The 54429-nt window shown below is 60.9% G+C and carries 58 protein-coding genes (1 of these 58 only partly in view); 22 read left to right on the top strand and 36 right to left on the bottom strand.

Going from position 1 to position 54429, the window contains the following annotated elements; translation table 11 throughout:
- Positions 1-564 carry the 5' portion of a zinc ABC transporter substrate-binding protein gene (locus PMI24_RS11555; protein WP_011331782.1) on the bottom strand. Its footprint begins 366 nt before the window's first position, so the window shows 564 of its 930 coding nt (coding positions 1-564); the start codon lies at positions 562-564; the stop codon falls past the left edge of the window.
- A gap of 57 nt (positions 565-621) precedes the next feature.
- On the opposite strand from PMI24_RS11555, the gene PMI24_RS11550 reads away from it, so the two are divergent.
- The 4 genes from PMI24_RS11550 to PMI24_RS11535 are packed head-to-tail and all read left to right on the top strand — an operon-like array spanning position 622 to position 3421.
- Positions 622-1104: a Fur family transcriptional regulator gene (locus tag PMI24_RS11550; protein WP_007954020.1), complete on the top strand. Its 483-nt coding sequence runs from the start codon at positions 622-624 to the stop codon at positions 1102-1104.
- The gene (gene znuC, locus PMI24_RS11545; RefSeq protein WP_007954007.1) at positions 1104-1889 is read left to right on the top strand and encodes a zinc ABC transporter ATP-binding protein ZnuC; all 786 of its coding nucleotides are present in this window, start codon (positions 1104-1106) and stop codon (positions 1887-1889) included. Before PMI24_RS11550 ends, znuC begins: the two co-directional genes overlap by 1 nt.
- Positions 1882-2670: a zinc ABC transporter permease subunit ZnuB gene (gene znuB / locus PMI24_RS11540; RefSeq protein ID WP_007954005.1), complete on the top strand. Its 789-nt coding sequence runs from the start codon at positions 1882-1884 to the stop codon at positions 2668-2670. The genes znuC and znuB overlap by 8 nt, the downstream gene beginning before the upstream one ends.
- 37 nt (positions 2671-2707) lie before the next feature.
- Positions 2708-3421, top strand: coding sequence for a PA5502 family lipoprotein (locus PMI24_RS11535; RefSeq protein ID WP_007954003.1), 714 nt, complete (start codon positions 2708-2710; stop codon positions 3419-3421).
- A 92-nt stretch (positions 3422-3513) separates the two neighbouring features.
- Here PMI24_RS11535 and katE read toward each other — a convergent pair whose 3' ends face one another.
- The gene (gene katE / locus PMI24_RS11530; protein ID WP_007954001.1) at positions 3514-5655 is read right to left on the bottom strand and encodes a catalase HPII; all 2142 of its coding nucleotides are present in this window, start codon (positions 5653-5655) and stop codon (positions 3514-3516) included.
- A gap of 259 nt (positions 5656-5914) precedes the next feature.
- Here katE and PMI24_RS11525 point away from each other — a divergent pair, with 259 nt between their 5' ends.
- From PMI24_RS11525 to PMI24_RS11515, 3 genes are all read left to right on the top strand, one after another.
- The gene (locus tag PMI24_RS11525) at positions 5915-6922 is read left to right on the top strand and encodes a methionine ABC transporter ATP-binding protein (protein WP_007953999.1); all 1008 of its coding nucleotides are present in this window, start codon (positions 5915-5917) and stop codon (positions 6920-6922) included.
- On the top strand, positions 6922-7596 hold the full coding sequence (locus PMI24_RS11520; RefSeq protein ID WP_007953997.1) for a methionine ABC transporter permease: 675 nt from the start codon (positions 6922-6924) through the stop codon (positions 7594-7596). The genes PMI24_RS11525 and PMI24_RS11520 overlap by 1 nt, the downstream gene beginning before the upstream one ends.
- A gap of 74 nt (positions 7597-7670) precedes the next feature.
- Complete coding sequence (locus PMI24_RS11515; protein ID WP_007953996.1) at positions 7671-8444, top strand: MetQ/NlpA family ABC transporter substrate-binding protein; 774 nt, start codon at positions 7671-7673, stop codon at positions 8442-8444.
- A gap of 61 nt (positions 8445-8505) precedes the next feature.
- Here the strand turns inward: PMI24_RS11515 and PMI24_RS11510 are convergent, their stop codons facing one another.
- From PMI24_RS11510 to PMI24_RS11490, 5 genes are read right to left on the bottom strand one after another with little or no spacing between them, the layout of a single operon-like run.
- Entirely contained in the window at positions 8506-9141 is a 636-nt protein-coding gene (locus tag PMI24_RS11510) for an SCO family protein (protein ID WP_007953994.1), read from the bottom strand.
- Positions 9138-10037: a heme o synthase gene (gene cyoE, locus PMI24_RS11505; RefSeq protein ID WP_007953992.1), complete on the bottom strand. Its 900-nt coding sequence runs from the start codon at positions 10035-10037 to the stop codon at positions 9138-9140. The genes PMI24_RS11510 and cyoE overlap by 4 nt, the downstream gene beginning before the upstream one ends.
- A complete protein-coding gene (locus PMI24_RS11500; protein WP_007953990.1) occupies positions 10025-11104 on the bottom strand; it encodes a COX15/CtaA family protein in 1080 nt (359 codons plus the stop codon). The genes cyoE and PMI24_RS11500 overlap by 13 nt, the downstream gene beginning before the upstream one ends.
- Positions 11105-11114: 10 nt before the next feature.
- The gene (locus PMI24_RS11495; protein ID WP_007953988.1) at positions 11115-11708 is read right to left on the bottom strand and encodes a hypothetical protein; all 594 of its coding nucleotides are present in this window, start codon (positions 11706-11708) and stop codon (positions 11115-11117) included.
- Entirely contained in the window at positions 11674-12414 is a 741-nt protein-coding gene (locus PMI24_RS11490) for an SURF1 family protein (RefSeq protein ID WP_007953987.1), read from the bottom strand. The genes PMI24_RS11495 and PMI24_RS11490 overlap by 35 nt, the downstream gene beginning before the upstream one ends.
- 72 nt (positions 12415-12486) lie before the next feature.
- On the opposite strand from PMI24_RS11490, the gene PMI24_RS11485 reads away from it, so the two are divergent.
- Complete coding sequence (locus PMI24_RS11485; protein WP_007953986.1) at positions 12487-12690, top strand: twin transmembrane helix small protein; 204 nt, start codon at positions 12487-12489, stop codon at positions 12688-12690.
- Positions 12691-12698: 8 nt separating this feature from the next.
- Here the strand turns inward: PMI24_RS11485 and PMI24_RS11480 are convergent, their stop codons facing one another.
- The 4 genes from PMI24_RS11480 to coxB form a co-directional block, all read right to left on the bottom strand.
- A complete protein-coding gene (locus tag PMI24_RS11480) occupies positions 12699-13586 on the bottom strand; it encodes a cytochrome c oxidase subunit 3 (protein ID WP_007953985.1) in 888 nt (295 codons plus the stop codon).
- A gap of 25 nt (positions 13587-13611) precedes the next feature.
- Entirely contained in the window at positions 13612-14163 is a 552-nt protein-coding gene (locus PMI24_RS11475) for a cytochrome c oxidase assembly protein (RefSeq protein WP_007953984.1), read from the bottom strand.
- A 27-nt stretch (positions 14164-14190) separates the two neighbouring features.
- A complete protein-coding gene (ctaD, locus tag PMI24_RS11470; protein ID WP_007953983.1) occupies positions 14191-15783 on the bottom strand; it encodes a cytochrome c oxidase subunit I in 1593 nt (530 codons plus the stop codon).
- Positions 15784-15865: 82 nt separating this feature from the next.
- Positions 15866-16993, bottom strand: coding sequence for a cytochrome c oxidase subunit II (gene coxB / locus PMI24_RS11465; RefSeq protein ID WP_007953982.1), 1128 nt, complete (start codon positions 16991-16993; stop codon positions 15866-15868).
- A gap of 369 nt (positions 16994-17362) precedes the next feature.
- On the opposite strand from coxB, the gene PMI24_RS11460 reads away from it, so the two are divergent.
- The gene (locus tag PMI24_RS11460) at positions 17363-17995 is read left to right on the top strand and encodes a hypothetical protein (RefSeq protein WP_007953981.1); all 633 of its coding nucleotides are present in this window, start codon (positions 17363-17365) and stop codon (positions 17993-17995) included.
- 51 nt (positions 17996-18046) lie between these two features.
- On the opposite strand, the gene PMI24_RS11455 is transcribed toward PMI24_RS11460, so the two are convergent.
- The 3 genes from PMI24_RS11455 to PMI24_RS11445 form a co-directional block, all read right to left on the bottom strand.
- Complete coding sequence (locus PMI24_RS11455; protein ID WP_007953980.1) at positions 18047-19573, bottom strand: SulP family inorganic anion transporter; 1527 nt, start codon at positions 19571-19573, stop codon at positions 18047-18049.
- 90 nt (positions 19574-19663) lie between these two features.
- The gene (locus tag PMI24_RS11450; RefSeq protein WP_007953979.1) at positions 19664-20395 is read right to left on the bottom strand and encodes a carbonic anhydrase; all 732 of its coding nucleotides are present in this window, start codon (positions 20393-20395) and stop codon (positions 19664-19666) included.
- 238 nt (positions 20396-20633) lie between these two features.
- The gene (locus PMI24_RS11445; RefSeq protein ID WP_007953978.1) at positions 20634-21692 is read right to left on the bottom strand and encodes a PA0069 family radical SAM protein; all 1059 of its coding nucleotides are present in this window, start codon (positions 21690-21692) and stop codon (positions 20634-20636) included.
- A gap of 233 nt (positions 21693-21925) precedes the next feature.
- Between PMI24_RS11445 and PMI24_RS11440 the strand changes: the two genes are divergently transcribed.
- Complete coding sequence (locus PMI24_RS11440; RefSeq protein WP_007953977.1) at positions 21926-22228, top strand: hypothetical protein; 303 nt, start codon at positions 21926-21928, stop codon at positions 22226-22228.
- A 53-nt stretch (positions 22229-22281) separates the two neighbouring features.
- On the opposite strand, the gene PMI24_RS11435 is transcribed toward PMI24_RS11440, so the two are convergent.
- From PMI24_RS11435 to PMI24_RS11425, 3 genes are read right to left on the bottom strand one after another with little or no spacing between them, the layout of a single operon-like run.
- The gene (locus PMI24_RS11435; RefSeq protein WP_007953976.1) at positions 22282-23583 is read right to left on the bottom strand and encodes a c-type cytochrome; all 1302 of its coding nucleotides are present in this window, start codon (positions 23581-23583) and stop codon (positions 22282-22284) included.
- Between the two features lie 12 nt (positions 23584-23595).
- Positions 23596-25380 (bottom strand): GMC family oxidoreductase, encoded by a 1785-nt coding sequence (locus PMI24_RS11430; protein ID WP_007953975.1) that lies wholly within the window; start codon positions 25378-25380, stop codon positions 23596-23598.
- A gap of 2 nt (positions 25381-25382) precedes the next feature.
- A complete protein-coding gene (locus tag PMI24_RS11425) occupies positions 25383-26129 on the bottom strand; it encodes a gluconate 2-dehydrogenase subunit 3 family protein (RefSeq protein ID WP_007953967.1) in 747 nt (248 codons plus the stop codon).
- Positions 26130-26426: 297 nt separating this feature from the next.
- Here PMI24_RS11425 and PMI24_RS11420 point away from each other — a divergent pair, with 297 nt between their 5' ends.
- Complete coding sequence (locus tag PMI24_RS11420; protein ID WP_007953959.1) at positions 26427-27071, top strand: phosphatase domain-containing protein; 645 nt, start codon at positions 26427-26429, stop codon at positions 27069-27071.
- Here the strand turns inward: PMI24_RS11420 and PMI24_RS11415 are convergent.
- The 3 genes from PMI24_RS11415 to prlC form a co-directional block, all read right to left on the bottom strand.
- Positions 27058-29100 carry a M3 family metallopeptidase gene (locus PMI24_RS11415; protein ID WP_007953957.1) on the bottom strand — a complete coding sequence of 681 codons (2043 nt, stop codon included), beginning with the start codon at positions 29098-29100 and terminating at the stop codon, positions 27058-27060. The two genes, PMI24_RS11420 and PMI24_RS11415, sit on opposite strands and share 14 nt — an antisense overlap.
- Before the next feature lie 112 nt (positions 29101-29212).
- Positions 29213-29503 carry a YheV family putative zinc ribbon protein gene (locus PMI24_RS11410; protein WP_007953955.1) on the bottom strand — a complete coding sequence of 97 codons (291 nt, stop codon included), beginning with the start codon at positions 29501-29503 and terminating at the stop codon, positions 29213-29215.
- A complete protein-coding gene (gene prlC, locus PMI24_RS11405) occupies positions 29500-31578 on the bottom strand; it encodes an oligopeptidase A (protein ID WP_162831791.1) in 2079 nt (692 codons plus the stop codon). The genes PMI24_RS11410 and prlC overlap by 4 nt, the downstream gene beginning before the upstream one ends.
- A 62-nt stretch (positions 31579-31640) precedes the next feature.
- Between prlC and PMI24_RS11400 the strand changes: the two genes are divergently transcribed.
- Together PMI24_RS11400 and PMI24_RS11395 are read left to right on the top strand one after the other, a co-directional pair.
- Positions 31641-32186: a gamma carbonic anhydrase family protein gene (locus tag PMI24_RS11400; protein WP_007953951.1), complete on the top strand. Its 546-nt coding sequence runs from the start codon at positions 31641-31643 to the stop codon at positions 32184-32186.
- A 28-nt stretch (positions 32187-32214) separates the two neighbouring features.
- Positions 32215-32865, top strand: coding sequence for an HAD family hydrolase (locus PMI24_RS11395; RefSeq protein ID WP_007953947.1), 651 nt, complete (start codon positions 32215-32217; stop codon positions 32863-32865).
- 114 nt (positions 32866-32979) lie between these two features.
- Here the strand turns inward: PMI24_RS11395 and PMI24_RS11390 are convergent, their stop codons facing one another.
- On the bottom strand, positions 32980-34056 hold the full coding sequence (locus tag PMI24_RS11390; RefSeq protein ID WP_045121720.1) for an aminopeptidase: 1077 nt from the start codon (positions 34054-34056) through the stop codon (positions 32980-32982).
- 58 nt (positions 34057-34114) lie between these two features.
- Between PMI24_RS11390 and PMI24_RS11385 the strand changes: the two genes are divergently transcribed.
- Both PMI24_RS11385 and PMI24_RS11380 read left to right on the top strand, forming a co-directional pair.
- Positions 34115-34537 (top strand): PA0061/PA0062 family lipoprotein, encoded by a 423-nt coding sequence (locus PMI24_RS11385; RefSeq protein ID WP_007953945.1) that lies wholly within the window; start codon positions 34115-34117, stop codon positions 34535-34537.
- Between the two features lie 40 nt (positions 34538-34577).
- On the top strand, positions 34578-34997 hold the full coding sequence (locus PMI24_RS11380; protein ID WP_007953944.1) for a PA0061/PA0062 family lipoprotein: 420 nt from the start codon (positions 34578-34580) through the stop codon (positions 34995-34997).
- A gap of 6 nt (positions 34998-35003) precedes the next feature.
- Here PMI24_RS11380 and PMI24_RS11375 read toward each other — a convergent pair whose 3' ends face one another.
- On the bottom strand, positions 35004-35243 hold the full coding sequence (locus tag PMI24_RS11375) for a DUF1161 domain-containing protein (protein WP_007953935.1): 240 nt from the start codon (positions 35241-35243) through the stop codon (positions 35004-35006).
- Positions 35244-35345: 102 nt separating this feature from the next.
- Positions 35346-35777, bottom strand: coding sequence for an OsmC family protein (locus tag PMI24_RS11370; protein ID WP_007953923.1), 432 nt, complete (start codon positions 35775-35777; stop codon positions 35346-35348).
- A 243-nt stretch (positions 35778-36020) separates the two neighbouring features.
- On the opposite strand from PMI24_RS11370, the gene PMI24_RS11365 reads away from it, so the two are divergent.
- Positions 36021-37022, top strand: coding sequence for an LLM class flavin-dependent oxidoreductase (locus tag PMI24_RS11365; RefSeq protein ID WP_007953921.1), 1002 nt, complete (start codon positions 36021-36023; stop codon positions 37020-37022).
- A 62-nt stretch (positions 37023-37084) separates the two neighbouring features.
- Here the strand turns inward: PMI24_RS11365 and PMI24_RS11360 are convergent, their stop codons facing one another.
- Positions 37085-37309, bottom strand: a complete 225-nt coding sequence (locus PMI24_RS11360; RefSeq protein WP_007953920.1) for a DUF1161 domain-containing protein — start codon at positions 37307-37309, stop codon at positions 37085-37087.
- Positions 37310-37437: 128 nt separating this feature from the next.
- Positions 37438-37653 carry a dodecin gene (locus tag PMI24_RS11355; RefSeq protein ID WP_007953919.1) on the bottom strand — a complete coding sequence of 72 codons (216 nt, stop codon included), beginning with the start codon at positions 37651-37653 and terminating at the stop codon, positions 37438-37440.
- 156 nt (positions 37654-37809) lie between these two features.
- On the opposite strand from PMI24_RS11355, the gene PMI24_RS11350 reads away from it, so the two are divergent.
- Complete coding sequence (locus tag PMI24_RS11350) at positions 37810-38136, top strand: DUF883 family protein (RefSeq protein ID WP_007953918.1); 327 nt, start codon at positions 37810-37812, stop codon at positions 38134-38136.
- Here PMI24_RS11350 and PMI24_RS11345 read toward each other — a convergent pair.
- Positions 38109-39026 carry a LysR family transcriptional regulator gene (locus tag PMI24_RS11345; protein ID WP_007953917.1) on the bottom strand — a complete coding sequence of 306 codons (918 nt, stop codon included), beginning with the start codon at positions 39024-39026 and terminating at the stop codon, positions 38109-38111. The two genes, PMI24_RS11350 and PMI24_RS11345, sit on opposite strands and share 28 nt — an antisense overlap.
- 112 nt (positions 39027-39138) lie before the next feature.
- Here PMI24_RS11345 and trpB point away from each other — a divergent pair, with 112 nt between their 5' ends.
- From trpB to PMI24_RS11330, 3 genes are all read left to right on the top strand, one after another.
- The gene (gene trpB, locus PMI24_RS11340) at positions 39139-40371 is read left to right on the top strand and encodes a tryptophan synthase subunit beta (protein ID WP_007953916.1); all 1233 of its coding nucleotides are present in this window, start codon (positions 39139-39141) and stop codon (positions 40369-40371) included.
- A complete protein-coding gene (gene trpA / locus PMI24_RS11335; protein WP_007953915.1) occupies positions 40371-41183 on the top strand; it encodes a tryptophan synthase subunit alpha in 813 nt (270 codons plus the stop codon). Before trpB ends, trpA begins: the two co-directional genes overlap by 1 nt.
- A 122-nt stretch (positions 41184-41305) precedes the next feature.
- Complete coding sequence (locus PMI24_RS11330) at positions 41306-41749, top strand: anti-virulence regulator CigR family protein (RefSeq protein ID WP_007953914.1); 444 nt, start codon at positions 41306-41308, stop codon at positions 41747-41749.
- A gap of 68 nt (positions 41750-41817) precedes the next feature.
- On the opposite strand, the gene PMI24_RS11325 is transcribed toward PMI24_RS11330, so the two are convergent.
- The 10 genes from PMI24_RS11325 to PMI24_RS11280 form a co-directional block, all read right to left on the bottom strand.
- The gene (locus PMI24_RS11325; RefSeq protein ID WP_007953912.1) at positions 41818-43779 is read right to left on the bottom strand and encodes a DUF7844 domain-containing protein; all 1962 of its coding nucleotides are present in this window, start codon (positions 43777-43779) and stop codon (positions 41818-41820) included.
- On the bottom strand, positions 43776-44096 hold the full coding sequence (locus PMI24_RS11320) for a DUF2388 domain-containing protein (RefSeq protein WP_007953910.1): 321 nt from the start codon (positions 44094-44096) through the stop codon (positions 43776-43778). Before PMI24_RS11320 ends, PMI24_RS11325 begins: the two co-directional genes overlap by 4 nt.
- A gap of 27 nt (positions 44097-44123) precedes the next feature.
- Complete coding sequence (locus PMI24_RS11315; protein WP_007953909.1) at positions 44124-44432, bottom strand: DUF2388 domain-containing protein; 309 nt, start codon at positions 44430-44432, stop codon at positions 44124-44126.
- Between the two features lie 107 nt (positions 44433-44539).
- Positions 44540-44857 (bottom strand): DUF2388 domain-containing protein, encoded by a 318-nt coding sequence (locus tag PMI24_RS11310; RefSeq protein ID WP_007953908.1) that lies wholly within the window; start codon positions 44855-44857, stop codon positions 44540-44542.
- Between the two features lie 332 nt (positions 44858-45189).
- Positions 45190-45405 (bottom strand): DUF1127 domain-containing protein, encoded by a 216-nt coding sequence (locus PMI24_RS11305; RefSeq protein ID WP_007911656.1) that lies wholly within the window; start codon positions 45403-45405, stop codon positions 45190-45192.
- Between the two features lie 321 nt (positions 45406-45726).
- The gene (locus PMI24_RS11300; RefSeq protein WP_007953907.1) at positions 45727-47220 is read right to left on the bottom strand and encodes an acetyl-CoA hydrolase/transferase family protein; all 1494 of its coding nucleotides are present in this window, start codon (positions 47218-47220) and stop codon (positions 45727-45729) included.
- 214 nt (positions 47221-47434) lie between these two features.
- A complete protein-coding gene (locus PMI24_RS11295) occupies positions 47435-48868 on the bottom strand; it encodes an NAD(P)(+) transhydrogenase (Re/Si-specific) subunit beta (RefSeq protein WP_007953906.1) in 1434 nt (477 codons plus the stop codon).
- Positions 48868-49188 (bottom strand): NAD(P) transhydrogenase subunit alpha, encoded by a 321-nt coding sequence (locus tag PMI24_RS11290; RefSeq protein ID WP_003220416.1) that lies wholly within the window; start codon positions 49186-49188, stop codon positions 48868-48870. The genes PMI24_RS11295 and PMI24_RS11290 overlap by 1 nt, the downstream gene beginning before the upstream one ends.
- A gap of 15 nt (positions 49189-49203) precedes the next feature.
- Entirely contained in the window at positions 49204-50325 is a 1122-nt protein-coding gene (locus PMI24_RS11285; RefSeq protein ID WP_007953905.1) for a Re/Si-specific NAD(P)(+) transhydrogenase subunit alpha, read from the bottom strand.
- Positions 50326-50759: 434 nt separating this feature from the next.
- Positions 50760-51659: a LysR family transcriptional regulator gene (locus PMI24_RS11280; RefSeq protein ID WP_007953904.1), complete on the bottom strand. Its 900-nt coding sequence runs from the start codon at positions 51657-51659 to the stop codon at positions 50760-50762.
- Positions 51660-51817: 158 nt separating this feature from the next.
- On the opposite strand from PMI24_RS11280, the gene PMI24_RS11275 reads away from it, so the two are divergent.
- Positions 51818-52999, top strand: a complete 1182-nt coding sequence (locus PMI24_RS11275) for an acyl-CoA dehydrogenase (RefSeq protein ID WP_007953903.1) — start codon at positions 51818-51820, stop codon at positions 52997-52999.
- Positions 53000-53012: 13 nt separating this feature from the next.
- A complete protein-coding gene (locus PMI24_RS11270; RefSeq protein WP_007953897.1) occupies positions 53013-54233 on the top strand; it encodes a CaiB/BaiF CoA transferase family protein in 1221 nt (406 codons plus the stop codon).
- Positions 54234-54429 lie beyond the last annotated feature (196 nt).

Below are 54429 nucleotides of genomic sequence, written 5' to 3'. Positions count from 1 at the left end.
CTGATCCAGTGCATCCAGACGCTCATCGAACGCTTTGGCATTGCTCTGATAGCGCTCGGCATTGGCCGGGTCGGCGGCGCTCAGGTCAGCGGCCATTTTGTCGGCAATAACCCGCGCGTTCACCGGCGATAGCCACAAATGCGCATCGAGGCTGCCCGGGCGATGGTCGTGATCGTGTTCGTCGGCTTCTTCGGCATGGGAATGACTGTCTGCGGCGAAGCGGCGCAGCTTCATGCCCGGCAGGTCCTGCACGGCAACGCTCGGCAGCGTACGACCGTTCAGCACGCGAGGCAGGAATCCTTCCATGTCCGGGCCGATCCAGTACAGCAGGTCCACCGATTGCACCTTGCGTACATCGGACGGACGCAACGCGTAGTTATGCGGCGAAGCCCCCGGCGGCAGCAGCACTTCCGGAATCGCCACGCCGTCCTGCACCGCAGCGGCAATCAGTTGCAGGGGCTTGATGCTGGTGAGGACTCTGACCTCGGCCTGAGCCGGACCGATCAGCAGAAAACCGGTGATGAATACGACAAAAACAGAAAAAAGTCGGGACACGATGACCACTCAATGAGGCGAGAACGGGTAACATAATAACGTCTCTAACCAAACTCGTCGCCGCTCATGCCTATTACACCGATTGCCAGCCGTCCCCACGACCACTCGCACTGCGTTCACAGCGCGCTGTCCGAGGCCGATGCCCTGTGTGCACAGAAAGGTCTGCGCCTGACCGCGCTGCGCCGGCGCGTGCTGGAATTGGTCTGGCAAAGCCACAAGCCGCTGGGTGCTTACGACATTCTGGCGGTGCTCAGCGAGCAGGATGGCCGCCGCGCCGCGCCGCCAACCGTGTACCGGGCGCTGGATTTCCTGCTGGAAAACGGTCTGGTGCACCGCATCTCCTCGCTGAACGCCTTCGTCGGCTGCGTTCACCCGAAACATTCGCACCAGGGCCAGTTCCTGATCTGCCGTGAATGCCACGCCGCCATCGAACTTGAGCAAAAAACCATCAGCGACGCCATCGTTCACAGCGCCAAGGATGTCGGCTTCATCGTCGAGGCCCAGACCGTGGAAGTGGTCGGCCTCTGCTCCGGTTGCCGGGAGGCTTGATGAGCGATGCGCTGATCCGTCTGGAGCAGGTGGCAGTCCGGTTTGCCGGGCAGAACGTGCTGGACAATATTCATCTGAGCGTCGAACCGGGGCAGATCGTCACCCTGATCGGCCCCAACGGCGCCGGCAAGACCACGTTGGTGCGCGCCGTGCTCGGGCTGTTGAGGCCCGACAGCGGCAGCGTCTGGCGCAAGCCGAAACTGCGCGTCGGCTACATGCCGCAAAAACTTCACGTCGATCCGACCTTGCCGTTGTCGGTGCTGCGCTTCCTGCGCCTGGTTCCGGGCGTCGATCGCCCGCGTGCGCTGGCGGCACTCAAGGAAGTTGGTGCCGAGCATGTCATCGACAGCCCGGTGCAAAGCGTTTCCGGCGGTGAAATGCAGCGCGTGCTGCTGGCCCGGGCGCTGTTGCGCGAGCCGGAACTGCTGGTGCTCGACGAGCCGGTGCAAGGCGTCGATGTCGCCGGGCAAGCCGAGCTGTACAGCCTGATCACCCGTCTGCGTGACCGTCACGGCTGCGGCGTGCTGATGGTGTCCCACGATCTGCATCTGGTGATGAGCACCACCGATCAGGTGGTGTGCCTCAACCGTCACGTCTGCTGCTCCGGGCATCCCGAGCAGGTCAGCGGCGATCCGGCCTTCGTCGAGCTGTTCGGCAACAATGCGCCGAGCCTGGCGATCTATCACCACCATCATGACCACGCCCACGACCTGCACGGTTCGGTGGTCAAAGGGCCCCTGTCGGCTCAACCTCACGTTCACGGAGATAGCTGCAAGCATGGCTGATTTTCTGTTCTACGCCCTGCTTGCAGGTCTGGCGCTGGCGGTGGTCGCGGGGCCGCTGGGCTCGTTCGTGGTCTGGCGGCGCATGGCCTATTTTGGCGACACGCTGTCTCACGCCGCACTGCTCGGCGTGGCGCTGGGCTTTCTGCTGGATGTCAGCCCGACCGTCGCGGTCACCGTCGGCTGCCTGCTGCTGGCGGTGTTGCTGGTGACTTTGCAACAGCGTCAGCCGCTGGCGTCCGACACGCTGTTGGGCATTCTTGCGCCGAGCACGCTCTCTCTCGGCTTGGTGGTACTAAGCTTCATGCATGAAGTACGGATCGACCTGATGGCCTATCTGTTCGGCGACCTGCTGGCGATCAGCCCGACCGATCTGGCGTGGATCCTCGGCGGCAGCGCGGCGGTGCTGGTGTTGCTGGTGACGCTGTGGCGGCCGCTGCTGGCGATCACCGTGCACGAAGAGTTGGCCAAGGTAGAAGGCCTGCCGGTGGCCGGTTTGCGCATGGCGCTGATGCTGCTGATCGCAGTGGTGATCGCGGTGGCGATGAAAATCGTCGGTGTGTTGCTGATTACTTCGCTGTTGATCATCCCGGCGGCTGCGGCACAACGTCACGCCCGTTCGCCGGAGCAGATGGCACTGGGCGCAAGCGTGCTGGGCATGCTCGCCGTGTGTGGCGGGCTGGCGCTGTCCTGGTTCAAGGACACCCCGGCCGGCCCGTCAATCGTTGTGACGGCGGCCGCACTGTTTCTGCTGAGTTTTGTTCTGCCCCGTCGAGGGGTGTAGACTTGCTCGTTTTTTGCGCAAATAGAGAGTCGCAGGAATGAAGCCGTTCGCCTCCCGTTATCTGCTCCTTGTGGCCTTTTCAGTGCTGCTGGGCGCCTGCCAAAGCACGCCGCCGGTGGCCGAAGTCCCCGATGCGCGGGCCACGGCCATCGCACAGCTGGAGCAAAGCCTGGCCAGCAGCGAACTGGCCACTGCCGAAGACCAATTGGCAGCCTTGCAGGCCGAAACACCCAACGATCAATCCCTTGAGCAATACCAGCGTCAGTTGGCCGAAGCCTATCTGCGTCGCAGCCAGATCGTTCTGCAGAAGGGTGATGTGAATGCGGCCGCAACCGCATTGGCCCGTGCCCGCGTGCTGATGCCCAAGGCCCCGGCGCTGACTGGTGGCGTCAATGGCGCGATTACCGAAGCGCGAAAGGCCGAGCTGGAGAAAGCCGAAGCGGCGCTGCAAGCCGCTGAAGCCAAGCCGAAAGCCAAGGTGATCGATCCGACCGCCGAGAGCACCACGGTTGCGTTGAACATCACCGATAGCCGCAAACTTCGCCGCCAACTGGATGCGATCGCCGCCGATTTGGTGAATTACGACTGTGCGGTGAGCATTCAGGTCCCGCGCACCAATGATTACCCGTGGCTGGCGACGTTGATCACCAAGCGCGTGAAGAAGCTTGATCCGGATTTCGATCTGCAAATCAAAAAGCAGATTCTGCGCAGCGTTCCTGCTCAAGTAGTCTTGAGTCCTCGCAAGCCATAAGAAATCGCGAGCAGGCTCGCTCCCACAGGTACAACATGATTCCTGTGGGAGCGAGCCTGCTCGCGATGACTATTTCAGGCATTACAAAACTATCAGGCCGGAATCGCCTTGGCCTTGGCTTCCCTATCCCAGACCCGATGCTGCCCGATCGCCGCAAAGAACGGCTGGGTCAGCGCCTTCATATCCTTGCCCTCGATCAACCCCGCATCCGCCTCCAGTTTCAGCACGTCCAGCAACTGTTTGGCCTCGCCGTGCAGCGCAATCGCCTTCAAGTGTTTGTACGCCTCCAGCAGGTAATGCAACGCCACGCCGTCACCGCTCAACGCCTTGACCGACGCCGCGCCACCCGGCACGAACACCGCATCGAACGCTACCGAAGGCAAACCTTCCATCGACGCATCCACCGCCAGGCTTTTGCCATCGGCGGTCTTCACGGGCGCCGAGGTCGGGCCGAGCAATTTGGCGTGCGCACCTTCTGCCGCCAGCGCCTTCTTCATCGCATCGATGGCCGCACCATCGACGCCGTTGGCCGCCAGGATTGCGACTTTTCGCGTCTTGATGTTCTCCGGCAGCAGGTTGGCCTGACTCAGCGATGGCGAGTGATCCAGTGATGTTTTCGGCACGTCGACCGTGCCTTTGGCCGGTGCCGGCAAGCCAAGGTTCTGCGCCACGCGCTTGGCCAGTTCCAGATCGATGTTAGCCAGGATCTCGTTCACTTCCCGCGCCCGAATGTGCTCGCGCTCAACCTTGCCCAGTTCGAAGCTGTAAGCCGCGATGATGTGTTCCTGCTCGTGCTTGCTCATGCTCTTGAAGAACAGCCGCGCCTGGGAAAAGTGGTCGCTGAACGATTCGCTGCGCTGACGGATCTTGTTGGCGTCGATACGCTCCGGATAACTCTCGAACCCGCCGTCCTGCGCCGCCGGTGGGGTTTCTTTCGGCCAGCCGCCATCGATGGAGTTCGGCTCGTATGACGCGCGGCCCTTGTCGATCACCGTGCGGTGCTGGGCGTCGCGCTGGCCGTTGTGGAACGGTGCGACCGGGCGATTGATCGGCAGCTCATGGAAGTTCGGCCCGCCGAGTCGGCTGATCTGCGTGTCGGTGTAGGAAAACAGCCGACCTTGCAGCAGCGGGTCATTGGAGAAGTCGATCCCCGGCACGATATGACCGGGGCAGAACGCAACCTGCTCGGTCTCGGCGAAGAAGTTGTCCGGGTTGCGATTGAGGGTCATCTTGCCCAGCGGCGTGATCGGAACGATTTCCTCGGGAATCAGCTTGGTCGGGTCGAGGATGTCGAAATCGAAGTCGTGCTCGTTTTCCTCCTCGATGACCTGTACGCCAAGTTCCCATTCCGGGTAGTCACCCATCTCGATGGCTTCCCAGAGATCGCGCCGATGGTAGTCGGTGTCTTTACCGGCGAGCTTCTGCGCCTCGTCCCACACCAGCGAACAGGTGCCGGCGGTAGGGCGCCAATGAAATTTGACGAAGCGCGATTTGCCCTCGGCGTTGATCAGCCGGAAGGTATGCACACCGAAGCCCTGCATGCTGCGCAGGCTTTTCGGGATGGCCCGGTCGGACATGGCCCAGATGACCATGTGCGCCGATTCCGGCACCAGCGACACGAAGTCCCAGAAGGTGTCGTGGGCCGAGCCGCCGGTGGGGATTTCGTTGTGCGGCTCGGGTTTTACCGCGTGGACAAAGTCTGGAAACTTGATCGCGTCCTGTATGAAAAATACCGGCATGTTGTTGCCGACCAGATCGAAGTTGCCTTCGTCGGTGAAGAACTTCACGGCAAAACCACGCACGTCACGCACGGTGTCGCCGGAACCACGTGGCCCCTGCACTGTGGAAAAACGCACGAACACCGGGGTTTTCTTCCCCGGATCCTGCAGGAAACCGGCCTTGGTCAGCGTCGAATGGTTCTCGTAGCTCTGAAAGAAACCATGGGCGCCGGTGCCACGGGCGTGGACGATGCGCTCCGGAATCCGCTCATGGTCAAAGTGCGTGATCTTTTCACGCATGATGAAGTCTTCCAGCAGCGACGGCCCGCGAGCGCCGGCCTTGAGGGTGTTCTGGTTGTCCGCGACCTTCACGCCCTGATTGGTGCGCAGGGCCTGGCCGGTGGCGTCGGAGCGAAATTTTTCCAGGCTGTCGAGTTTGGCGTTGGTGTTGGCGCGATCCGGGGTATCGGTTCCGGCCAGCTCATTTTTGGAAGGGACAGGTTTTTTGCTGCTCATCAGACGTAAACTCCTCGTTTGACCTCGGTGTTGCCGAGGCTCTTGAGTGGTTCCCGGGCACGGCGCCCGGAGTTTCAAGTCGCTTACCTAGTGACTGATGAGGGTTTTGGCCGTTCCTTTTTTATGACCTTTGATCGCGTTATTGCCAAATGAAAGGTTGAATGCGGAATAAATGCTAATAACCTCTATACGGACAGGCTAAAATGCGCGCCCGGCTAACCGCTGATCCTTTTCCAACGCGCCCCACAAGGTTCGCTACGTGATCGAGTTTCAAAACGTCCATAAGACTTACCGCGTCGCCGGTAAGGACATCACCGCGCTGCACCCGACCAGCTTCTCCATCGAGAACGGTCAGGTGTTCGGCCTGATTGGCCATTCCGGTGCGGGAAAAAGTACCCTGCTGCGTCTGATCAATCGCCTGGAGCAATCCAGTGGCGGCAAGATCATCGTCGACGGCGAAGAAGTCACCGCGCTGGACGCCAACGGCCTGCGCCGTTTCCGTCAGCAGGTCGGAATGATCTTCCAGCACTTCAACCTGCTGGCATCCAAGACCGTGGCCGACAACGTCGCGCTGCCGCTGACCCTGGCCGGTGAACTGTCCCGCGCCGAGATCGACCAGCGTGTGGCCGAGTTGCTGGCGCGGGTCGGTCTGTCCGATCACGCCAAAAAGTACCCGGCACAGCTGTCCGGCGGTCAGAAGCAGCGCGTCGGCATCGCCCGCGCTCTGGCGACCAAGCCGAAAATCCTGCTGTGCGACGAGGCCACCAGCGCCCTCGACCCGCAGACCACGGCGTCGGTCCTGCAACTGCTGGCCGAGATCAACCGCGAACTGAAACTGACCATCGTCCTGATCACCCACGAGATGGATGTGATCCGCCGCGTGTGCGATCAGGTTGGCGTGATGGACGCCGGTGTGATCGTCGAGCAAGGTTCGGTGGCCGATGTGTTCCTGCATCCGAAGCACCCGACCACCAAGCGCTTTGTTCAGGAAAGCGAGCAGATCGACGAAAGCGAGCAGCGCGATGACTTCGCTCACGTGCCGGGTCGCATCGTGCGTCTGACCTTCCAGGGCGAAGCGACCTACGCGCCGTTGCTCGGTACCGTCGCCCGGGAAACCGGTGTGGACTACAGCATCCTGGCCGGTCGTATCGACCGCATCAAAGACATTCCTTACGGGCAATTGACCCTCGCCGTCACCGGTGGCGACATGGAAGCGGCCTTTGCCCGCTTCACCGCCGCTGACGTTCACATGGAGGTGTTGCGCTAATGGAAGACCTGATGAGTTTCTTCACCAATATCGACTGGTACGAAATCTGGCTCGCCACCGGCGACACCATGATGATGCTCGGCGGTTCGCTGTTGTTCACCGTGCTGCTCGGCCTGCCGCTGGGCGTGTTGCTGTTCCTGTGCAGCCCGCGTCAGTTGCTCGAAGCCAAAGGCGTTTACGCGCTGCTGTCGCTGGTGGTGAACATCCTGCGTTCGCTGCCGTTCATCATTCTGTTGATCGTGATGATCCCGTTCACCGTGCTGATCACCGGCACCTCGCTGGGCGTGGCCGGTGCGATTCCGCCGCTGGTAGTGGGTGCGACCCCGTTCTTCGCGCGGCTGGTGGAAACCGCCCTGCGTGAAGTCGATCGCGGCATCATCGAAGCGACCCAGTCGATGGGCGCGACCACCCGGCAGATCATCATGAACGCCTTGCTGCCGGAGGCCCGTCCGGGCATCTTCGCAGCGATTACGGTGACGGCGATTACACTGGTTTCCTACACGGCGATGGCCGGCGTGGTCGGTGCCGGTGGCCTGGGTGACCTGGCGATCCGTTTCGGCTATCAGCGGTTTCAGACCGACGTGATGATCGTGACCGTGGTGTTGCTGCTGATTCTGGTGCAGGTGCTGCAAATGGTAGGCGACCGACTGGTCGTGCACTTCTCGCGCAAATAACCGGTTTTGTAATGACATGAGCCGGCCATTCGCTGGCAGGCGCCAGACGGGCGCCGTAAAAAGGAGTTAGCTGAATGAAAAAACTGATCGTTGCCCTGGCTGCCGTTGCAGCGTTCTCGGCCCACGCCGACGAAACCCTGACCGTTGCAGCCACCCCGGTGCCGCACGCGGAAATCCTCGAGTTCGTGAAGCCGGTACTGGCCAAAGAAGGCGTGGATCTGAAGGTCAAGGTCTTCACCGACTACGTTCAGCCGAACGTGCAGGTGGCCGAGAAGCGTCTGGACGCCAACTTCTTCCAGCACCAGCCGTACCTCGATGAGTTCAACAAGGCCAAGGGCACCAGCCTGGTGTCCGTGACCGGTGTGCACTTGGAACCGCTGGGCGCCTACTCCAGCAAGTTCAAGAAAATCGAAGAGCTGCCAAGCGGCGCCAACGTGGTGATCCCGAACGACGCCACCAACGGCGGCCGTGCGCTGTTGCTGCTGGCCAAGGCTGGCGTGATCACCCTGAAGGATCCGACCAACATCCTGTCGACCGTCAAGGACATCGCCCAGAACCCGAAAGACCTGAAGATCCGTGAACTGGAAGCCGCGACCATCCCGCGCGTGCTGACCCAGGTCGACCTGGCGCTGATCAACACCAACTACGCGCTGGAAGCCAAGCTCGATCCGTCCAAGGATGCGCTGGTCATCGAAGGCAGCGACTCGCCTTACGTGAACATCCTCGTGTCCCGCGCGGACAACAAGGACAGCGACGCCATGAAGAAACTGGCTGCTGCGCTGCACAGCCCGGAAGTGAAGAAATTCATTACCGAGAAGTACAAAGGCGCGGTGTTGCCGGCGTTCTGATTTAGATAGCTGTAACGAAAAAGGGGACGCCAGTGGCGTCCCCTTTTTTGTGCGTTCATTTTTACTTGCGGTTCAACATCACCGGCAACTGCGCAACCAGCTTGGCATTATTCAACGGCGCCCGAATAAACCCGCGCTGCGTACCATCAGGCCCGATCACCGCCAGGTTCCCACTGTGATCCACCGTGTAATTCGGCTTGCTGGTGTCTGCCGGAATGAACGGAATGCTCACCGCGTTCGCCACCTTCTGCAGCTCGTCGATCGACTTCGGCGTCAGGCCGATGAACTGTGGATCGAAATAACCCAGGTACTGCTTCAACTGCGCAGGGTTGTCGCGGTTCGGGTCGACGCTTACCAGTACGATCTGCAATTTATCCACAGCGTCCTTCGGCAGTTCGCTCTTGATCTGGCGCAGCTGGGCGAGGGTGGTCGGGCAGATGTCCGGGCAGAAGGTGTAGCCGAAAAACAACAGGCTCCACTTGCCCTTGAGCTCGTTGACCGTGACCGGTTGGCCGTCCTGATTGGTCATCGTCACGTCCGGCAGGTTGCGGCTCTGCGGCAGCAGGATGATGCCGGCGTCGATCAGTGCGGTCGGGTCGCCCTGGCCCTTGCCGCTCAGCACTTTGTTGACGGTCAGGCCGAGGATCAGCGCGATCACGGCGACGAGGATGAAGACGGTTTTCTGGGTTCGAGTCATAGGTTCAACAGTAAGTAGTGGTCTACGAGCAGGGCGATGAACAGCAGAAACAAGTACCAGATAGAGTACTTGAAGGTGTTGATCGCCGCGTGCGGCCGAGTGCCACGGTACAGCACCACGGCCCATTGCAGAAACCTCGCGCCCAGCCCGAGCGCGCAGATCAGGTACAGCAGGCCGCTCATGTGGATCACATACGGCAGCAGGCTGACCGCCAGCAGGGCGAAGGTGTACAGCAGAATGTGCACCTTGGTGTAGTGCTCGCCGTGGGTGACCGGCAGCATCGGAATGTCGGCCTTGGCGTATTCCTCCTTGCGATGGATCGCCAGCGCCCAGAAGTGCGGCGGGGTCCAGGCGAAGATGATCAGCACCAGCAGCAACGGTTCGGCGCTGACGTGACCGGTGGCGGCGGTCCAGCCGAGCAGCGGCGGGGCAGCGCCGGCAAGGCCGCCGATGACGATGTTCTGCGGTGTCGCGCGTTTGAGGAAACCGGTGTAGATCACCGCGTAGCCGAGCAGCGAAGCCAGGGTCAGCCACGCAGTCAGCGGATTGGTGAAGGTCAGCAACAAGGCCTGGCCGAGCAGCGCCAGCACCAGCGCAAAGGTCAGTGCTCCTGTGGGCGAAACCCGGCCCTCGGCCAGCGGCCGTTTATGGGTGCGGGCCATGACCGCATCGATGCGCCGGTCCACCACATGATTGACCGCCGCCGCGCCACCGGCACACAACGCGATCCCCAGGTTGCCGAACACCAGCACCGTCCACGGCACACCGGCGCGGGTCGCGAGGAACATGCCCACCAGCGAGGTGATCAGCATCAACACCACGACTTTCGGTTTGGTCAGCTCCAGGTAATCACGCCACAGCGCCTGCGCCGGACGTTCGCCGATCAGAATCGCCATGGCGTCTCTCCTTTAATAGTGATGGGCGCCGCCGAGTGCTTACGCGGGCTCAGGCGCCAGCGCGCGATCATCGGCTGCTTGACCCGAACCAGGCTGGTCCGCGCGTGATAGTTGACCAGCACCATCGTCAGCAGCAGCGCTGCGCCGCCGGCGTTATGCGCCACGGCCACCGGCAGCGGCAGATGAAACAGCACGTTGCTGATGCCGAGGGTGATCTGCGCGGCGAGGGCGATCAGCACCAACCCGGCCAGTCGGGACATGCCCACCACTTTCAGTTGCCAGGCCAGGCCGAGCAGGACGAGCGTCACCAGCAACGCGCCAATGCGGTGGGTCAGATGAATCGCCGTGCGTGCATCGCTGTCGAGTTGCCCGCCGAGGTAATTGGGGCCGATGTGTTGGGTCAGGTGAAAGCCGTTGGCGAAATCCGCCGGCGGCAGCCATTGGCCGTGGCAGGTCGGGAAGTCGATGCAGGCCACTGCCGCATAATTGGAACTGACCCAGCCACCCAGCGCAATCTGGCCGATCACCAGCAGTAATCCGGCAGTCGCCCAATATTGCAGACGCTTGGGCACGGTCAGCGCCGGCAGCACGCCGGACAGTCTCAGCGTCAGCAGAAACAGCAGGCTCAAGGTTGCGAAGCCACCGAGCAGATGCCCGGTCACCACTTGCGGCCAGAGCTTGAGCGTCACCGTCCACATACCGAACGCTGCCTGGGCAAACACCACCGCCAGCAGAAACAGCGGCAGTTTCAGCGGTTGCCCCGGATGACGACGATTGACCCACGCGCGCCCGGCCAGTACCGAGATCAGCATGCCGAGGGTGCCGGCGAAGTAGCGGTGGATCATCTCGTTCCAGCCTTTATGCGCTTCAACTGGCGAATCGGGGTAATGCAGTTCGGCATGGGCCAGTTGGGCTTCGCTCTTCGGCACGCTGATGAACCCGTAGCAGCCCGGCCAGTCCGGACAGCCGAGGCCGGCGTGGGTCAGGCGGGTGTAGGCGCCGAGCAGCACCACGATCAGCGCCAGCAGGGTGGCAAACAGCGCGAGGCGAAATCCAGGTTTGGCCATGACGATGCCCTTATCCGATGTTCGACAGTTTCAGCAGGTGGCGCAGGTCGTTGAGCAGATCCTTGCCTTTCACGCTCGGGTCGTAGCGCAGCACGAGGTTGCCGTGGGGATCGATGATCCACAGCTGCGGCGTGGCCTTGTCGCCCGTGGCCTTGCTGAAGGTGGCTGCGTCCAGCGGGTAGCGTTGCAGCTGCGGGTACTCGCGGGTCAGCTTGGCTTCGTAGTCGGCGCCCAGTGGTTGCGCAGCGGCCAGGGCGTGACTGGCGCGCCCGGCTTCGCGGCCCAGGCCGATCTGGATCTGCCGCGCCAGGTACACCAGTTGCTGGCAGTCCACCGCGCAATCCTTCGGCGCGGTGACCAGCATCTGCCAGCGCGTTTCGTCGGCCTGGATGCCGAGGTCGGCGCGGGTCTGGCCGTTGCCGATCAGTTCGCCGTGATAGCTGCGACCTTCCGGCACCCAGAACTGCAACTTGTACATGCCGGTGGCGAGGATCATCGGACCGACCACGCCGAGCACGATCAGCAGCAGCTGGATGCGTCCGCGACGGCGACTGGCCGGGGCTTTTGCTTCAGACATGCTGGGTGGATTCATGGCCGCTCCCATGGTGTTTCTCCTTTGCGTTGTGCCAGCCGAGATAGAGGTAAAGACCGAGCAGGGCGGTGGCCATGGCGAACCACTGCACGGCGTAACCGAGGTGTTTTTCCGGGCCCATCGCGACCACCGGCCAGTCGGCCTGATAGCTGGCGGGGCCGGCTTCGGCGCGTAATTCGTAGGCGAAGCCGTCGCGTTCGAGGGTTTTCCACAACTTCGCGGGTTCGACGGCGGTGACGGTTTGCGGCCAGGTGCTGCTGACCGGATCGGCATGCAGCTGGAAGGTGGCGCCGGGGGCGACATACACCCAGGCATCGACGTTCACGGCGTCGGCCGGCGTGTTGAATTGCGGTGCCGTGCGCCGGTCCGGCCACGGCAGCCAGCCGCGATTGACCAGCAGCCACTGGCCGCTGCGTTGATCCTGGAATGGTTGCAGCAATTCGACGCCAACCTTGCCGTTGCGCTGACGGTTGTCCAGCAACAGGCTGTGGGCGGCGTCGAACTGGCCGTGCAGATGCACCCGGCGAAAGGCCGGATCGGCGCTGTGCAGCAACTCGGTGCTGGCCATCGGTTCGGCGGCGCGACGTTCGGCGTAGCTGGCGAGCAGGGCGGTTTTCTCCGCGCCCCGGCCCAGTTGCCAGAAGCCCAGCGAAATCAGCAACGGCAGCAACAGGCCGACCACCAGTGTCGGCACCACGCCCGGCCGGAAGCGCTTCATGGCTGCGCCAGAAAATCAGTGTGCGCGATCGCTATACTCAACTGCATCGCTTGTTCCCCCGGAGTTCTTCCCATGCTCAAAGCAGCCATCGTCCTGATGCTGATTGCCACGGTGGTCAGCCTGTTCAGCGGCCTGTTTTTCCTGGTCAAGGACGACAGCAGCTCGAATCGCCTGGTGATCGCCTTGAGTGTTCGGGTGGCGTTGGCCGCCGTCACCGTCGGCTTGATTGCCTGGGGTTTCTACAGCGGCCAACTGGTGTCGCACGCGCCTTGGTGAGCTGATCCTCAGAGCACGTAAACGAAGATGAACAAGCCGATCCACACCACATCGACGAAGTGCCAATACCAGCTCGCCGCTTCAAAGCCGAACTGATGTTCGTTGTCGAAGTGGCCCTTCATGATGCGCATCAGCATCACGAACAGAATGATCGTGCCGATGGTCACGTGGGCGCCGTGGAAACCGGTGAGCATGAAGAACGTCGCGCCGTAGATGCCCGAGCCGAGGGTCAGCCCCAGTTCGTGGTAGGCGTGGATATATTCTTCGGCCTGGAAGCCGAGGAACGCGCAGCCCAGCAGCACGGTGATCGCCAGCCACAGTTTCAGCGCGCCGCGATGACCTTTCTTCAGCGCGTGGTGGGCGATGGTGATGGTCACGCTGGAGCTCACCAGCAGGATGGTGTTGATCAGCGGCAGGCCCCACGGGCTGATGACTTCCTTGGGCGGCGGGAACAGTTTCGGATCCGGCGTATGCAGCAGCGGCCAGGTGAACTGGAAGTTCGGCCAGAGCATATGAGCGATGCCTTTGGTGCCTTCGCCACCCAGCGCCGGGCCGGAAATGTGCCGCACATAGAACAGCGCACCGAAGAAGGCGACGAAAAACATCACCTCGGAGAAGATGAACCAGCTCATGCCCCAGCGGAACGAGCGGTCCAGCTGCGGGCTGTACAACCCCGCGCGACTTTCCTTGATCACCGTGCCGAACCAGCCGAACAGCATGTACGCCAGCAACAGGCCGCCGACGAAAAAGATCAGCGGGCCGTGGGATTCCGGACGCGCAGCCTTCAGATCGTTGAACCAGGTCGCCAGACCGTACACGGTGACGAACATCCCCACCGTGGCCACGATCGGCCACTTGCTCTGGGCCGGGACGTAATAGTGCTCATGAGTTGCCATTTATTGTTCTCCTTATCGGGCACGCTTAACCGCCAGTGTTTGCAGCCACCGGAGGATGTCGGGCGGTGATATCGAACAGCGTGTAGGACAGCGTCAGGTGCTTCACGTCCTTGGGCATGTCGCGGTCAACGATGAAACGCACCGGCATCTCGATCTGCTGACCGGGCTGCAGCACCTGCTGGGTAAAGCAAAAGCATTCGGTCTTGTGGAAATACGCCGCTGCATTGCTCGGCGCGATGCTCGGTACGGCTTGAGCGCTCATCGGTTTGTCGGTGGGATTGCGCGCGATGAAGATCATCTCGTTCACCGCGCCGGGGTTGGCCGTCAGTTCGTCATGCTTGGGGTAGAAATCCCACGGCATGTTGGCGGTGTTGGTCGACAGAAACTGTACCCGCACCTGCCGCGTAGCATCGACGGTCTGCTCGCCCTCGTACTGCCCGGCAGTCTTGCCGTTGATGCCGAACGCCTTGCACATCACGTCGTAGATCGGCACCAGGGCAAAACCGAAGACGAACATCGCCACCACCACGCCGAGCAGTCGGGTGACCAGCTTCTTCATCGAAATCGAGTCAGCCATGGTGGCGGCCCTCAACGGCTACAGGGTTCATTTCACTTCCGGCGGCGTGGTGAAGGTGTGATACGGCGCCGGTGACGGCACGCTCCATTCCAGCCCTTCGGCGCCATCCCACGGTTTGGCCGGAGCGGGCTCGCCGCCACGGATGGTCTTGATCACGATGAACAGGAAGAAGATCTGCGTGGCACCGAACATGAACGCGCCGATCGACGAGACCATGTTGAAGTCGGCGAATTGCAGGTTGTAGTCCGGAATCCGCCGGGGCATGCCTGCCAGACCCACGAAGTGCATCGGGAAGAACGTCAGGTTCATGCCGACGAAGGACAGCCAGAAGTGCAGCTTGCCCAGGGTTTCGTCGTACATGTGGCCGGTCCATTTCGGCAGCCAGTAATAGGCCGACGCGAAGATCCCGAAGATCGCCCCCGGCACCAGCACGTAGTGGAAGTGCGCGACCACGAAGTAGGTGTCCTGGTACTGGAAGTCCGCCGGCGCGATGGCCAGCATCAGCCCGGAGAAACCGCCGATGGAAAACAGGATCACGAACGCCACGGCAAACAGCATCGGCGTCTCGAAGGTCATCGAGCCTTGCCACATGGTGCTGGCCCAGTTGAACACCTTCACCCCGGTCGGCACCGCGATCAGCATCGTCGCGTACATGAAGAACAACTCGCCCACCAACGGGATGCCCACCACGAACATGTGGTGCGCCCAGACGATGAACGACAGGAACGCGATGCTCGCCGTGGCGTAGACCATCGAGGTGTAGCCGAACAGCGGCTTGCGCGAGAAGGTCGGGATGATCTGGCTGACGGCGCCGAAGGCCGGCAGGATCATGATGTACACCTCGGGGTGGCCGAAGAACCAGAACACATGCTGGAACAGCACCGGGTCACCGCCGCCCGCAGCGCTGAAGAAGCTGGTGCCGAAGTGGATGTCCATCAGCATCATCGTCACGCACCCGGCCAGCACCGGCATCACCGCGATCAGCAGGAACGCGGTGATCAGCCACGTCCAGACGAACAGCGGCATTTTCATCAGGGTCATGCCGGGGGCGCGCAGGTTGAGGATGGTGGCGATCACGTTGATCGCGCCCATGATCGAACTGATCCCCATCAGGTGGATGGCGAAGATGAAGAACGTCACGCTTTCCGGCGCATAAGTGGTGGACAGCGGTGCGTAGAACGTCCAGCCGAAGTTCGGCCCGCCACCTGGGGTGAACAGGGTCGAAACCAGCAGCAGGAACGCCGCCGGCAGCAGCCAGAAGCTGAAGTTGTTCATCCGCGGCAGGGCCATGTCCGGCGCGCCGACCATCAACGGGATCATCCAGTTGGCGAGGCCGACGAACGCCGGCATCACCGCACCGAACACCATCACCAGACCGTGCATGGTGGTCATCTGGTTGAAGAACGCAGGCTCCACGATCTGCAGGCCGGGCTGGAACAGCTCGGCGCGGATCACCATGGCGAACGAGCCGCCGAGCAGGAACATGCAGAACGCAAACCACAGGTACAGCGTGCCGATGTCCTTGTGGTTGGTGGTCAGCACCCAGCGCATCAGGCCTTTGGCGGGGCCGTGGGCGTGGTCGTGGTCGGCATGACCGTGGTCATCGATGACAGCGCTCATGGCCGGTCTCCTTCAAGTGAGTGGACTGGGCAGGCCGGGGCGCAGGGCCCCGACCGGTTCACGAAGTACGCAATAGACCGGCTCATTTGCTTTCCGCCTGTTTCAGCTCCAGCACTTCTTTTGGCGTGACCATGTCGCCCTTGTTGTTGCCCCAGGCGTTACGTTCGTAGGTCACGACCGCTGCGATATCGACTTCCGACAGCTGCTTGCCGAACGCCGCCATGGCGGTGCCGGGCTTGCCGTGGAAGACAATGCTCAGGTGCGCGTCTTTCGGGCCGGTGGCGATTTTCGAGCCCTTGAGGGCCGGGAACATCGGCGGCAGGCCCTGGCCTTCAGCCTGGTGACAGGCGACGCAGGTGGTGTGGTAGATCTTGTCGCCGCGCTCCTTGAGTTCGTCGAGGGTCCATTCCTTGCTGGTCAGCTCCTTGAGCTGCAACGCTTCGGCCTTGCGCTCGGCGAGCCATTTTTCGTAATCGGCCTTCTCCTTGACGTCGACTACGATCGGCATGAAGCCGTGGTCCTTGCCGCATAGCTCGGCGCACTGGCCACGGTAGAGGCCGGGCTTGTCGATGCGGGTCCAGGCTTCGTTGACGAACCCGGGAATCGCATCGCGCTTGACCGCAAAGGCCGGCACCCACCAGGAGTGGATGACGTCGGCGGAGGTCACGAGGAAGCGCACCTTGGCGCCGGTCGGCAGCACCAGCGGCTTGTCGACCTCCAGCAGGTAGTGCTCGCCCTTGGTTTCCTTGTTGTGGATCTGCTCGGCGGGCGTGGCCAGGTTGCTGAAGAACTCGACGTCCTGGCCCAGGTATTTGTAGTGCCACTTCCACTGATAACCGGTGATCTGGATATCGATATCCGGCTCACTGGTGTCGTACATCTTGATCAGGGTCGCGGTCGCCGGAACGGCCATCGCCACCAGGATCAGCAGCGGGACGACGGTCCAGAGAATTTCGACGGTGGTGCTTTCGTGGAATTTTGCGGCGACCTGCCCGGTAGAACGGCGGTGCACCATCATCGACCAGAACATGGCGCCGAAGACGATGATCCCGATCACCACACAGATCCAGAAAATGGTCATGTGCAGGTCGAATACTGCGTGACTGATTTCAGTCGCTCCAGGCGCCATATTCACAGTCCAGGCAGCGTGCGCCGGGCTGAAAATCGACCACAACAGGAGGCCCATCCAGACGTGTGGATGTCGCATCATTGCGGGTTCCCCTTATCGTTCTTGTTATCCCGCCGGCTTTCGCCTGCGGCAAGGGATCGGCTGCATCAGACTACGAACTTGAATCGCCGGGCCTTGCTGCGGGTGCAGTCGGGCGTCATCAGCTAACTCCATTCACTGGCGAGTATAGACAGCGGCTGAAAAATGCAATGTGCGGACGTAAATCGAATGAAACAGCTGGCACTTGCGTTCCAGGGCACGAATGGAGAAGGATGCAGACGAGTGGTGGCAAACCGATATAACGCCGTTGCATCAAGGATGAAATAATTATGACAAATGCGTCTTAGCATTTTTCGTAAGCCAGCTAAGTTATGTCTTCCCTATTTCATTGCCTTGTTTCCTGGAGTTTTCATGAACACCGCCGCATTGCGCGAGCAGATCCACATAGCCCGACAACACGAGATTGAAACCGGAAAGCTGACCCGTCAGCTGGAAGCCCAACTGCAACACCTGCACCCGGCCATCCAGTTGCCGGAAACCGACGCCAACGGCGTGCTGACGCGTTTTGTCGCCGCCTACATCGACGAAGTGCCAGACCTGCTGGATGCAGCCAATGAAGTCGCCAGGGAAGCGGGAATCGAGTCGCAGATCAAACCGGTGCTGAAAATCGCCGAGCAGTACTTCATCCAGCCGCCCGTGGGCCTGGACAGTCTGCTGGACGAAGCCTATCTGGCGCACCGCTTTGTCGAAGAGGTCAACGACCTGTACATCAAGCATTTCGGCCAGCCACTGATCCCCTTGGACATGACGGTCGCCAATCTGATTGCTCACCAGTTGATCGGTGAGGAATTTGCCAACCAACTCGACGAAGTGGTGCACCACGCGGTGGACAGCATGCTCGACGACGACAGCTTTGCGCTGGAGTCGGTGGAAGCCTACCGCGAGAAACTCAGCAGCCCGGACACCGGTGCGGCGTGGAAACGCTGGCCGTGCATGAGCCGCCGTCTGGGCGTGGGCCTGGAGCTGGATCAGCCTGCGGCTTGATCTCGGCGCAAACGATTGGGGGAACAGATTGCTCTGTTCCCCCAAATGTTTTCAGCCCGCCGCACCGATCCCGGTGGTGGTGCGGATCCGCCCCTCGAGCCGTCGCTTCAACCCACGTGACTCGATCAACAGTTTCGCCCCCTTGGCCGCATTCGCCCGACCCCACTCTTCGAGCAGTTCCAGACACGAATGGTCGATGTAGCTCAGGTTATTGAGCGGCACATGCACCGTTGTGCCCGGCGGAATGCTGCCCAGCACCTGAGTCAGTGCCGGCACTTTGAGGAACGTCGCGGCGCCGACCAGACGCAACTCCATTTCCCCGTCCTGCGGCAGGTCGATCAGACTGATTTTCAGGCGCGAGGCTTTGAACGCCAGTTTCACCAGGGTCAGGCCGAAACCGATCAGCACGCCGGTCAGCAAGTCGGTGAAAATGATCGCCAGCGCCGTGGCGGCGTAGGTGAACATCGGCATCCGGCCATAGCGCCCCAGACCACGGAACGCCTTGAGATCCACCAGTTTGAAACCGGTGTAGACCAGCACGCCCGCCAGACTCGCCACAGGAATGCTCTGCAACACGCTCGACAGCAACAGCACGAACGCCAGCAGCCAAAGGCCATGGAAAATCGTCGAGTAGCGTGTGGTGGCGCCGGCCTGGACGTTGGCCGAACTGCGCACGATCACGCCGGTCATCGGCAGCGCGCCGACCAGACCGCAAAGCATGTTGCCGACACCTTGTGCCGACAGCTCACGGTCGAAATCCGAACGCGGGCCGCTGTGCATGCGATCCACCGCGGCGGCGGACAGCAGGGTTTCGGCGCTGGCGATGAAGGCTACGGCGAACGCGGCGATCAGCAGCGTCGGGTCGGCGAGGCTGAGCAGATCTGCCGGTTTCAGCCAGTCGATGGCTTCGGCCAGATTCGCCGGTACTTCAACCCGTTTGACCTGCAACGCCAGCAGCAGGCTGGCGCCTGTCGCCAGGCCGACACCGAGCAGTGCACCCGGAATGAAGCGCAGCGAATGCGGGCGGAATTTCTCCCACAGCCACATCACGGCGATGGTTGCGAGCCCGAGCAACCCGGCCTGCCAGCCAAAGGACGGCAAGGCCTGCGCCACCGCGCCCGGGAATGCCGTGAGGTTGTCCAGACCAGAGGGTTTCGGCGCGGCATCCAGCATCACATGCACTTGCGACAGCACAATCAGCACGCCAATCCCCGCGAGCATGCCGTACACCACCGCTGGCGCCGTGACCCGGAACCAGCAACCGAGCTTCAGGCGTCCGGCCACTAGTTGCAGGAAACCGGCGAGCAACAGGATCGGCCCGAGCATTTCGATCCCGTGCTGGCGCACCAGCTCGAACACCAGCACCGCCAGACCCGCCGCCGGCCCGCTGACCTGCAACGGCGAACCCGCCAGCCAACCCACCACCAGACCGCCGATAATCCCGGTGATCAGGCCTTTGGCCGGCGGCAGCCCCGACGCAATGGCAATGCCCATGCACAGCGGCAGGGCGACCAGAAACACAACCACCGAAGCAAGCAGCTCCCGTGGCAACACAGCTTTCAATTGAGCCGCACGCATGGCGATACTCCCGAAGTTTTCTTCAGGCGTGGCGAGGCCTGGCCGCTGAAACAGCGGCCGGCGTCAAACCACACAGATTTTTAGGAGGATTTAGAAGCGCGCTTTGGGCGTCGCCACCGGGATCGGATGGCTGCCGTCGAGCGGCAGGAAGCAACCCTGATCCGCGTCGTAAGCTTTGATTTCGCTGGTTTCGATGTTGTAGACCCAGCCATGGATGAACAGATGACCGTTCGCCATGCGCGAGGCTACCGAAGGATGGGTACGCAAGTGCTGCAGTTGGGCGATGACGTTCTCCTCGGTGAGGATCGGCATGCTTTCTTTTTCGTTGGCGCAGTTGCAGTTGTCCTGCACCATGGTTTTCGCGACTTCGGCGTGGCGCAGCCAGGCTTTGACCGTCGGCATCTTTTCCAGGCTGTCCGGGTTGAGCACCGCACGCATGGCGCCGCAATCGGAGTGGCCGCAGATGATGATGTGCTGCACGCCAAGGGCCAGTACCGCGTATTCGATGGCGGTGGAAACGCCGCCGTTCATCTGGCCGTAGGGTGGCACGACGTTGCCGACGTTACGGGTCACGAACAGATCGCCGGGCGAGCTCTGGGTGATCAGTTCGGGCACGATGCGCGAGTCGGCGCAGGTGATGAACATCGCCCGTGGCGACTGGGCCGTGGCGAGTTTCTTGAAGAGTTCTTCCTGCTGCGGAAAGACCTCATGATGAAAATGCAAAAAGCCGTCAACGATATGCTTCAACGCTGCATCGGCGGATTCCGCCACAGGGGCGGCTTGCGCCGACGCAGCCAACGGCTGTTTATCCTTGTCACTCATGATTCATCCTCATTGGCGGATTCGGGGAGTCGTTCCCGTGTATTCCGGTGTGAAGCCAGTGGCTGTTTAGAACATCCGGGTCATCCCGACCCGTCAGTCACTCGATGAACAAGGTAACCGCCGAAACTTAACTCAAACTGAATCAAGCGCTCTAGAACGTGTGTTCCAGGTCACAAAAAACGTGACCGGCGTAAACCGGGCCAAGCATTCCTTCCTCTCAACCATAGGCCAATTGTCCCTAAATCAGCGCCATCTGGCGACCCGGCGGACAGAAGGCCGTGCAATCGAGATTGAAGCCTTCGCGGTGATTGAGCCCCAGGCGCTTCAGCGCTTTGGCGAAGCGCTGGGCGAGCAGGTCGGCGAACGGCCCCTCGCCGCGCATCCGTGCACCGAAACGGCTGTCGTAGAGCTCGCCACCACGGCTCTGGCGGATCAGGCTCAGCACATGCGCCGCACGTTGCGGGTAGTGCGCCTCAAGCCATTCCTCGAACAGCGGTGCCACCTCCAGCGGCAGGCGCAGCATCATGTAGGCCGCGCTCTGGGCGCCGGCGGCGTGGGCTTCGGTCAGCAGGCTTTCGATTTCGCTGTCGTTGATCATCGGAATCATCGGCGAACACAGCACGCCGACCGGAATCCCCGCCTCGCGCATGACCCGGATCGCCCGCAACCGGGCCTTGGGCGCGGCGGCGCGGGGTTCGAGGATGCGTTTGAGTTCGTCGTCCAGGGTGGTCAGGCTGATCATCACCGCCACCAGCCGCTGTTGTGCCAGTTCGGTGAGCAGATCGAGATCACGCAGGATCAGCGAGCCCTTGGTGACGATGGTCACCGGATGCCGGTAGCGCAGCAGCACTTCGAGGGTCTGGCGGGTGATCCGGTGTTCGCGTTCGATCGGCTGATAGGGATCGGTGTTGGAGCCAAGGTTGATCGGCGCGCATTGATAGCCTTTTTTCCCCAGCTGTTCTTCCAGCACCTGTGCGGCGTTGGTTTTGGCGATCAGTTTGGTTTCGAAATCCAGCCCCGGCGACATGTCCCAATAGGCGTGGCTGGGCCGTGCGTAGCAATAAATGCAGCCATGCTCGCAGCCGCGATAGGGATTGATCGAGCGGTCGAAGGGCAGGTCCGGCGAGGTGTTGCGGGTGATGATGGTCTTCGCGGTTTCGAAGCTGACTTCGGTGCCCTGGGTCAAAGGCACTTCCTGAAACCAGCCGTCATCCTCGGCCACCGAACGACTCGGCGCGAAGCGGTTGTGCGGGTTGGTCGCGGTGCCGCGACCGCGCGGGGGCAATGGGCTGGTCATCACGGATTTCCTTTATCTGTACATTCATACAGTATCCGCAAGGTGGCGGATGATCCACTACCGTTCAGCCGTCCATCAATAAATCGCGCGGTTAGTTGTAAGTTTGTTCAGAGCTAAAGTTGCAGTTGTGCAAATTGAAGAAACACAAGTTGGCTGTTCGTTTACTGTTCAAGTTCGTAGTATCCACTCCGTTTCACACCACTTGACTATATAAAAGACAAAAGGATTTGATGATGTCGTTTTTTAATTCGCGCGGTATTTTTCTGCAACTGATGCAGCCCGGCCCATCGGAACCCAATACACTGGTTTCCATGCAACTGGCGCGTAAGGAATTGGGCTGGGATGCCGAGGCCGGCGTGCAGACCGAAATGCTGGTTGACCCGATTTTCGTCACCGCGACCTCCCGGGATGGCGGCCATACCTTCAGCATTGGCCGTCTGGAGCACGATGTTGATCGCGACGGTGAAATCGGTGAGCAGGATCGAGCCAAACTGGTTGCCCTGGCCAAAGCCTATGCCAGTATCACCAATCCGTAACAGCGATTGAATCAATAACCCCTGCATGACTAATCATGCAGGGGTTATTGTACTTAGTTATGGCTGGTTACTTGTCCAAGATCACCGGTTGATGTTGTAGTCATATCGTCGGTGCGTAACTTTGCAACCTCTTTTGCGGTGACGGTGGATCCCTTGTTACCCCAACTTCCACGAATAAAGCTCACGACATCTGCCACTTCCTGATCCGACAGACGCCAGGCGAAGCCCGGCATGGTGAAGGTGGACGGCGCCGTGTGCGTTGCAGGCAGGGTGCCGCCCTTGAGCACGATGTGGATCAGCGAAGTCGGGTCGTCCGATTGCAGCACCGGATTGCCTGCCAGCGCCGGGAACACCCGAGTGTAGCCGTGGCCGTCGGTGCGGTGGCACGCCGCGCAGTTGTCGATGTACACCGACGCGCCACGCTGACTGTCATCACCGTTCCAAAGGGCCTTGGCGGCTTTCTCGTCGTACTGGTGCGGCTGGTCGGCAGGATCATTGGCCGGCAGCGATTTCAGGTAACGGGCAATCGCGGTCAGGTCGGCGTCGGTCATGTACTGCATGCTGTGGGTGACCACGTCGCTCATGCCGCCGAACACCGCACTGCGGTCGCTGCGACCGGTCTTGAGGAACTGCACCAGTTGTTCTTCGCTCCAGCTGCCGAGACCGTCCTTGTGGTCGCCGCGCAGGCTCTTGGCGATCCAACCTTCCAGCGGCGCACTGCCTGACAGAAAACTGCTGCCTTCGGCCGCGCTCAGGGATTTTTCCTGCATGGTCAGGGCCCGTGGCGTATGGCAGGCGCCGCAATGTCCGAGGCCTTCCACCAGATACGCCCCACGGCTGACGACGGCATCGTCCGACGCGGCTTTGTAGTCCTCGACCTTTGGTGCGAACAGCCAGCGCCAGCCCATCAGCGGCCAGCGCATGCTCAGTGGCCACGGGATGTCGCTGGCCTTGTTCTCTTGTGCCACCGGTTCCACGCCGTGCATGAAGTAGGCGTAAAGCGCCTGCATGTCGGTTTCGCTGACGCGGGCGTAGGACGGGTACGGCATCGCCGGGTACAAGGTACTGCCGTTTTTGGCCACGCCATGGCGCACGGCCTGGTCGAAATCCTCGAAACTGTAGTCACCGACGCCGGTTTTATCCGGGGTGATGTTGGTCGAGTAGATCGTGCCGATCGGGGTTTCCATCGGCAGGCCACCGGCGAACGGCTTGCCGTCCTTGGCCGTGTGGCAGGCCACGCAGTCACCGGCGCGGGCGAGGTATTCGCCTTGTTTGATCAAGGATTGATCAACTTCGGCGCCATGAACGGCCGTGCTGCCGAGCAGTGCCAGGGTCGCGATAACGAGAGTCTTCATGGTCATCGCTCCTTAAGCCTGAACCAGCGGGCCGGGGTTTTTCAGGTACTGCTCGCGGATCGCTTTCGCCGACCAGTAGGTCAGCGCAGCAACCAGCCCGGTCGGGTTGTAACCCAGGCCTTGCGGGAACGCCGAGGCGCCCGGGACGAACACGTTGTGCACGTCCCAGCTCTGCAGGTAACGGTTCAGCGCGCTGGTCTTCGGATCGGTGCCCATGATCGCGCCACCGTTGAGGTGGGTGGTCTGGTACGACGCGGTGTTGAAGTGGTCGCCGACTTTCTTGCCGATCACGGCGATGGCTTTCGGGCCCATGGCCTCGGCGATCTTGCCCATTTTCTCGACCATGAAGCGGTTCATCTTGATGTCGTTTTCCTGCCAGTCGAACGTCATCCGCAGCAGCGGCATGCCGTAGGCATCGCGGTACACCGGGTCCAGATCGAGGTAGTTGCCACGGTAGGACTGATGCGCGCCGTGGGCGTCCATCGACACCTGGTGGGTGTAGTAATCGGCGGTCGCGCGTTTCCACGCACTGCCCCAGGCCGGGGTGCCCGGCGGGTTGGAGGTGCCGGCGATCGGTCGGCTGCCGGCCTGGTTGACCCACATCGGCGAGCCACCGACGAAGCCGTGAGGCCCGTGGTCGAAGTTGTCGGCGTTGAAATCATCCACCGCCACACCGTTGCCGCCGGCGCCGATGAAGTTGTTGGTGTGGGTGTCCTTGTCGAAGAACGCCTTGATGGTGGCCATGTTCTGGTAGGCGAAGTTGCGCCCGACCACACCTTCACCGCTGACCGGGTCGTAGGGTTTGCCGATGCCGGAGAGCAGCATCAGGCGCACGTTGTGCAACTGGAACGCGCCGAGGATCACCAGATCCGCCGGTTGCTCGATCTCGCGACCCTGGCCGTCGATGTAGGTGACGCCGGTGGCCTTGGTTTTCGTGCTGTCGAGGTTGACCCGCAGAACGTGCGCGTTAGGCCGCAGTTCGAAATTCGGCAGCGGCTTCAGCGCCGGCAGAATGTTCACGTTCGGCGAGGCCTTGGAATACATGTAGCAGACGTAACCGCTGCAGAAACCGCAGAAGTTGCACGGGCCCATCTGCGCGCCGTAGGGGTTGGTGTACGGCCCTGAAGTATTGGCGGAAGGCAGGTTGTAGGGTTTGTAGCCCACCTCCGTAGCCGCTTTGCCGAACAGCTGTGCGGAAACCGTGTTCTTCTGCGCTTCCAGCGGGAACGGATTCGAGCGATCCGGGGCGTACGGGTTGCCGCCCTTGCCCTGACCGACCAGTTGGCCCTTCACGGTCCAGGCCTGGCCGGAGGTGCCGAAGACTTTTTCGGCGAAATCGAAGAACGGTTCCAGCTCTTCATAGCTGACGCCGAAGTCCTGGATGGTCATGTCCTTGGGGATGAAACTCTTGCCGTAGCGCTCTTCGTAATGGCTGCGCATGCGCAACTCGATCGGGTCGACCCGAAAGTGCACGCCCGACCAGTGCAAACCGGCACCACCGACGCCGTTGCCCGGCAGGAACGCGCCCAGCTGGCGGTTCGGCAGGGCGATGTCGTTGACGCTGTGGCGGATGGTGACGGTTTCCTTGGAAACGTCCTGGAAGAGTTTTTTCCGCACGCTGTAGGTGAGTTCGTCGATCACCTGGGGATAGTTGCCGTCCGGGTAGGTGTCCTGCATCGGCCCGCGTTCCAGCGCCAGCACGTTGAGCCCGGCTTCGGTCAGCTCCTTGGCCATGATCGCGCCTGTCCAGCCGAAACCGACGATCACTGCGTCGACCTTCTTCATTACCGTTGCCATGCTCACGCTCTCTCGCCGCGAATCGAAACTGCCGGGAAGGGGTACTGCTCGTTGCGTTCCACCCAATCCATGAAATCGGCGCGGGCGCCGGGGAAGCCGATCATGGTCCAGCCGACCATGCCTTTATTGCCGCCGTGGATCGGGTCGCAGAAGAACCCTTCCTTGGTGTTTTGCAGCAGCAGACTGAAGAAAATCTTCGCCGGAACCGCGTCGAATTGCGGTTTTCCGGCTTCAAGCTGCTTGAGCAGATCGTCTCGGGTAGCGCTGTCTTGCTCGGCAAATGTTTTACCGTTGATGGATTTTGCCCACTGATCCGTGGCGGCGATGCCGAGGCGATAGATCTCTTTTGGCACCAGTTTGCTCTGCCAGCCCATCTCCGGCGCAGCGTCGGCATTGAACGGGCCCTGCATGTACCAAAGGGCACCGGCGGCGTACGGGGTATTCATCTGACGGTCGATGTATTCCGGCACGCCAGCTTCGAGTGCACCTGGACCCTGCGAATCGTTGGGGATCAACTGCGCGACGGCGGCATTGATGAACGCCCACTCTTCGGCGGTGAAGTAGCTCGGCTGATAAGTGCTGGCTGCAACGGCGGCCGTTTTCGCCGGAGCTGTGGCAGGCGCGCTTTCAGGCGCTGCTTGCAACACCGTGCTGCCGAGACCGCTACCGGCGAGGGTGACGACCGGAATAAGGGTCAGGGATTTGCGCAAAAACTCACGCCGCGGGTTGTCTCGATCTTCATCAGACATGGGGATGCACCTCATCAGGCATTGATGGTTGTCAGCCGTTTCTGCGAACGGCTCAAGAATTTTCTGGCTGCGACGTGGCCGAAATGACCGGGAGAAGGGGGACGCGTCTGCAACATGATGTGACAAATGGTAGCAGGCTAAGCAACCGGATGAACCGATTCAGCCAAAAAAAGACCGCTTTTCGACCAAGTGAACCGGCGTCTTCACGATTCTTTTACAAGCGCCTCACGGGGATTTGACTGCGAGGCTCGCAAGCTGCGGCCTTCACTGACGAAACCCACACGGTCACCGTAAAGCATGTTCCTGACGCGTTTTTCCTCCGCATTCTGTTTGTCGCTGTTTGCGCTGTTCAGCTGGATTCCCGCTCAGGCCGCGGACACTCCGGCTACCCGTCCCGTCGAGTGGGCGCAACCGGTAGAAGTGCAATACAACCTGTTCCAGATGTCGCCCACGCTGTACCGCAGCGCGCTCCCGGATGACGGCGCGGTACCGTTGCTGAACAACCTGAAGGTGGCCACGGTCATCAACTTCCTGCCGGAAGCGGATTCCAACTGGCTGAAAGCCCCCGGTATCCATCAGGTGCAATTGCCCTATCGCACCAATCACGTGGACGACAGTGATGTGCTCAAGACCCTGCGTGCCATCCAGTCCGCCGAAGCCGACGGCCCGGTGCTGATGCACTGCAAGCACGGCTCCGATCGCACCGGCCTGATGGCGGCGATGTACCGAATCGTGGTGCAGGGCTGGAGCAAGGAAGACGCCCTGAACGAAATGACCCAGGGCGGCTTTGGTGAGAGTGGGCACTTCCGGGACAGCGTGCGCTACGTGATGCAGGCCGATGTCGATAAATTGCGTACCGCGCTGGCCAATGGCGATTGCAGCACCAGCGCATTTGCCACGTGCTCGATGAAGAGCTGGTTTCAGACGGTCAATCTGAAGTAACTCGTCCGGCCTCTCCGTCAACGAGGCCGGCGACCGGCCGGCCGATGAACGCTTCCACCGCGACCAGCAACGGACGCCCCGCACCCGGCGCAAAGAACGTTGCACGAAACTCACGGCCGGTTTGCGCGTTGAACACCCAGTCCCGGCTGAAGCGCTTGAACGCTTCCTCAGCCAGCACGCCCGACCAGACGTAGGCGTAAACCGAAGCGTCGTACTGGGTCACCATGTAATCGAATCCATTGGCGAACCGGTGATCGTCCGGCAGTTGCAGAGGACCCAGGCTGCGCTGTACAGAGGTGCAAACCTCCTCGACCGAGCGCCCATCGCCGTGGGTCAGGTGGAGCTCGAAATCGATCATCGCCCCCATCAGCAACAAGGCCTGTTGCCGGCTGGTATGGGACTGAGTAGCTGACAGTGCCGCGTCGACCCGTGCGGCGCTCAAGCGTTTGCCGGTCTGGAAATGCGCGCCGAGCCACAGCACAAACTCCCGCGACAAACACCACTGCTCGAACAATTGTCCGGAAAACTCCGCCGCTTCATGCCCGAGTTGCAGGATGCCGGACAGGCTGTGATGGGGCGAGCGTGTCAGCACGTGCTGGAGGCAATGGCCAAACTCATGAAACAGCACCCGCATATCGTCGATTTCGAGCCGGCACGGATGGGTGTCGGTGGCCGGTGTGAAATTGCTGTAGAGCAGGGCAATCGGCAGCGCCGGGCGGCCTTCGGCGCTGATCCGGCGGTTGCGCAGTGTGGAGGTGCCGGGGAAGTCCACCGCGTTGTCGCGGTGAAACGGGTCGAGGTAGATGTAGCCGATGACCTGCTCATGCTCGCTGATTTCCAGCAGGCGCACATCGTCATGCCAGTGGCCGCCACCGGACTGCTCGACGATGCGGATCCTGAACATCCGTTCGCAGAACAGAAAGAGCCTGCGCAGGGTGTCCTCGAGCGGGAAGTAATCACGCAGGTTTTCCAGTGCGCCGGGAAACTGCTGCTGGCGCCATTGTTCGGCGAGGAAGTCTTCATCCCACGGCTGAACCCGGTCGATCCCGCGTTGCTGCGCAAAGGCTGCCAGTTGTTTTGCATCCTGCGCGAGGGCAGGTGCCAGCTGCGCCGCCTGACGCAGGAGAAAGCCACTGACCCACGCCGTCGTCCGGGCGCTGTTTTTGGCCAGGCTCAGTTGCGCGGCGTTTTCATGGCCGAGCAAACGGGCTTTCTGCTGGCGCAGGGCGAGCAGTTTCTTCAGCACCGGGCCGTTATCGAAGCGGCCGGCCAGTGGGCCCCGATCGGAGGCGCGGGTCATGTAGGCAACGTAGCATTCCTCTCGCAAGGCACGGTTCTTGGCGTACTTGAGGATGTGCTGGCAGGTGTTCTGGTCCAGCCGGATCAGCCAGCCGTCATGGCCGGCCTGGCGTGCGGCGAGTGCCAGGCGATCCTTCATCGCCGGCGACAGGCCAGCGAGGAGCGCAATATCGTCGACACGTTTGCTCCACGCTTCGGTCCAGCGCTCGAGGTTATCCAGAAATACGTACTCCAACCCGCCGATCTCGCGGTTCAACCGCGCCAGTTCCTGTTGCTGTTCAGCAGGAAGCTCAATGCCCGACTGCTTGAATCGACGCAGAATCCGCGCCAGTGCGATGTTGCGCGACTCATCGAAACTGCCGGCGATCGAGCTCTGCGCCAAACGCTGGTAAGCCTCGTAAAGCGGGCGATTGCGGGTTTTTTCAGCGCGATACTGATTGATCGCCAGATGCGCCTTGGCGCTTTCCACGAGCCAGACCGAATCGTCGGATCTGACCATCGACAACGTTTCGAGAATCGAGCGGACTTCGCCGAGGCGCGCGTCGGCCTCGTCGATGCTCAGTACCAGATCATCCCAGCCGGGATGTTCGGTCTGACTGGCGATCACCTGGGCGATGATTCGTTGGTTGTCGGCAATGATGCGGGTGACGGCCGGCAGCAGGTGTTCGGCGCGAATCGCTGGCCACGGTGGCAGCGTCCAGTGTTGCAGGAGGGGATTGGTGTCGGGCATGGCAGCTTCCTTCGAGGCGTGGCGCAAAAGGCCAGCCTACGAAGCAAGTGCGTGGGGCAGGTGTTAAGCCAATACCACCTTCCACCGACGAATCGGGGAAGGTGGTTGAGGATCAGTGCTGCTCGTCAGGCTTTTTCTTCAACTTCGGATTCGGGAAGAACTGCACCGCCTGAACCGTTTTGTCCGGGGCCGGCTTGAGCGCGCTGGTGTTGACCCGTGTGCCCAGTTCTTTCGGCACCGAAAGCCCTTGGGCATTCAGCGTATCGCTGTAGCCGCACGCCACGCATTCGCGGTGCGGGACATCGTCCTCGCTCCACATCATCAGTTTGTCCGGCTCGCTGCACGCCGGGCAGACCGCCCCGGCGATAAAGCGTTTTTTGGTCTTCACGGGTGCCTCACTCATGCTGCCGCGTCCTCACTCAGGCCGCTGTGGCGCAAGAGTGCGTCAATCGACGGCTCACGGCCACGGAAGTCGACGAACAGCACCATCGGCGCCTGCGAGCCGCCGCGGGCCAGTATCGCTTCGCGGAAGGCGCGACCGGTGTCGGCATTCAGTACGCCATCTTCTTCGAACTTGGAGAAGGCATCCGCCGACAGCACTTCCGCCCATTTGTAGCTGTAGTAACCCGCCGCGTAACCGCCGGCGAAGATGTGCGCGAAGCTGTTCGGGAAACGGTTGTAGGCCGGAGGACGCATTACCGAGACTTCGTTGCGCACGCCTTCGAGCACTTGCGCGACGCTGCGGCCGTCACCGTGGGTGGCGTGCAGTTCGAAGTCGAACAGCGAGAACTCCAGTTGACGCACCATCATCAGGCCGGACTGGAAGTTCTTCGCCGCGAGCATTTTTTCCAGCAGATCCTGTGGCAGCGGCTCGCCGGTTTCGTAGTGGCCGGAAATCAGCGCGAGGCCTTCCGGCTCCCAGCACCAGTTTTCCATGAACTGGCTCGGCAGCTCGACCGCATCCCACGCCACGCCGTTGATGCCGGACACGCCAGCATGCTCGACGCGGGTCAGCAGGTGATGCAGGCCGTGGCCGAATTCGTGGAACAGGGTGGTCACTTCATCGTGGGTCAGCAGCGCAGGCTTGCCGCTGTCGGCCGGGGTGAAGTTGCACACCAGGTTGGCCACCGGGCTTTGCAGCACGCCGTCGACAGTGCGGCGACGGTCGCGAGCGCCGTCCATCCAGGCACCGCCGCGCTTGTTGGCGCGGGCGTAGAGATCGAAGAAGAAGCGGCCGACGTGCTGGCCGTTTTCCTTGATCTCGAACAGGCGAACATCCGGGTGCCAAGTGTCGAAACCTTTCAGTTCGGCGATTTCGATGCCGTACAAGCGCTGAACGATGGCGAACAGGCCGCCCAGCACTTTGTCGATCGGGAAGTAGGCGCGCAGGGTTTCCTGGGCGACGCTGTAGCGTTGTTCACGGAGTTTTTCACCGTAGAAACCGCTGTCCCAGCTTTGCAGATCGACGCAGCCCTGTTCGGCGGCGTAAGCCTTGAGCTGTTGCAGATCTTGGGCGGCAAACGGTTTGCTGCGCTTGGCCAGGTCGCGCAGGAAGCTCAGCACCTGATCGCTGGACTCGGCCATCTTGGTGGCCAGACTCAGCTCGGAGAAGCTGGAGAAACCAAGCAGTTTGGCCAGCTCCTGACGCAGGTCGAGGATTTCGCCCATCACCGGGCCGTTGTCGTTCTGGCCGGCGTTCGGGCCTTGATCCGACGCACGGGTGCAGTAGGCGGCGTAGACTTCTTCACGCAGCGCACGGTCCTGGGCGTAGGTCATCACCGCGTAGTAGCTCGGGAATTCCAGAGTGATCAGCCAGCCATCGAGGCCTTTGGCCTGTGCGGCGGCAGCCATTTGTGCCTTGGCCGAATCGGTCAGGCCGGCGAGGGCGGCTTCGTCGGTCAGGTGCTTGGTCCAGGCCTGAGTGGCGTCGAGCAACTGGTTGGAGAAGCGGCTGCCCAGCTCGGACAGTTTGCTCTGCACTTCGGCGTAGCGTTTCTGTTCGGCTTCCGGCAGATCGATACCCGACAGGCGGAAATCGCGCAGGGCGTGTTCCAGAATGGTTTTCTGCGCCACGTCGAAACCGGCGGCTTCCGGGCTGTTGGCCAGGGCTTCATAGGCCTGGAACAGCTCGCGGTTCTGGCCCATTTCGGTGGAATAGGCGCTCAATGCCGGCAGGCACGACTCGTAGGCTTCACGCAGTTCGGCGCTGTTGCACACGGCATTGAGGTGGCTGACCGGACTCCAGGCAGCGCCCAGGCGATCATTGAGTTCGTCCATCGCCAGCACCAGCCCGGCCCAGGTCGGGTTCTGGCCCTGGGTCTTGAGGATTTCGGCGATGGCGGCGCGGTTGTCGGCCAGGATGGTTTCGATGGCCGGCTGCACGTGTTCGGCACGGATCGCGGAGAACGGCGGCAGGTCGTAGGACTGCAGAAGAGGGTTGTTCACGCTCACGGTTGGCACCTTGGCTGGAAGAAACATGCGCCCATCTTAATTACAATCGACACCCACCGCAGCTATCGGCGACAGAGAGAGAACTAATCGTGTCCCTTCGCAAGTACCAGAATCACACTCCACGCTTGAGCCAAGGCGCTTTTGTCGACGGCTCGGCGGTGGTGATCGGCGACGTCGAAATCGGCGAAGACAGCTCCGTGTGGCCGCTGACCGTGATCCGTGGCGACATGCACCGCATCCGCATCGGTGCGCGCACCAGCGTGCAGGATGGTTGTGTGTTGCACATCACCCATGCCGGCCCGTTCAATCCCGATGGCTTCCCGCTGCTGATCGGCGATGACGTGACCATCGCCCACAAGGTCATGCTGCATGGCTGCACGGTCGGCAGCCGCGTATTGATCGGCATGGGCAGCATCGTCATGGACGGCGCGGTGGTCGAGGACGACGTGATCATCGGCGCCGGCAGCCTGGTGCCACCGGGCAAGCGCCTGGAAAGCGGTTTTCTGTACGTGGGCAGCCCCGTGAAACAGATTCGCCCGCTGACCGACAAGGAAAATGCCTTTTTCACCTACAGCGCGGCGAACTACGTGAAGCTCAAGGACCTGCATCTGGCCGAAGGCTACGACCAGCTCTGACTTTTCTCTCTATTGCCCGGGATTTTTCATGCATTACCAGACCGTACTGTTCGACCTTGATGGCACCCTTACCGATCCGCGTGAGGGCATCACCCGTTCCATCCAGTTCGCCTTGAGCAAACTCGGCATCGATGAGCCGGACCTGACCAAACTGGAACACTTCATCGGCCCGCCGCTGTTGCAGGCATTCATGCAGTTCTATGGTTTTGATGAAGCGAAGGCGTGGGAGGCGGTGAATTTCTACCGCGAGCGCTTCAAGGTCACCGGCCTGTACGAGAACCGGGTGTTCGAAGGCGTCACGCCGTTGCTGGAAACCCTGAGTGGTCAGGGCCGCCAGCTGTATATCGCGACGTCGAAGCCGTGGGTGTTCGCCCGGGAAATCGCCCGACACTTCGATTTCGCCAGACACTTCAAGGTGATCTACGGCAGCGAGCTGGACGGCACTCGCACCAACAAGGTCGAGCTGATTGCCCACCTGATCGCCGAGGAAGGGCTGGATCCGGCCAATACGCTGATGATCGGTGACCGCAAGCACGACCTGATCGGTGCTCGCAGCAACGGGCTGGACGCGGCGGCTGTGGGTTACGGTTTCGGCAGCCGTGAAGAGCTGAGTGCGGAAGCGCCGGCGTATCACTTCGAGACGCTGGCCGAGCTGCATCAGGCGTTTTTGCAGCGCTGATGAGTCAGCCATCGCGAGCAAGCTCGCTCCCACAGTGACCGCGTTTCAGTAGTAGATCCCGGTTTCCTGTGGGAGCGAGCTTGCTCGCGATGGGGACAAAAAGCCGCTCCAGGTTTAAGAGCCTGCCAGCAGTTTCAGAGCCGACTTACGCTCAACGACTGGCAAGCCACCCAACTTCTCGACCTCTGCGTAAAACCTGACCCAATCCCCACCGACCTGCCTGAACAACGCCGTAAACGCCGGCACCCACTGGTCATACAGCCCGAACGGCAACAGCCGTGCGTTGTTCAACGGCGCATTGACCCAGGCGTCATAGCGTTTGTCGCCGGCCCACTGGCCATCGCGCATCGCTCGATAGTCGTGTCGAAACCGTTCGAACTCCGCCGCCTTACGCTCGCGCATCTGCGCTGTCGCCAATGGTTGTGCATAGAGTTTTTCAAGGCGTGAGCGGGTATCGAGGATCAATTGAATGAACTGATCCCGTTGCTTCAGCTTCGAGTCGTTTTCCGGGGGCAAGTTACGAAATGCTCGCCACTGCCGCGTACCTTCCTGCTCGACGAAGGTCGCGAAGGACTCGTTGAACTCGGTGTCGTCCTTCACATAGAAGCGCTGGTGGGCCAGTTCATGGAAGATCAGCGTCGCCAGACGCTCGTCGCCCCAGCCCATCATCGAATTGAGGATCGGGTCGTTGAACCACCCCAGGGTCGAGTAGGCCTCGACGCCGCCGATCGACACGTCCATGCCTTGCAGGCGCTGAATCGCGGCTTCACCCCGCGCCGCGCTCTGGCTGTAATAGCCGCGATAGGCCACGCAACCGGCAATCGGGAAGCAATGGTTCTGTGGGCTCAGGGAAAACTCCGGAGTGGCGAACACATTCCACACGACAAACGGCCGACCGATGTCGGCATAGAGGCGATAGCTTTGGTTGTCCGGCAGATGCAGGTGTTCGCTGGCGAAAGCCCGGGCTTTTTGTGACTGGGCGAGATGAGTGCGCAGTTTGGCATCGCGAGCCGGGTCGGCAATCACCTTGGCCACCGGCTCCCGCGCCCGCAAAAGCTGCAGCTGACCGCTGGCCAGCTGGCTGTAATAGCTCAGGCTTGAGCAACCGTTGAGCAACAAAATCATCACACCCGGAAACAAAACCCGCAAAACGCGATCAAGTAACCCATGGCTTGGAAGCGGCCTGATCAAAATAAGAAATCCCCCCGGAAAGTCTGCCCAAGACTATCCCGCCCATTGGAGCTCCGCTATGCGCATGTTGATACTGACAGGAAGCGTGCTGACGCTGGCCGGTTGTGCCGGATTCGGAATGCCGTCCCCCGACCCCTCGCAAGCCTGGATCGATCTGGATGCCCGTCAACAGGACACAGCGTTGCAGGCGCTGGAAGTCGACAACAAGGCTGCCGTCGATCATCGTTACTTCGAAGTGCAGCCCGGCAGTCATGAGCTGACGGTGCGTTATCAATTCCCGGTCGAGGCGACCAACATCGGCCCGGATGCCGAGCCGCTGTGGCGCGATTGTCAGTTGAACGTGAAATTCAAGGATTTCAACGCTGGCCAGCGTTATCAGTTGCAGGCGGGAAGCATCGGTTTCCGTCCGTGGGCCAAGCTCTATGACCAACAACGCAATGTGGTGGGCCAGGGCACGCCAGCGGGCTGCCAGCGAACCTGATCGGCGTTATGCTGGATGTCCGAACTCACGGACATCCATCATGCGCACGTTGATGCTGTTGCTGGCCGCAGGCGTACTCGCCGGGTGCCAGACACCGTTGCCCCCCGTCGATCCGAACATGGCCTGGGTCGAATTCTCCACGCCTACCCCCGGCGGGAAACTGCTGATGGCCGAGCGTCTCGACAACAGGCGGCTGACTGACGGGCGTTTCTTCCAGGTTACGCCCGGCAGCCACGAGCTGCGGGTGCGCTTCGACTTTGAAGTGTTCGGCGGAGGCGGCAGCCTGATGACCGGCCCCGTTGAGCGGCTGTGCTATCTGACCATCCGCTACGATCATTTCGAGGCGGGCCAGCGTTACTTGCTCGAAGGCCGTTCGCTGGCGTTTACCCCGAGTGCCCGCCTGTACAACGACAAGCGGGAAATCGTCGCCGAGGACCGCGAAGTCAACTGCATCATCTGAGGCGTATCAGCGGTCGTTCTTCTGATAGATGATGGCTTTGGTGCCGTTGTCGCAGGTGCCGACGATCATGGCGATGTCGTGTTTTTCAGCCTCTTCCTTGGAGACTATCTCCAGGGTGTAGGAGGGCACGGCATTCGCCTGAATCTTGATTTCGATCTCTTGCTTGAGTTCTTCGCAGTCTTTGGGCGCTGCGAAGGCCGACGTTGCCAGCACGCCACAGATAACCGCCAAGGCAAAACGTTTCATGGTTGAAGCTCCATCGAAGCAGCGCGCACGAAGATGCGCGAAAGCTGCTGTCATTTATTCGACCACATTTTTGCCTGGCGGGTTCTGATTCGGCTCAATCCGTCAGCCAACCAGCGACGCGTCGAGACTGATCTTCGCATTCAGCACCTTGGACACCGGGCAACCTTCCTTGGCCTTGTTGCTCAGCTCTTCGAACTGCGCCTGGGTCGCTCCCGGAATTTTTGCCTTGAGGATCAGTTTCACCGCAGTGATCGCAAAGCCACCATCCACCTGATCCAGCGTGACCTCGGCCTGGGTGTCGATGCTGTCGGCCTTGAGCCCGGCGTCGCCGAGAATCATCGAAAACGCCATGGAGAAACAGCCCGCATGGGCGGCGCCGATCAGTTCTTCCGGATTGGTGCCCTTGCCGCCCTCAAAGCGTGCCTTGAAGCCGTAGGGCGCTTCACGCAGGACGCCGGTTTCGGTGGAAATCGAGCCGATGCCGGTTTTCAGGTCACCTTCCCAATGCGCGGATGCCTTCTTCACGATAGCCATGTGTGCCTCCTTCAATTCGGGCGCGAAACGCCGCGCCGTCGTGGTTTTTACCTGCAAGGCTTCTGAGGATAGACGCCGGAACAAAGTTCAGCCCAAGTGAATCGTTGACTTTTTTAGTAGGAAATTTCGGATCGGCTATTGAAACTCGGGTATATGCCCTTATTGCACAGAACACGCTTATGAATTGGGCAGGTTTGCGTTCGCCAAGAACAAACCTGCGCCCTCAATCGGAGATGCAGGTTTATGAAGCAACTGTCCGACGTAAAGTTTTCCACCCTTGATCTGGTGCCGGTACGCGAGAACGGCAGCCCGGCCCAGTCGCTGCGCAATTCGCTGGATCTGGCGCAGCATGTTGAAAAGTTCTGTTACACGCGGTTCTGGGTCGCCGAGCACCACAACATGGATGGCATTGCCAGTTCTGCCACCTCGGTGTTGCTGGGCTACCTGGCCGGCGGCACGTCGACCATCCGAGTCGGCTCCGGTGGCGTGATGCTACCCAACCATGCACCGCTGGTGATTGCCGAGCAGTTCGGCACCCTCGAAAGCCTGTATCCGGGGCGAATCGACCTCGGTCTGGGCCGTGCGCCGGGTTCTGATCAGATGACCGCCCGTGCCCTGCGCCGTGAGCGCTCCGGCAGTGCCGATGACTTCCCCGAGGACGTGGCAGAGCTGGTGCGCTTCCTCGGCCCGCGCACCCCGGATCAGCGGGTGATCGCGATGCCGGGCACCGGCACCAATGTGCCGATCTGGCTGCTCGGCTCCAGTCTGTTCAGTGCGCAATTGGCCGGCGAGCGCGGTTTGCCCTACGCCTTCGCCTCGCATTTCGCACCGCGCTTCATGCACGAGGCGATCCGCGTCTACCGCAATCACTTCAAGCCATCGGCGGTACTCGATAAACCGTACGTGATGCTCGGCGTGCCGCTGGTGGCCGCTGACACCGATGAGCAGGCCGATTACTTGGCAACGTCGGTGTACCAGCGAATTCTCGCGCTGATGCGTGGGCAAAGTCTGGTGCAGCGCCCGCCGGTGAAAACCATGGACGGTCTGTGGTTGCCGCATGAACGTGAGGCGGTGGGGGATTTCCTCGGTCTGGCGATGGTCGGGAGTCCGCAGAAAATCCGCGCGAAACTCGAAGTGCTGATCGAACAGACCCAGGCTGACGAACTGATCTTCACCTGCGACTTGTACGAACACGCTGATCGCCTGCATTCCTACGAATTGCTGGCGCAAGTGATGAAGGGCTGAAGTCCTACACCCGTGCAAAAAAAAGCCGACGCATTGCGTCGGCTTTTGCATTTCAGGCTTGATCAGCCACGCTTGTAGACGATTTCCTTCGCACCGCCCTCGCAGGTGCCGACGACTTTGCCGCCACTGGACGCACCCTTGTCGACAATCTCCAGCGAATACCCGGAAACGTTCTTAGCATCCAGCTTGGCCGCAATTTCAGCCTTCAGCTCTTCACAGGGCTTGCCGGCAGCAAACGCACCACCCGCAAGGCTCAACAAACCTACCGCCAACATGAACTTCTTCATCGGTCGCACTCCCTGGTCGGATTAAAAAAGGCGGGCATCGAGCCGTTCGCCCGATGCACTCACCTTGTAGCGCTTTGCCATTCCTATGGCACTCGGCCAGCGCGCAAGTTCAGAAGCGTAGACCAAACTCAGCTGCTGGCAATCCGGAACCCGACTTTCAGGGTCACTTGAAAGTGCGCCGCCTTGCCGTCCTTGATATGGCCTCGGGTTTCGGTCACTTCGAACCATTCCAGATGCTTGATGCTCTTGTTGGCCTCGGCCAACGCATTGTTGATGGCGTCTTCAATGCTGCTGGTGGACGAACCGACCAGCTCGACTTTCTTGTAGGTGTGATGGTCACTCATGGTGTTCTCCTTGAAGTGTGCAATTGAGCCTAGCAGCGATTTGCCGTGTTGATTTCGGCGATCCGGGAGAGGGGAAGTTCAGATTTTCTGCACTTTCCAGAACCCGTGAAGTCCCAACCAACACACGCCACTCATCACCAATGCAGGAGAGCCACCATGGCCAACACCTCGTTACGCAAAGCCTCGTTGCAAAGCATGGAAGCGGAGATCGAGAGTCTGCTCAAGTCGTTGGAAAGCCTGAAGGACGACGCTTCTGACGAGTCGCGCAAGACCCTCAAGGCGCTCAAGGGCAACGCTGAAAGCGCGCTGAAACACTCGCGCAGCCTGCTTAGCGATGCCTACGAAGAAGTCAAAGTCAAAACCCGCGAGACCGGGATCGCCACCCGTGATTACGCGCAGGAACATCCGTGGACGACTGCCGGTGTCGCGGTCGGTGCGCTGGGTCTGCTGGCCGCTTACTTGCTGTTCAAGCGCGGCGAGTGATCCGCCTGGCGCAGCTCGTTCCTGAGCCACTGCGCCAATTGCCGGGCGCGTCCGTCTGCGGCGCGCTTGGGTAGCCACAACGCCAGTTGCGCCGGGGTTTCACTGAAACCCCACGGCGCGACCAGGCGCCCGGCCTTCAAGTCTTCGGTCACCAGCGGTTCCGGCGCGATCGCCACGCCCAGCCCGGCGACGGCCGCTTCCAGCAAGTAATACAAATGCTCGAAACCCTGCCCCAGCTTCAACGCCTTGGCGTCGAGGCCGCTTTGCTGCGCCCAGCTCGGCCAGGCTTGCGGGCGTGAAGTCGTGTGCAGCAAGGGTTCGTCGAGCAGGGCATTGGGCGGCGCCGATTGCAGTTGCTGGTAGCCGCTGAACAGCGGACTCATGACCGGGCCGATGCGCTCGCTGGCCAGCTCGTACACCTGCATGTCTGCCGGCCATGGCGGTTCGGCGAACAGCAGCAATGCATCCAGCCCCGGGCGTCGTGGATCGAGATCGCCTTCTCCGGCTGACAGGTGCAGACGCAAGTCCGGCAGATCGGCATTCAGCCTTCCCAGTCGCGGAATGAACCAGCGCGCGAGCAAGCTACCGGAGCAACCGAGCACAAACGGCGCATCGGCGGTGCTTTGGGTCAGTTCGGCGCAAACGCTGCGCAAGCGGTCGAACGCCTCGCCGCTGGCATCGCGCAGGCGAATGCCGGCATCTGTGAGTTTCAGGCCACGACCGTCCTTGACGAAAAGACTGACGCCGAGATGCTCTTCCAGCACCTTGAGCTGGCGGCTGACCGCGCCGTGGGTGACGTGCAGTTGCTCCGCAGCCTGGCTGACGCTGTTCAGGCGGGCGGTGGCTTCGAAGGCGCGCAGGGCGTTCAGCGGGGGAAGGTCATGGCTCATGATATCTGTGAGTTTTCCTGACAGGTTGTGGCGATCTTATCGGTTTTCAGCCTGGAAGGTCAGGGGTAGAGTGAACGCCATTGTCTTCTCGTGAAATCCGCTGGAGCGAACCATGACCCAGACTTCGAACACCTCCGATCTGCGTAACGGCCCTGACGCCAACGGCCTGTTTGGCTCGTTCGGCGGCCGTTACGTTGCCGAAACCCTGATGCCGTTGATCCTCGATCTGGCCCGCGAATACGAAGCGGCCAAGGAAGATCCGGCTTTCAAAGAAGAATTGGCCTACTTCCAGCGCGACTACGTCGGACGTCCGAGCCCGCTGTACTTCGCCGAGCGCCTGACCGAGTTTTGCGGTGGCGCCAAGATCTACCTCAAGCGCGAAGAGCTGAACCACACCGGCGCGCACAAGATCAACAACTGCATCGGCCAGATCCTGCTGGCGCGGCGCATGGGCAAGAAACGCATCATCGCCGAGACCGGCGCCGGCATGCACGGCGTGGCCACCGCCACCGTTGCTGCGCGTTTCGGTCTGGATTGCGTGATCTACATGGGCACCACCGATATCGAACGTCAGCAGGCCAACGTGTTCCGCATGAAGCTGCTGGGCGCCGAGGTGATCCCGGTGGTCGCTGGCACCGGCACCCTGAAAGACGCGATGAACGAAGCACTGCGTGACTGGGTGACCAACGTCGACAGCACTTTCTACCTGATCGGCACCGTGGCCGGTCCGCACCCTTATCCAGCCATGGTTCGCGACTTCCAGGCGGTGATCGGCAAGGAAACCCGCGATCAGCTGCAAGCTCAGGAAGGTCGTCTGCCGGACAGCCTGGTGGCGTGCATCGGTGGCGGTTCCAACGCCATGGGCCTGTTCCACCCGTTCCTCGATGACAAGAGCGTCGAGATCATCGGCGTCGAAGCCGCCGGTTACGGCATCGAGACCGGCAAACACGCGGCCAGCCTCAACGGCGGCGTACCGGGTGTGTTGCACGGCAACCGTACCTTCCTGCTGCAGGACGACGATGGCCAGATCATCGACGCCCACTCGATTTCCGCCGGCCTCGACTATCCGGGCATCGGCCCTGAACACGCCTGGTTGCATGACATCGGCCGCGTCCAGTACACCTCGGTGACCGACGACGAAGCCCTCGCCGCATTCCATCAGTGCTGCCGTCTGGAAGGGATCATCCCGGCACTGGAAAGCGCCCATGCCCTGGCCGAAGTCTTCAAACGCGCACCGAAACTGCCGAAGGATCACCTGATGGTGGTCAACCTGTCCGGTCGCGGCGACAAAGACATGCAGACCGTCATGCACCACATGGAAACCTCCAAGCAGGAGAAACACTGATGAGCCGCCTGCAAACCCGCTTTGCCGAACTCAAAGAACAGAATCGCGCCGCCCTGGTGACCTTCGTCACTGCTGGTGATCCGGACTACGACACTTCGCTGGCCATCCTCAAAGGCTTGCCGAAAGCCGGTGCCGACGTGATCGAACTGGGCATGCCGTTCACCGACCCGATGGCCGACGGCCCGGCGATTCAGCTGGCGAACATCCGTGCCCTTGGCGCCAAGCAGAACCTGATCAAAACCCTGCAAATGGTCCGCGAGTTCCGCAAGGACAACAGCGACACGCCGCTGGTGCTGATGGGTTACTTCAACCCGATCCACAAGTTCGGCGTCGAGCGCTTCATCGCCGAAGCCAAAGAGGCCGGCGTTGATGGCCTGATCGTGGTCGACATGCCACCGGAGCACAACTCGGAGCTGTGCGACCCGGCCCAGGCAGCGGGCATCGACTTCATCCGCCTGACCACCCCGACCACCGATGATGCGCGTCTGCCAAAAGTGTTGAACGGCAGCTCCGGCTTCGTTTACTACGTGTCGGTTGCCGGTGTGACCGGTGCCGGTGCGGCGACTCTGGAACACGTCGAAGAAGCGGTGGCGCGTCTGCGTCGGCATACCGACCTGCCGATCAGCATCGGTTTTGGTATCCGCACGCCGGAGCAAGCCGCGTCCATCGCGCGTCTGGCCGATGGTGTGGTGGTGGGCTCGGCGCTGATCGATCACATCGCCAACGCGACCACGCCGGACCAGGCCATCGACGGCGTGCTGAGCCTGTGTTCGGCGCTGTCCGAAGGCGTGCGTAAGGCTCGCGTCAGCTGAAGGTAAAGTTCCTGATACAGAGGAATTAGAGCCTCGCGGCACAGACTAATTGAGCAAGACCGAGGGATTCAGAACCACGTTCTGAATCCCTTTTTGCTGTCAGTGCAGTGAGGAAAGACCCGATGAAAATGCCGAAACGTCTGATTGCCAGTCTGGGCGTGCTGATGATCAGCGCGACGCCGCTGCTGGCCAGCGCCGATCCGCGCGACGATCACGACCACGGCGGCCCGCAACAGGGCCACTACGACAATCGCGGTGGTGATCACCATGATTGGCAAAGCAACCATCGCGGCGGCCCGCCGCCTCGGGATTTCGGCCCGGTGCGTCAGGTGATTCGCGACAATCATGGCTACTTCGTTCGCGGTGCACCGCCACCGCCAGGCATCCATCTGGTCCGTGGCCGCCCTCTGCCCCATGGCTACTACGGCGAGCGGCTGGATAACCGGGCGTTGAGTCGTCTGCCGTATTACCCGGGTTATGAATGGCGTCGTGCCGGCGGTGACATCGTGCTGATCGCGGTGGGCAGCGGGGTCGTTTACGAAGTGCTGGATGGCGTTCTGTACTGATCGTCAGGCAATAAAAAAGACCGCAGCCTTTATGGGCTGCGGTCTTTTGTTTTCAGGGCCGTTGTTTTTCAGGGTAGTTCCAATCCGCCCGAGGCTTTGTGCAGTTTGCGCAGATGCTCGCCGATCTGTTTCACGTTGGCCTCGCTGGCCGCAATCTCGGCTGCTCGTTTGGGCTCGAGCAACGCGCGTACTTCTTTATCCAGATCGCCGGTCAGGGCCAGCAACTGCTTCTGGCGCTGGCTGCTTTCTGCTTCCAGTCGGCTGAATTCGCTCGGTTGCGGCAGGCCGTAACCTCTGGAATCGAGCAGTTCTGCCGGCCGGCTGAGGAAGCCGCTGTTGGCGAGAATCTGCTGCAACGTCGCGTTTGCCTTGTCCATGCCACCGTTCTCCAGCTCACGGGCGCCGAGGTAGCGTTGCTTGACCTCATCCTGAGCGAGCAACAGTTGGCGACGGAAACTGGCTTGCTCCAGCAACAACAGCGCGGCGCTGGTGCGCAGGTCGGCTCGCTCGAACCATGGACGACGCTCTTCGGCGGACAGCGAAAGCCATTCTTCAACGGTTGCCTGCTTGATTGGCAATTGCTTTTTCAAGACATCGAACATCGCCTGATAACGATCACGGAACGAGTCGAAGCGATAACCCAGGCGCAACGCCTCTTTCGGATCATCGAGCACGCTGGTGTCCGCCAGGCCTCGCCCCTTCAGCACTTCCAGCAAACCATTGGGCATGATGCTGTCCAGGCCGGTGAGCCGGGCGTTGTTGCTGCCGCTGCGCAACAGTTTCAGGCCTTCCACCGCACAGTTGTTGGAGAGGAAGAAGTAATTGCCGTCGTAGCTCCAGTGCATTTCGGCGGCGTGTTCGACTACGCCCTCGATTTCGCTGCGCGAGAGATTCAACGGCACCGACGCCAGGCTGCGCAGTTCGGTCTTGGTGTATTCGTCGATCACCTGCGCCAGCGGCAACACAAATAGGCGCGACGGGTATTTGCCGACCAGTCCGTCCCAGCTCGACAGCTGTACGTCACCGACGAAGGCGCGGTATGACAGCACCAGATGCTGATCCAGATCCAGTCGGCAGTCCGGCCCGCGTGGTCGGCCCGGTGCACAGATCACCAGACGCAACATGCTGTGGCCCCAACGGCTGACCCAGTTCTGGTTGGCTTCGGCCAACAGGTAATCCACCGCGTACACGCGCTCCGGATCAACCTGGCCCAGGGGCTGTTTGGCAAAGTCGTTGCCGGCATTGAGGAAAGCGAAGGTTTTGGCGCACTCATCTTTCGCGGGCGGTGCCCAGCCAAAGTGTTCCTGGTAATAGCGATAAAGCGCCGGGCGGCGGCAGGCATAGCTCGGGTCGAGGAGGAAATACTCCATGTTGACCGCGACAAACTCCTTTGGGCTGGAGATTTCGTAGAGGTCGGGGCTGCGGGCGATCTGCCGGTTGTGCTGTTCTCGCTCACCCCGGCGCCCGACGTATTGCTGCCAGCCGGCGAGGTCGAGCAGGCGTGGATCATCGCTGAGGGTGAAGCGACGACCGTTCTGGCCACGGCATTCATCTGGAATACCGATCAGCCCGGCGCTGTTGTTGCGCCGGGTACAGCGCTGGATCAGCGTGCGTTCGGCCGCTGGCCACAAGCGCGCGCGATCGTAAATGTGGGTGATTTCGTGCAGCACCGTGGCCAGCAATTCCCGGCGTACGGTGCCGTGGGGGCGATTGGTTTTTTGCGTGGCCGCGCTGCCGTCGGTGAGGCTGGCGAGCAGTTTGCGGTTCAGGTCCAGCTCGGAGACGAGTGTCGCCTGGCCGTAGGCGTTGCCGGGCATGTCGTCGGTCCAGCCGACATCGATGCGCCGGTCCAGGCGTTCGATGAAGCTCGGCGGCAACGCCTGCATGGCTTCATCGAGCAGTGCCTGGCTGGCCTGTTGTTGGGCGGGGCTCAGATCGTCGGTCTTGAGCCGCAATTGCAGGCCGGCGTGGGCGCTGTTGCCAAGCAGCAACAACGCCCCGGCCAGCAGCCAGGCGCCGAGTGACTTCACAGTGCGAGGATGGCTTCGGCGAGTACCTGATCACTGGCGTCGCGAGCTTCCGGCACGCGGGTGCGCAAGGTGTTGAAGGCGGCTTCCAGGTTTGCACCACGGATATCACCGTCGCTGGCCACGAAACTGGCGGCGTCGTCGTGGGCTTCGCGGATGATTTTCGAATCGCGAATCGACGTGGTGGTGTCGGAAGTGAAATCGATGGTGCGCTGGGAAGCGCGGACGATGATGTTACTGGTGGCTACCAGGGTGTGTGCCTGGGCCATATCGGCCAACAACAGCAGGCCAAGGGCGGCAGCAATCAGCGGGCTACGCATGGAACGACTCCGAAAAGACAGGGATGACTATTGGACGAGAATTGCCTGTGCCAGTTCAAGGTCGCTGACATGAAGTTTTGGCCGGCTCTTGCGCAGGTAATGCAGGGCGGATTCGAGCTGTGCGCCGCGCATCTGGCCGTCACTGGCAACGAACGCTGCGGCATCGTCGTGCGCGGCGATGATCAGTTTACGGTCGAACGGCGCGGAAGACACCATGCCGGTGGCCCAGACGCTGACAACGGTGTTCTGCGTGGACACATCGAAGGCGTCTGCAAGAGGAACCCAGCAGGCGGTGATCAGGATAGAAGGGATAAGCAGATTTGTAAGAAAACGCATGGGACTCGGCAGCTGTTGGCGAGTCCCAAGGCTAGCGCAATGCCCGGACTAGAGCCAGCGCCGAAACATCGGGACACGACCGGCGTGTCCCGCGATGCCTCTGTCGCTTAGATCGTCAGAATGGCCTGGGCCAGCTGTGCGTCGGTCGCGTTCAGTTGTGGAGCCTGATGACGGATGTGATCCAGTGCACTCTCCAGTTTCACGCCACGGATTTCGCCTTCGCTGGCCACGAAGCTGGCAGCGTCGTCACGGGCGGCGAGCACGATCTTGTCGTCACGGAAGGACGAGGTGACATCGGAGGTGGCATCGGAAGAGGACTTGAGTGCGCCAACCACGGCGTCGGTGGTAACGATGAAGCTGGTAGCGCTGGCGTTGGCAGCTACGGCCAGCAGAGCGGCGGCGCTGAGCAGACGAAGACGGGACATGGGAGAACTCCTGTGGATAAACCGTATTGAGAGGTGGCTCGGTGTCTGAAGGTCAGACGCCAGTCGCACAGCATTCGCCACGTTCTGCATGGATCTTAGGCCTCCGTTGCGAGTTCGCACAGTGGTCAGGATGCTGGCCTGAACACATTTTACGCAACTGTACTTGTCATTAATCTATTTAAAGAAACTGTACCTGTCTGGTGTTTCAGGCTGGGTATTCAGGTTTTTCTGCCCTGAAACGACAAGACCCGTCGCGGTTTCCCGCGACGGGTCTTGTGTGTTCAATTCGGGTTGCTGGCGGTGGGTCTAGCGACCAGAGCCAGCGACGCTGCTTAGCGCCAGAACGGCTTGCTCAGCTCTTCGTAGCGTTGTGCTTCGCTAATCCCGGCGTCAGCCAGCAGACGCGAATCCAGACGAGCCAGTTGATGGCGGCTGGAGATGCGGCGCTGCCAAAGCATCAGGTTGGCGATAACGCGCAGAGGCAGGGAAGCCTGGGTGTTTACAGCTTTGTCTTCGAAGAACAGTTCGGAACTGAGTGTACGTTCCATGGTTGACATCCTTCCGCTTGTGGCGGGATTAGGTAGTGGTTTAACTGGTGCCCATGATCCTCTCGTTTGGCCAGTCTCTCTAGATACAGTTCACCTGTATTGTGAGTGACCAGTTAACTGTTTATAGGGGGTGTACGGGTCAAAATTGCACAAACTGTACCTGTATGCGCTTATTTGGTGCATTTTTACCCAATTCGATGATTCGTGTAGGTAAAAGCCGTAGGAAAAGACCGGTACAGCAGTACAGTTTTTGACGGTTGCAGAGGTTTTCAGAATCCCGCTGGCGAAACTGTGTTTGCGCCAGCGGAAAATCTGTGCGGATTACACCGCCTGCATGCGTCCGGTTTCTTCCAGATTGATGTGCCAACTCAGGGCATCACGCAGAATATGCGGGGTGTGGCCGCCAATGGCGCAGGCTTTGTCGAAGTAGTCGTTCAGCGCCTGGCGGAAATCCGGGTGCACACAGTTATCGATGATGACCCGGGCGCGTTCCCGTGGCGCCAGGCCGCGCAGGTCGGCCAAGCCCACCTCGGTCACCAGGATGTCGACGTCATGCTCGGTATGGTCGACGTGGCTGACCATCGGCACCACGCTGGAAATCGCGCCACCCTTGGCGATCGACTTGGTCACGAACACCGCCAGGTGTGCGTTGCGCGCGAAGTCGCCCGAGCCGCCGATGCCGTTCATCATCCGCGTGCCGCAGACGTGGGTGGAGTTGACGTTGCCATAGATGTCGAATTCAAGGGCCGTGTTGATGCCGATGATGCCCAGGCGCCGCACCACTTCCGGGTGGTTGGAGATTTCCTGGGGACGCAGTACCAGCTTGTCCTTGTACTTCTCCAGGTTGCCGAACACGTCGCTGTTGCGCCGCTCCGACAGGGTGATCGAGCTGCCCGAGGCGAAGCTCAGCTTGCCGGCGTCGATCAGGTCAAAGGTCGAGTCCTGCAGCACTTCGGAGTACATGGTCAGGTCTTCGAACGGCGAATCGATCAGCCCGCACATCACCGCGTTGGCAATGTTGCCGATCCCGGCCTGCAACGGGCCGAGCTTGTTGGTCATGCGCCCGGCATCGACTTCCTGCTTGAGGAAGGTAATCAGGTGATCGGCGATGGCTTTGGTATCGACATCCGGCGACGACACGGTGGACGGCGAGTCCGACTGCTGGGTGATGACGATGGCGACAATCTTCTCCGGCGGGATCGGGATCGCGGTGCTGCCGATGCGGTCGTCGACCTTTACCAGCGGAATCGGCGTGCGGGTCGGGCGATAGGTCGGGATATAGATGTCGTGCAGACCTTCGAGGTTGGCGTTGTGTGCCAGATTGATCTCGACGATCACGTGTTTGGCGAAGATCGCGAAGCTCGCCGAGTTACCCACCGAAGTGGTCGGCACGATGTGGCCCTGTTCGGTGATGGCCACGGCTTCGATCACGGCAATGTCCGGCAGCTTCAGCTGCTGGTTGCGCAGTTGCTCGACGGTTTCCGAGAGGTGCTGGTCGATGAACATCACTTCGCCGGCGTTGATCGCCTTGCGCAGGGTGCTGTCGACCTGGAACGGCATACGCCGCGACAGCACGCCGGCTTCGGTCAGTTGCTTGTCGAGGTCATTGCCCAGGCTGGCGCCGGTCATCAGGCTGATCTTCAGCGGCGTGACCTTGGCTCGCTCGGCCAGCGCATGGGGCACGGCCTTGGCTTCGCCGGCGCGGGTGAAGCCGCTCATGCCGACGGTCATGCCGTCCTCAATCAGCGCAGCGGCGTCGGCGGCGCTCATCACTTTATCCAACAACGAAGGCAGGCGAATACGGTCACGGTACATGGATTATTTTCTCGGGCAGCGAGTAGCAGGATGCGCAGTCTAGTGAATTTCGCGAGCGCCTGTCCCGCTACCAAGGTCGCAAACGAGGCGTCTATTTAGCGGGTTTCAAGTAAAACACCGTTACTGGATCTGCAACAACGCGGCAAATTGTCCGACGTTTTGCGTAAACAAAAACGCCCCGACAAGTCGGGGCGTTCGGTGTTGCCGGCGAGGGTTACTCGACTGCTTTGACCATGTCTTCGATGACTTTTTTCGCGTCGCCGAACACCATCATGGTCTTGTCCAGGTAGAACAGTTCGTTGTCCAGACCGGCATAGCCGCTGGCCATCGAACGCTTGTTGACGATGATGGTCTTGGCCTTGAACGCTTCGAGGATCGGCATGCCGGCAATCGGCGATTTCGGATCGTTCTTGGCAGCCGGGTTGACCACGTCGTTGGCGCCGAGCACCAGCACCACGTCGGCCTGGCCGAACTCGGAGTTGATGTCTTCCATCTCGAACACCTGGTCGTACGGCACTTCGGCCTCGGCCAGCAGTACGTTCATGTGCCCAGGCATCCGACCGGCCACCGGGTGGATCGCGTACTTCACCGTCACGCCATGGTGGGTCAGCTTCTCGGTCAGCTCCTTCAGCGCGTGCTGTGCACGGGCCACCGCCAGGCCGTAACCCGGAACGATGATCACGGTGTCGGCGTTGGTCAGCAGGAAGGTCGCGTCGTCAGCCGAACCGGATTTCACCGGACGGGTTTCCTTCTCACCGGCAGGACCGGCATCTGCTGTATTGCCGAAACCGCCGAGCAGTACATTAAAGAAGGAACGGTTCATCGCCTTGCACATGATGTACGAGAGGATCGCACCGCTGGAACCCACCAGCGAACCGGCAATGATCAGCATCGAGTTGTTCAGCGAGAAGCCGATACCTGCCGCCGCCCAGCCGGAATAGCTGTTGAGCATCGACACCACCACCGGCATGTCGGCGCCGCCGATCGGGATGATGATCAGCACGCCCATGACGAACGCCAGGGCCAGCATCAGTGCGAACGCGGCGAGGTTGCCGGTCAGCATGAAGGTGACGCCGAGGATCAGTGTCGCCAGACCCAGTACCGCGTTCAGCTTGTGCTGACCGCTGAACTGTACTGGTGCGCCCTGAAACAGACGGAACTTGTACTTGCCAGACAGTTTGCCGAAGGCGATCACCGAACCGGAGAAGGTGATTGCACCGATGGCTGCGCCGAGGAACAGTTCCAGACGGTTACCCGCCGGAATCGAGTCGCCCAGTTGTTTGACGATGCCCAGCGACTGCGGCTCGACCACCGCAGCAATGGCGATGAACACCGCTGCCAGGCCGATCATGCTGTGCATGAACGCAACCAGTTCCGGCATCTTGGTCATTTCAACGCGTTTGGCCATGATCGAACCGGCGGTGCCGCCGATCAGCAGGCCGACGATCACGTAACCGATGCCAGCAGTCGCCAGCTCAGCGCCCAGCTTATAGATGAGGCCGACAGTGGTGATGATTGCCAGCGCCATGCCGAGCATGCCGAACAGATTGCCGCGCCGCGACGTGGTCGGGTGCGACAGGCCCTTTAGGGCCTGGATGAAGCAGATCGACGCGATCAGGTAGAGCGTCGTGACGAGGTTCATGCTCATTACTTAGGCGCCTCTTCTTTTGCTTTCGGGGCTTTCTTCTTGAACATCTCAAGCATGCGGCGGGTGACCAGGAAGCCACCGAACACGTTGACCGCGGCCAGTGCCACGGCGAGGGTGCCCATGGTCTTGCCCAGCGGGGTGACGGTCAGTGCGGCCGCGAGCATGGCGCCGACGATCACGATCGCAGAAATGGCGTTGGTCACCGCCATCAAAGGCGTGTGCAGCGCGGGTGTAACGTTCCAGACCACGTGGTAACCGACATAAATCGCCAGCACGAAGATGATCAGGTTGTAGATACCGGGGGAGATAAGCTCTTCCATCGTCTGAATCCCTGCTTAGGCGTTTTTGCGGATGACTTGGCCGTCGCGGCACATCAGGCACGCGGCGACGATGTCGTCTTCGAGGTTCACTTCGAACTGGCCTTCTTTGGTGAAGACCAGCTTCAGGAAGTCCAGCAGGTTGCGTGCGTACAGCGCCGAGGCGTCTGCGGCGACTTCACCGGCGAGGTTGGTCGGGCCGACGATAGTCACGCCGTTCTCGATCACGACCTGATCGGCCACGGTCAGCGGGCAGTTGCCACCCTGGGCTGCAGCGAGGTCGATGACCACCGAGCCGGGTTTCATTTGCGCCACGGTGTCCGCGCTCAACAGCGTCGGCGCCTTGCGGCCCGGGATCAGTGCGGTGGTGATGACGATGTCAGCCTGCTTGGCGCGCTCGTGCACGGCCTGGGCCTGACGCTGCATCCAGCTCGCCGGCATCGGGCGTGCGTAACCGCCGACGCCGACCGCGCATTCGCGTTCTTCATCGGTCTCGTAAGGCACGTCGACGAACTTGGCGCCGAGGGATTCGATCTGTTCCTTCACGGCCGGACGTACGTCGGACGCTTCGATGACGGCACCCAGACGTTTCGCCGTGGCAATCGCCTGCAACCCGGCCACACCAGCCCCCAGGATCAGCACGCGCGCCGCTTTCACGGTGCCCGCAGCGGTCATCAGCATCGGCATGAAGCGCGGATAGTAGTGAGCGGCGAGCAGCACGGCCTTATAGCCGGCAATGTTCGCCTGGGACGACAGCACGTCGAGGCTCTGGGCCCGGGAGGTACGTGGCGCCGCTTCCAGGGCGAACGCGGTAATCCCGCACTCGGCCATCTTCGCGATGGTGTCGTTGTTGAACGGATTGAGCATGCCCACCAGCACCGTGCCGCGCTTGATCAGCGTCAGTTCGGCATCGGTTGGCGCGACCACTTTGAGAATCAGCTCGGCGCCAAACGCGTCATTGGCACTGCCAATGGTTGCGCCTGCCGCTTCATAGGCACTGTCGACAACGCTGGCTTTAACGCCGGCGCCGGTTTGCACAGTGACCTTATGACCTTGGCTGATCAGCTTTTTAATGGTTTCCGGGGTTGCAGCAACCCGTGTTTCACCGGTCTGGGTTTCGAGAGGAACACCAATGTGCACGTCAAATCTCCTGCGTGATCTTATTGAGTAAACCCATGCACTACGGATGGTGCGACTGGGGCGGCCGATCAGCACGATCCCGCCAAATCAGGGCGGGGCGCGGCATTTTGCAGGCGAAGTTTATGCCCTTCAAGGGATTATGACGGGTGACGGAAAATTAACTACAAGTCATCCCGTGACCGAATGTCGCAGATGGCCAGTTGAATCCCTTGCAGGCCGTGCCTTTCAAGGAGTCTGGATGAATTTGAAGAATTTTCGCATCGGTGACGTGAATAGGTCGCAATGAGTCGCGAATGAGGGCGCAAAGCCACGTCGGCAGGCGCTTGTGGGACGTCTGTACGACTTTCGGATACAGTCTGTCTATTTGCGACAAATAGTTATATCTGTAGGGCTTTGATTTTCCTGACTACGGGGTTAGTAATCGCTGAAACCCTTTAGCCTTCTAAGTTGTAGCTGTGTGCCTGGTTCACCAGCCAGTCACGAAAAGCTTTGAGTGACGCCGATTCGACCTTTCGCTCCGGAATCATCAGGTAATACGCCTTGATGCTGGAGAGCGCGTTCGGGTTGGCAATCACCAGGCGCTTCTCGGCCAGTTCGCGCTGAATCAGGAACGGTGGGATCAGCGCGATGCCCATGTCGTGCATGGCTGCCTGGGCGAGCATGGAGAATAGCTCGTAGCGCGGACCTGTCATGTCGCGGGGGATGTTCAGGTGTTGCGAGTTGAACCACTGTCGCCAGGCGTAGGGGCGGGTGGTTTGCTGGAGCAGCGGCAGATCGGCGATTTCATCGGGTGTCAGATGCGTCTTGTTGCCGAGCAGGGCGGGACTGCATACCGGCATCGGATTCTCGCCCATCAACCTGTGGGATTCGGTACCGGACCAGTCGGCATCGCCAAAGTAGATGGCGGCATCGAAGTCGGTGTCGGCAAACAGGAACGGGCGGGTGCGGTTGGTCAGGTTGACCGTCACTTCCGGGTGCTTGAGTTGGAAGTCCTTCAATCTTGGCAGCAGCCATTGCGTGCCAAAGGTGGGCACCACGGCGAGCTCGATCACATTGGTGCCTTGCTGACCCATCACCGACAGGGTGTCGCGCTCAACGGCGTCGAGTTGGGTGGCGACCCGACGACTGTAGGAAAGGCCCGCTTCTGTCAGCTTCACCCCGCGACGCGAGCGTCGGAACAGTTCGACGCTGAGGAAGTCCTCGAGGCTGGCGATCTGTCGGCAAATGGCGCCCTGGGTGAGGGAAAGTTCTTCGGCGGCCTTGGTAAAGCTCTCGTGACGGGCGGCGGCTTCGAAGCTGATCAGGGCGGTGGTGCTGGGTATCTTGCGGCGCATGTACGTCAACCTCACTAATACATCGCTTAATCGGCATTTCGCGACGTTTCGGAGTGAGAAATTAGCACAACAGGATGCGAAATCCTCGTTTGCCGGGATGGCGAAGCGGGCCTAGGATCAATGCCACGTTAATTCACCCGATTTGCGAGGACTCACTCATGGGCGGTAAAGCTAGCTTCAACTGGATCGATCCACTGTTGCTGGATCAACAGCTGACTGAAGAAGAACGCATGATCCGCGACACTGCCGAGCAATTCGCCCAGCAGAGCCTCGCGCCACGCGTTCTGGAAGCCTTCCGCCATGAGAAGACCGATCCGGCGATCTTCCGTGAAATGGGCGAAGTCGGCCTGTTGGGTGCGACCATTCCCGAGCAGTACGGTGGCAGCGGCCTCAACTACGTCAGCTATGGCCTGATTGCCCGTGAGGTCGAGCGTGTCGACTCTGGCTATCGTTCGATGATGAGCGTGCAGTCTTCGCTGGTGATGGTGCCGATCAACGAATTCGGTACCGAAGCACAGAAGCAGAAGTACCTGCCGAAACTGGCTTCCGGCGAGTGGATCGGCTGCTTCGGTCTGACCGAGCCGAACCACGGTTCCGACCCGGGCGCGATGATTACGCGTGCACGCAAGGTCGACGGCGGCTACAGCCTGACCGGTGCCAAGATGTGGATCACCAACAGCCCGATCGCCGACGTGTTCGTGGTCTGGGCCAAAGACGATGCCGGCGACATCCGTGGCTTCGTTCTGGAGAAGGGCTGGAAAGGCCTGAGCGCTCCAGCGATTCACGGCAAGGTCGGTCTGCGGGCTTCGATCACCGGCGAAATCGTCATGGATAACGTGTTTGTGCCGGAAGAGAACATCTTCCCGGACGTGCGTGGTCTGAAAGGTCCGTTCACCTGCCTCAACTCTGCACGTTATGGCATCTCCTGGGGTGCGCTGGGCGCGGCCGAGTTCTGCTGGCACACCGCTCGCCAGTACACCCTGGATCGTCAGCAGTTCGGTCGTCCGCTTGCCGCTACTCAGTTGATCCAGAAGAAGCTGGCTGACATGCAGACCGAGATCACTCTGGCGCTGCAAGGCTGCCTGCGTCTTGGTCGCATGAAAGATGAAGGCACTGCTGCGGTTGAAATCACTTCGATCATGAAGCGTAACTCTTGCGGCAAGTCTCTCGATATCGCTCGCATGGCGCGTGACATGTTGGGCGGCAACGGGATCTCTGATGAATTCGGTGTGGCCCGTCACCTGGTCAACCTGGAAGTGGTGAATACCTATGAAGGTACTCACGACGTTCACGCGCTGATTCTCGGTCGTGCGCAGACCGGCCTGCAGGCGTTCTATTAATAGGAGAGCGACCATGGGCGCGCTGTCGCATCTGCGGGTACTGGATTTATCGCGAGTGCTGGCCGGCCCATGGGCTGGTCAGATCCTGGCCGATCTTGGGGCGGAAGTGATCAAGGTCGAGCGCCCGGGCAATGGTGACGACACTCGCGCCTGGGGGCCGCCCTTCCTGAAGGACGCTTACGGCGAGAACACCAGCGAGGCGGCTTATTACCTGTCGGCCAACCGCAACAAGCAATCGGTGACGATCGACTTCACGCGTCCCGAAGGTCAGAAGCTGGTTCGCGATCTGGCAGCCAAGTCCGACATCCTGATCGAGAACTTCAAGGTGGGTGGGCTGGCGGCCTACGGCCTGGATTACGAGTCGTTGAAGGTGATCAATCCGGATCTGATCTATTGCTCGATCACCGGCTTCGGCCAAACCGGACCGTATGCCAAGCGTGCGGGTTATGACTTCATGATCCAGGGGCTTGGCGGGCTGATGAGTCTGACCGGGCGACCTGAGGGTGATGAGGGTGCCGGGCCGGTTAAGGTGGGGGTGGCGCTCACGGATATCCTGACGGGGCTGTATTCGACCGTGGCGATTCTGGCAGCACTGGCTCATCGTGATCACGATGGCGGCGGGCAGCATATCGATATGGCGTTGCTGGATGTGCAGGTAGCATGCCTGGCCAATCAGGCGATGAACTACCTGACGACGGGCACTGCGCCAAAGCGGCTGGGGAATGCACATCCGAATATCGTGCCGTATCAGGATTTTCCTACGGCTGACGGCGACTTCATTCTCACGGTGGGCAATGACGGGCAGTTCCGCAAGTTCGCCGAAGTGGCGGGGCAACCGCAGTGGGCGGACGATCCGCGTTTCGCGACTAATAAGTTGCGGGTGGCGAACCGTGCGGTGCTGATTCCGTTGATTCGCCAGGCGACAGTCTTCAAGACGACCTCCGAGTGGGTGGCTCAGCTGGAACAGGCGGGTGTGCCATGTGGGCCGATCAATGATCTGTCGCAGGTATTCGAGGATCCGCAGGTGAAGTCTCGCGGGTTGGCGATTGAGCTGCCTCACGCGCTGGCGGGGATGGTGCCGCAGGTGGCCAGTCCGATTCGGCTGTCGCGGACGCCTGTCGAGTATCGCCATGCGCCTCCTTTGCTGGGCGAGCATACGTTGGAGGTTTTGCAGCGGGTGCTGGGTCTTGGGGCTGGAGCGGTGGCTGCGATGAAAGAGGATGGAGTGCTCTGATGGTTCTCTCTATATAGAAGGGGTACTGAATCCTTCTTCTATATAGAGGGTATTGAGTGTTTTTTGGCCTATCCGCAAGTTATTGAAAGAAAAGCGAAATTAAGGGTTGACGGCAGATTTTGAGTCTCTATAATTCGCCCCACTTCCGGCGCAGTCGAAACGGAAAACTCCTTGAGATTCAATGAGTTAAGTAGGT

The organism is Pseudomonas sp. GM25 (assembly GCF_000282255.1).
Taxonomy (GTDB): Bacteria; Pseudomonadota; Gammaproteobacteria; order Pseudomonadales; family Pseudomonadaceae; genus Aquipseudomonas; species Aquipseudomonas aphyarum.
This window is presented reverse-complemented; position numbering and strand designations above follow the sequence as displayed.

What these genes read in the sequence shown, in the direction of transcription:
- prlC (WP_162831791.1), bottom strand. Translation starts at nt 31,578, where the DNA reads ATGTTTCTTCCAGCCAAGGTGCCAACCGTGAGCGTGAACAACCCTCTT.
- PMI24_RS11440 (WP_007953977.1), top strand. Translation starts at nt 21,926, where the DNA reads ATGTCGTTTTTTAATTCGCGCGGTATTTTTCTGCAACTGATGCAGCCC.
- PMI24_RS11280 (WP_007953904.1), bottom strand. Translation starts at nt 51,659, where the DNA reads ATGCGCCGCAAGATACCCAGCACCACCGCCCTGATCAGCTTCGAAGCC.
- PMI24_RS11415 (WP_007953957.1), bottom strand. Translation starts at nt 29,100, where the DNA reads ATGCCCGACACCAATCCCCTCCTGCAACACTGGACGCTGCCACCGTGG.
- PMI24_RS11535 (WP_007954003.1), top strand. Translation starts at nt 2,708, where the DNA reads ATGAAGCCGTTCGCCTCCCGTTATCTGCTCCTTGTGGCCTTTTCAGTG.
- PMI24_RS11295 (WP_007953906.1), bottom strand. Translation starts at nt 48,868, where the DNA reads ATGAGCATGAACCTCGTCACGACGCTCTACCTGATCGCGTCGATCTGC.
- PMI24_RS11270 (WP_007953897.1), top strand. Translation starts at nt 53,013, where the DNA reads ATGGGCGCGCTGTCGCATCTGCGGGTACTGGATTTATCGCGAGTGCTG.
- PMI24_RS11380 (WP_007953944.1), top strand. Translation starts at nt 34,578, where the DNA reads ATGCGCACGTTGATGCTGTTGCTGGCCGCAGGCGTACTCGCCGGGTGC.
- PMI24_RS11300 (WP_007953907.1), bottom strand. Translation starts at nt 47,220, where the DNA reads ATGTACCGTGACCGTATTCGCCTGCCTTCGTTGTTGGATAAAGTGATG.
- PMI24_RS11425 (WP_007953967.1), bottom strand. Translation starts at nt 26,129, where the DNA reads ATGTCTGATGAAGATCGAGACAACCCGCGGCGTGAGTTTTTGCGCAAA.
- PMI24_RS11445 (WP_007953978.1), bottom strand. Translation starts at nt 21,692, where the DNA reads ATGACCAGCCCATTGCCCCCGCGCGGTCGCGGCACCGCGACCAACCCG.
- PMI24_RS11320 (WP_007953910.1), bottom strand. Translation starts at nt 44,096, where the DNA reads ATGCGTAGCCCGCTGATTGCTGCCGCCCTTGGCCTGCTGTTGTTGGCC.
- PMI24_RS11395 (WP_007953947.1), top strand. Translation starts at nt 32,215, where the DNA reads ATGCATTACCAGACCGTACTGTTCGACCTTGATGGCACCCTTACCGAT.
- coxB (WP_007953982.1), bottom strand. Translation starts at nt 16,993, where the DNA reads ATGATGCGACATCCACACGTCTGGATGGGCCTCCTGTTGTGGTCGATT.
- PMI24_RS11315 (WP_007953909.1), bottom strand. Translation starts at nt 44,432, where the DNA reads ATGCGTTTTCTTACAAATCTGCTTATCCCTTCTATCCTGATCACCGCC.
- katE (WP_007954001.1), bottom strand. Translation starts at nt 5,655, where the DNA reads ATGAGCAGCAAAAAACCTGTCCCTTCCAAAAATGAGCTGGCCGGAACC.
- PMI24_RS11455 (WP_007953980.1), bottom strand. Translation starts at nt 19,573, where the DNA reads ATGCGTGCGGCTCAATTGAAAGCTGTGTTGCCACGGGAGCTGCTTGCT.
- PMI24_RS11450 (WP_007953979.1), bottom strand. Translation starts at nt 20,395, where the DNA reads ATGAGTGACAAGGATAAACAGCCGTTGGCTGCGTCGGCGCAAGCCGCC.
- PMI24_RS11485 (WP_007953986.1), top strand. Translation starts at nt 12,487, where the DNA reads ATGCTCAAAGCAGCCATCGTCCTGATGCTGATTGCCACGGTGGTCAGC.
- PMI24_RS11350 (WP_007953918.1), top strand. Translation starts at nt 37,810, where the DNA reads ATGGCCAACACCTCGTTACGCAAAGCCTCGTTGCAAAGCATGGAAGCG.
- PMI24_RS11495 (WP_007953988.1), bottom strand. Translation starts at nt 11,708, where the DNA reads ATGGGAGCGGCCATGAATCCACCCAGCATGTCTGAAGCAAAAGCCCCG.
- PMI24_RS11515 (WP_007953996.1), top strand. Translation starts at nt 7,671, where the DNA reads ATGAAAAAACTGATCGTTGCCCTGGCTGCCGTTGCAGCGTTCTCGGCC.
- PMI24_RS11510 (WP_007953994.1), bottom strand. Translation starts at nt 9,141, where the DNA reads ATGACTCGAACCCAGAAAACCGTCTTCATCCTCGTCGCCGTGATCGCG.
- PMI24_RS11330 (WP_007953914.1), top strand. Translation starts at nt 41,306, where the DNA reads ATGAAAATGCCGAAACGTCTGATTGCCAGTCTGGGCGTGCTGATGATC.
- PMI24_RS11435 (WP_007953976.1), bottom strand. Translation starts at nt 23,583, where the DNA reads ATGAAGACTCTCGTTATCGCGACCCTGGCACTGCTCGGCAGCACGGCC.
- cyoE (WP_007953992.1), bottom strand. Translation starts at nt 10,037, where the DNA reads ATGGCGATTCTGATCGGCGAACGTCCGGCGCAGGCGCTGTGGCGTGAT.
- PMI24_RS11370 (WP_007953923.1), bottom strand. Translation starts at nt 35,777, where the DNA reads ATGGCTATCGTGAAGAAGGCATCCGCGCATTGGGAAGGTGACCTGAAA.
- PMI24_RS11360 (WP_007953920.1), bottom strand. Translation starts at nt 37,309, where the DNA reads ATGAAGAAGTTCATGTTGGCGGTAGGTTTGTTGAGCCTTGCGGGTGGT.
- PMI24_RS11355 (WP_007953919.1), bottom strand. Translation starts at nt 37,653, where the DNA reads ATGAGTGACCATCACACCTACAAGAAAGTCGAGCTGGTCGGTTCGTCC.
- PMI24_RS11365 (WP_007953921.1), top strand. Translation starts at nt 36,021, where the DNA reads ATGAAGCAACTGTCCGACGTAAAGTTTTCCACCCTTGATCTGGTGCCG.
- PMI24_RS11475 (WP_007953984.1), bottom strand. Translation starts at nt 14,163, where the DNA reads ATGGCTGACTCGATTTCGATGAAGAAGCTGGTCACCCGACTGCTCGGC.
- PMI24_RS11500 (WP_007953990.1), bottom strand. Translation starts at nt 11,104, where the DNA reads ATGGCCAAACCTGGATTTCGCCTCGCGCTGTTTGCCACCCTGCTGGCG.
- znuB (WP_007954005.1), top strand. Translation starts at nt 1,882, where the DNA reads ATGGCTGATTTTCTGTTCTACGCCCTGCTTGCAGGTCTGGCGCTGGCG.
- PMI24_RS11305 (WP_007911656.1), bottom strand. Translation starts at nt 45,405, where the DNA reads ATGGAACGTACACTCAGTTCCGAACTGTTCTTCGAAGACAAAGCTGTA.
- PMI24_RS11490 (WP_007953987.1), bottom strand. Translation starts at nt 12,414, where the DNA reads ATGAAGCGCTTCCGGCCGGGCGTGGTGCCGACACTGGTGGTCGGCCTG.
- PMI24_RS11430 (WP_007953975.1), bottom strand. Translation starts at nt 25,380, where the DNA reads ATGGCAACGGTAATGAAGAAGGTCGACGCAGTGATCGTCGGTTTCGGC.
- ctaD (WP_007953983.1), bottom strand. Translation starts at nt 15,783, where the DNA reads ATGAGCGCTGTCATCGATGACCACGGTCATGCCGACCACGACCACGCC.
- trpB (WP_007953916.1), top strand. Translation starts at nt 39,139, where the DNA reads ATGACCCAGACTTCGAACACCTCCGATCTGCGTAACGGCCCTGACGCC.
- trpA (WP_007953915.1), top strand. Translation starts at nt 40,371, where the DNA reads ATGAGCCGCCTGCAAACCCGCTTTGCCGAACTCAAAGAACAGAATCGC.
- PMI24_RS11410 (WP_007953955.1), bottom strand. Translation starts at nt 29,503, where the DNA reads ATGAGTGAGGCACCCGTGAAGACCAAAAAACGCTTTATCGCCGGGGCG.
- PMI24_RS11420 (WP_007953959.1), top strand. Translation starts at nt 26,427, where the DNA reads ATGTTCCTGACGCGTTTTTCCTCCGCATTCTGTTTGTCGCTGTTTGCG.
- PMI24_RS11310 (WP_007953908.1), bottom strand. Translation starts at nt 44,857, where the DNA reads ATGTCCCGTCTTCGTCTGCTCAGCGCCGCCGCTCTGCTGGCCGTAGCT.
- PMI24_RS11375 (WP_007953935.1), bottom strand. Translation starts at nt 35,243, where the DNA reads ATGAAACGTTTTGCCTTGGCGGTTATCTGTGGCGTGCTGGCAACGTCG.
- PMI24_RS11550 (WP_007954020.1), top strand. Translation starts at nt 622, where the DNA reads ATGCCTATTACACCGATTGCCAGCCGTCCCCACGACCACTCGCACTGC.
- PMI24_RS11520 (WP_007953997.1), top strand. Translation starts at nt 6,922, where the DNA reads ATGGAAGACCTGATGAGTTTCTTCACCAATATCGACTGGTACGAAATC.
- PMI24_RS11385 (WP_007953945.1), top strand. Translation starts at nt 34,115, where the DNA reads ATGCGCATGTTGATACTGACAGGAAGCGTGCTGACGCTGGCCGGTTGT.
- PMI24_RS11480 (WP_007953985.1), bottom strand. Translation starts at nt 13,586, where the DNA reads ATGGCAACTCATGAGCACTATTACGTCCCGGCCCAGAGCAAGTGGCCG.
- PMI24_RS11345 (WP_007953917.1), bottom strand. Translation starts at nt 39,026, where the DNA reads ATGAGCCATGACCTTCCCCCGCTGAACGCCCTGCGCGCCTTCGAAGCC.
- znuC (WP_007954007.1), top strand. Translation starts at nt 1,104, where the DNA reads ATGAGCGATGCGCTGATCCGTCTGGAGCAGGTGGCAGTCCGGTTTGCC.
- PMI24_RS11275 (WP_007953903.1), top strand. Translation starts at nt 51,818, where the DNA reads ATGGGCGGTAAAGCTAGCTTCAACTGGATCGATCCACTGTTGCTGGAT.
- PMI24_RS11460 (WP_007953981.1), top strand. Translation starts at nt 17,363, where the DNA reads ATGAACACCGCCGCATTGCGCGAGCAGATCCACATAGCCCGACAACAC.
- PMI24_RS11290 (WP_003220416.1), bottom strand. Translation starts at nt 49,188, where the DNA reads ATGGAAGAGCTTATCTCCCCCGGTATCTACAACCTGATCATCTTCGTG.